A 50,151-nucleotide genomic window follows, 5' to 3' on the forward strand; every position below is an offset into this window, starting at 1 on the left:
CGAAACGGAGATGTGGGTAAAGTCCTGCTTTAAGGATTGACACCAAGGTTTGTGCTGGCTAGAGTATCCCCATGAAGGCTCGCTGGTGGGTGGGGATCCTTCTCCTATTCCTGGTTTTGGGAGGCTACCTGGTTCTCTCGCCTTACTTTGCCCTGCGAGGGCTCCAGGCAGCCATCGAGCGCCAGGATGCGGCAGCACTGGAGCGGTACGTGGACTTTCCCCGGGTTAGGGAAAACCTCGAGGCGGACCTCAATGCCGCCATGGCCAAGGAGCTGGAAAAGGCCCAGGACAATCCTTTTGCGGCTTTGGGGTTGCTCTTCGCCGGGAGCCTGATCCAGGCCTTGGTGGATGCCCTGCTTACGCCTGAGGGTCTTGCCAGCTTGGGCACGGGGAAAGACCCCGGGGAGGCCAGTCTGGAAGAGGTGCGCCAGTGGCGGCTCAAACGGCAGGGGCTTTCACGGGTCTTTGTCCACCACCGGGATGACCCGCAAACCGGTTTGGTGATGGAGCGCCAGGGGTTAAGGTGGCGGGTGGTGCGGATGGTGGTTAACCCCTAGCCTGGCTCCGCAGGTACCGTCCCAGCTTCTGCCCTCCGTGGAAGGCCAGGGCGAGGCTTTCCCAGGGAGGTTCCTTTTTGCGGTGAAGAAGGGGGTCCAGGGCCTCCCTGGCCCACTGGCTCACCAGCACGGGAAAGTCCAGCCCCGTTTCCAGGAAGTACTCCTCCGCCTCCCGCCAGGCTCCCTCGCTCCGGCGGAAGAAGGCGGAAAGATCCTTGGGCGCAGGGGCTTCCGGCCAGAGGAAGCCGCTCACCACCCCTAGGAGCCAGGCTCCCCGGAGGTCCTTGGGCAAGGCCTGGGCCCCCCGGGCCACGTAGCCCAGGGGATCCTTGTGCAGAAGCTCCCGCGGCAGGTGGGCCAGGGGGTCCTCCATGCTTAGAGTGTAAACCTGAAGTGGGAAAAAAACCCGGGCCCCGGGATACCTTCCGTACCCCAGGGCCCGAAAGAAGGCCCCGGGCTTAGCCCGCGGCCAGGGCGGGGAGAACCGCCCCGGGGATAAGGCCCAGCAGGATGAGGAGAAGGGCCACCCCCAGGGCCACGCTCCGGGCCAAGGGACGGGGATGGGCCTCGGCTGCCCCTTTCTGGAACACGGCCAAGCCCAGGGCCAGGTAGTAGTAGGCGCTTACGGCGCTCGTCACCAGGGCCAGGACCAGAAGCCCCCAGGCCCCCGCCTTGGCGGCCTCGCTGAAGACCAGGTACTTGCCCCAAAAGCCCGCCAGCGGGGGCAGGCCCAGGAGGGAGAGGGAGGAGACGAAGAGGCCAAGGCCCAGGAGGGGGTCCTGGTGGAAGAGGCCCTTTACCCTCTCCAGGGGCACGCGGTCGGGGGAGATCTCCGAGAGCACGGCAAAGGCTAGACCTGTGGCCAGCACGTAGGTGAGGAGGTAGAAGCCCAGGGCCTGCAGGTTCCCCGTGTAAAGGGCCAAGGCCATGTACCCCGCATGGGCGATGGAGCTATAGGCGAGAAGCCGCTTGGCCTCCTTCTGGCCCAGGGCGGCCAGGTTCCCTAGGAGGACGGAGAGGGCGATGAGGAGGGCCAGGGCATCCAGGGCACCCGGTCCCACCACCCGGAGGAGGGCGGCGAAGGCCGCTGCCTTCACTCCCGTGGCCATGAAGAGCACCACCGGGGTGGGGCTACCCTGGTAGACATCCGGGGTCCAGAAGTGGAAGGGAGCCAGGGCCACCTTGAAGCCAAGCCCCACCAGGAGGAGGCCCAGGGCCAGGGCGTAAAGGGGGCCTTCCCCAGGGGTTCCCGCCAGGAGGCTTCCCGTGGCTCCGTAGTGAAGGGCGGTGCCGTAGAGGAAGAAGGCGGCCGCCAGGGCTCCCAGAAGGAAGTACTTCAAGGCGGCTTCCAGGCCTTCTCCCCGCCGCCAGGTGGCCAGGGCGTAAAGGGGCAGGGAGAGGGCCTCGAGGGCCACCAGCATCAGGATGAGGTTTTTGGTAGAGGCGAGAAGGTGCATGCCCAGGGCGGCGTAGAGGACCAGGAGGTAGAACTCAAACCGCCGGGTGCGCACCAGCCCCACGGTCCAGAGGGCTCCCAGAAGGGCGAGCAGGGTGAAGACCTGGGAGATGCCGTCCACCTGGTACGGCCCAAAGGCGAAGGGCTTCCCCCAGGTGAAGAGGAGGGAGAGCAGGGCCAAGGAGAGCCCCAGGATGGTGAGGCGCTTGAAAAGGGGCACGGAAACGAAGAAGCCCAAAAGGGTGAGGGCTACGGCAAAGGAGCTCAGCACCAGAAGGGTCATGCGCCACCTCCAAGGATCTTGGCGAAGGCCTCCGCCAGGGGCTCAAGGCCCTTTACGAAGAACCCGGGGAAGACCCCCATGAGGACCAAAGCGGCCACTGCCAGGAAGGCGAAAGGCCATTCCGCCCCCTTGAGGTCCTCCGCTCCCCTTTGGCCTTCCTCCCAGAAGACCTTCTGGAAGGCGGTGAGGGCGTAGGCGGCTCCGGCGATCACCGAGAGGAAGGCGATGGCGGTGAGCCAGGGGCTGGCCTTGTAGGCGCCCAGGAGGGTCATAAGCTCCCCGGGGAAGCCGGAAAGCCCGGGAAGCCCCACCATGGCCAGGAAGAGGAAGAGGGCCAGGGCGCTTAAGCCGGGGGCGCTTTCGGCCAGGCCCCGGAAGCGGCCGATCTCCAGGGTGTGAAGGCGCTCGTAAAGCCGCCCCGCCAGGAGGAAGAGCCCTCCCGTGTACACCCCGCTGGCCGCTAGGAGATATAGTCCCCCCAAGGCGCCTTCCGGGGTACCGGAGAAGACGCCCAAGGCGGCCACCCCCATGTGGGAAACCCCGGCGTAGGCCAGGAGGGTTTTGAAGTCCTTGGCGGAGAAGGCCACCCAGGCCCCGTAGAGGGCGGAGAGGGCCGCCAGGAAGAGGAGAAGCCCCTGAAGCTCCGCAAACCCCTCGGGGGCGAGGGGAATGGCGAAGCGGAAGAAGGCGAAGACCCCCACCTTGTAAAGGGTGCCCAGGGCGTCGGCGAGCCCCGAGGGATGGTTTTCCTGGTGGAAGAGGGGGAGCCAGGCGTGCACGGGGAACAAGGGGGTCTTGACGGCGAAGGCCAGGGCGAAGCCCAAAAAGATCCAAAGGGCGGCGCCTCCCTTAACCGGATGGGCCAGGAGGTCCTCGAGGAGGAAGGTGGGGCTCCCCCCTAACGCCTTCACCGCCAGGATGGCGGCCAGCATGGGCAAGGAGCCCGCCAGGGTGAAGAGGAGGAAGGTGTAGATGGCCCGGATCCTTCCCTCGCCCCCGCAGAAGAAGAGCATGAGGAGGGCTGGGATTAAGGCCGCTTCGAAGAAGAGGTAGAAGACCAGAAGGTCCCGGGCGGCGAAAAGCCCCAGGAGGAGGCCGGACATGAGAAGGGCAAGCCCCAAAAACCGCCCCTCCACCTTGGCCACCAGGGCCCCCAGGAAGACGGTGAGGCCGATGGTGAGGAAGAAGAAGGCGGAAAGGCCATCCAAACCGAAGGCCCAGTAGACCCCGGTCCCGGGAAGGAGGGGGGCCTGGACCCCATGGGCCACCCCGCCCGGGTGGGTGAGGAAGAGGTAGAGGTTCAAGAGAAAACTCAGGCCCGCTCCCAGGACTCCCAGGGCGCGGGGAAGGCCCAGGAGGAGGAGAAGGCCGAAGAGGATGGGTAGGAGGATCGCCAGGACTACCACCGCATCACCCCCAGCAACACCAGAACGCCCAGCACGAAAAGCAGGGCGTAGACCCTTAGATAGCCGGTCTGCAGGCGGGCGATACCCTGTCCCAGGTTCCGCACCGTCCCGCCCACGCCGAAGTAGCCGCGAAGGAGGCTGCCATCCCCGTAGAAGAGGGCTTCCGCTAAGGCCTTCAAGGGGTTGACGATGAGGGCGTTGTACACCCGATCGGCGTAGAAGCTTTCCCGGCTCCAGGCCTCAAAGGTGAGGTACCAGGCGGGGAAGGCCTTCCTCTGGAAGAAGGTGTAGCCCAGCCAGAGCCCAAGGAGGGCCACCGCACCCGAGAGGGCGATGAGGCCCCACTCCGCTCCCAGGGAGAGGTGGTGGGCTTCCACCTCCGCTAAGGTGGGCTTCAAAAAGGGCTCGAGGAGGTTGGGCAAGGGATAGGGCAGGGCCAGGTACCCCGCCAGCACCGAGCCCAGGGCCAGGAGGTGGTTGGGCCACAGCATAACGGGAGGGGCCTCGTGGGGGTGATGGTGGTGGCCCCGCTCCTCGCCCAGGAAGACCAGGACAAACCAGCGCATGGCGTACATGGCGGTGAGGACCGCCACGAAGAGCGCCCCCAGGTAGAAGCCCAGGCCGCCGAAGGGGTAGGTGAGGGTGGCGGTGAGGATGGCGTCCTTGGACCAGAAGCCGGAGAGCAGGGGCAGGCCCCCCAGGGCCAGGGCCCCGATGAGCCCGTGCCAGCGGGTTAGGGGCAGGTGCTTCCAAAGGCCGCCCATCTTCCGCACATCCTGCTCCCCGCCCAGGGCGTGGATCACGCTTCCCGAGGCCAAGAAGAGGAGGGCCTTGAAGAAGGCGTGGGTGAAGACATGGAAAAGCGCCACCCAGTAGGCCCCCACCCCTGCCGCCAGAAACATGTAGCCCAGCTGGCTGATGGTGGAGTAGGCCACAATCCTTTTGATGTCGTTCTGGCCGAAGGCGGAAAGGGCCCCGTAAAGGGCGGTGATGAGGCCGATGACGGCGATGGTGTAGGAAACATCGGGAAGGTTGGCGTAGAGGAAGGAGCTACGGGCGATGAGGTAAACCCCGGCGGTCACCATGGTGGCCGCGTGGATCAAGGCGGAAACCGGGGTGGGACCGGCCATGGCGTCGGGAAGCCAGACCATGAGGGGCACCTGGGCGCTTTTGCCCACGGCCCCCAGGAAGAGGAGGAGGCCCGCCAGGGCCAGGAGGCTGGGGTTCTTCAAGGGGCCTTCCAGGGCTTCTTTGAGCTCGCTGATGGAAAGGGTGCCGTAAAGGGCCCACAGGATGGCCATGCCCAGCATGAAGCCCAGGTCGCCGATCCGGTTCACGATGAAGGCCTTGCGGGCGGAGTCCGCGTACTGGGCGTTCTTGTACCAGAAGCCGATGAGGAGGAAGCTGGCCAGGCCCACTCCCTCCCAGCCGATGAACATCACCGGGTAGCTGTCGGCCAGGACCAGGGTGAGCATCATGGCGATAAAGAGGTTGAAATAGGCGAAGAAGCGGCTATAGCCCGGATCCCCGGCCATGTAGCCGATGGCGTACACGTGGATGAGGAAGCCCACCCCGGTGACGATGATGAGCATGAAGCCGGAGAGGTTGTCCAGAAGCAGGCTAAAGGGGATCCCGGGAAGCCATTCCACCTCGTAGCGGGCCCCGCCCGAAAGGAGAAGGCCCACCCCCACCAGGAAGGAGGCCAGGACCAGGGCCGAGGCCAGGACCCCGGGGAGGGGTTCTCTCATCCGTTTTCCGAAAAGCCCCAAAAGGGCAAAGCCCAAGAGGGGAAGGAGGATGGTCAGCAGCAGCATCTTCACCCCCTAAGCTCCGAGAGATCGTCCACCGCGGTGCTCTCCCGGTGGCGGAAGATGGCCACGATGAGGCCCAGACCCACCGCCACCTCGGCGGCGGCGATGGCGATGACCATGAGGGCGGCCACCTGGCCTTCCAGGCCAAAGGCCCGGGCGAAGCCCACCAGGGAGAGGTTGGCGGCATTCAGCATGAGCTCGATGGAGAGAAAGACCAGGATGGCGGTCCTGCGGGTCAAAACCCCGTAGACCCCCAGGGCGAAGAGGAGGACGGAGGCGTACAGGTAGCTCACCGCACCACCTCCTTTTCCTCCTTGCGCTCCTCAGGGCTCAGGGCGTCCAGGGGGCGGGTGGGCTGCACCAGGGCCACCGCCACCACCGTGGCCGCCATGAGGAGGAAGCCCACCGCCAGCAGGACGAAAAGCCAGTCCCCGTAGAGGAGGGGCCCCAGGGCCTGGGGCAGACCCCCCTGCAGATCCTTGGTAAAGGCGAGGTTCACTCCCCAAAGCCCCGAGAGGAGGACCAAAGCTACCCCCAGGGCCAGGAGGGCGGCCAGGGGACGGCTTCGCACCAGGGGGTCAAAGCCCACCTCGCCCTGGGCGGCGTAGAGGAGCATGATCACGAAGAGGAAGAGGACCACGATGGCCCCGGCGTACACGATGATCTGGATGAAGCCCAGGAAGCGGGCCTCGAGGGCCACGTAGATCCCGGCCAGGATCAGGAAGTTCCCGATGAGGGCCAAGGCGGCGTGGATGGCGTTTTTCAGGGTGACCACCAGGACCCCGGTGAAAAGGAGGAGCAGGAGGGCCAAGGCTTCCCAGGGGGTCATTTTTTGCCTCCTTTCGTGGGGGCCTTGAACCCCTCCAGCTCCGGGCGGACGTAGGGTACCACGTATCCGGGCTTCACGGGCTTGCCGGTCATCTTCGCTTCCCGGCGCTGGGGCTTCGTACCCACCACATCCACCAGCATGTCCTCCTTGCCGTAGATGAGGTCGGAGTACTCGTAGTCGGCCATCTCAAAGTCGTAGCCCAGCACGATGGCCCCGGTGGGGCAGGCCTCCTCGCAAAGCCCGCAGAAGATGCACCGGAGCATGTTGATCTCGTAGACCTTGGCGTAGCGCTCCCCCGCCGAAACCGGGTTTTCCGGGTCGTTTTCCGCGGGCTCCACGTAGATGGCGTAGGCAGGGCAGGCGGCCGCGCACAAGGAGCAGCCGATGCACTTCTCCAGGCCGTTGGGGTGGCGGGTGAGCACGTGGCGGCCGTGGAAGCGGGGCTTGAGGGCCACAGGGGCATCGGGGTAAGGAACGGTCACCGGCTTGGAGAAGAGGTACTTGAGGGTGATGCCGAGGCTTTGGGCCAGGGCCTTTAGGGTCATGCGCCACCTCCCTTGGATAGCCCTTTGGGGGCTGGCTTGCGGGTGGGTTTGGGGCCGTACATCACCGCTCCCAGAAGGACCAAGAAGGCGGCCAGGGAGAGGTAGAGGAGGTAGGAGCGGGGAAGGTCTAAGGCCACCACCAGGGCGGTCACCAGGAACCAGACCAGGGCCACCGGGAAGAGGAAGCCCCAGCCGAAGCGCAGGAGCTGGTCGTAGCGCAACCGGAACCAGGTGGCCCGGATCCAGATGAAGAGGAAGAGGAAGAAAGCGATCTTGAGGAACATCCAGAGGTAGGGAACCTCCAGGAAGGGCATGGTCCAGCCTCCCAGGAAGAGGGTGGGGATGAGGGCGCTGGCGGTGATGAAGTGGATGTACTCGGTCATCTGGAAGAGGGCCCACTTGATGGAGCTGTACTCCGTGTGGTATCCCCCCACGAGCTCCTGCTCCGCCTCGGGCAGGTCAAAGGGGGTGCGGGCGGCCTCCGCCAGGGCGGCGATGGCGTAAAGGAGGAAGGCGGGGAAGGCGTAGAGGATGAGCCAGCCGTGTTCCTTCTGCCAGTTCACGATGTCGTTCAGGTTCAGGCTCCCCACCAGAAGGACGGGGGAGAGGAGGGCCATGCCCAGCCCCAGCTCGTAGGAGATGAGGCTTGCCGAGGAGCGCAAGGAGCCCAGGAGGCTATACTTGCTCCCGGAGGCCCAGCCCGCCAGGAAGATGCCGTAGATGGCCATCTCGCTCACGGCAAAGAGGTAGAGGAGGCCAAGGTCCAGGTTCAGGACCCAGGGCTGGTAGCCGAAGAAGCTCCCCGGGGGGCCGAAGGGGATGGCCCCGAAGGCCAGGAGGGCGAAGACCACGCCGATCAAGGGAGCCAGGACAAAAAGCACCTTGTCCGCCCGCTCCACCACCAGGTCCTCCTTGAAGATGCTCTTGATGGCGTCAGCCACGGGCTGGAGAAGGCCCGAGGGCCCCACCCGGTTGGGGCCCAGGCGGATCTGGAAGCGGGCGAGAAGGCGGCGCTCGATCAGGGTCATGAAGGCGAAGGCGGTGAGGAGGCCCACCACCACCAGGAGGGCCTTCAAGGCCACCATCCAGTAGGGATCCAAGGGATAGGGGTTCATACCTCACCTCCCGTGGGAACCAACACCTTGGCCTCCATCCTCCTGCCCGCAAAGGGACCGAGGGCGGAGAGGTAGAGGAAGCCCTTGGGCAGGTCTTCCCGGTGAACCACCTGGGCCAGGACCGGGCCCAAGGGGCCTTCCACCTCCACCCGGGCGCCCTCCAAGAGGGCCTCGGCCTTGGCGGTTTCCGGGTGGACCCAAAGCTCGGGGCGGACGGTCTGGGCCACCTTGCCCGTAAGCTGCCAGGCCCTCCACATGGTGGGCCTAAGGTAGAGCCTTCCCTCCTGGGCCCTGGGCCGCAGGCGTTGGGTGCGGTGGATGAGGAGGCTATTCAGAGCGGGCACCTTTTTCTTGAGCTCCCGCTCCACCTCGAGGCCAAGCCGGAAGGGGGGCCGCACCCCAAGGGCCTCGGCCAGCAGGGCCAGGGCCTGGATGGCGCCCTCCGCCTCGCCGTTTTCGATGGGGGCGGGGTTGAGGGAAAGGACCCGTCCTTCCAGGTTCACCACCTGCCCCCGCTTCTCGTAGAAGGTGGGGGCGGGGAGGACCACATCCGCATACCGCTCCGCCAGGGGGTGGAGGTGGCTTAGGTGCATGACCAGGAAGCGTTTGTCCTTAAGGGCCCCTTCCGGGGGTACGAAGCCGTAGTAGGCGTAGGGGCTTCCGGGTTCGTCCCAGGCTGCCCCTTTCTCCCCGGGCCAGACCCCCATAGCCTCGAGGCCCCGGGCATTCGCCGCCGGGGTCATGGCCAGCACCTTGGCCCCCTTGCGCTCGGCCAAAAGCCTTGCCCTTTCCGCCGCCACCGCATCCTGCAAGACCCCAGCCCCCAGGATGAGGATGGGGTTTTGGGCCTTCTCCCAGGCTTCCTTGGCCTGCTTGACCGCCTCGCTCCCCTCCTTTTCCCCAAGAAGGGCCAGGAGGATCTCCCGCTCCTCCCCAGGGGCGTGGACCTCTGCGAGGCTGGCCCACTTCATCAAGGGGGCGCGGTAGGGGGCAAAGAGGGCCATCTTGTCGGTGCGGCGGGGCATCCTCTCCTTGATGGAGAGGTCGGCGAAGGGGGTGCCGTGGGCGAACCTGGGAGCGGGCTTGAGGTCCCGCACGAACTCGCTTAGGCGGAGGTGCAGGATGGGGGCTTCCTCCGTGGGATCCCCTAGGACCAGGGCGAAATCGGCCCTGAGGAGGTCCTCCAAGGTGGCGGGCACAAAGAGGCTCGCTGGGGCGGCGGTGCGGCCCTGGAAGTCCAGGTGAGGGGTGTTTAGCCCCCGGGCCAGTTCCGCTGCCATGAGGCCCTCCTCGAGGGTGGCGTCGTGGGGCAGGTAGATGCCCACCTCCTCCTTCCTGGCCTCCTTGAGGCCCTCCCGGATGGCGGCGAAGGCCTCCTCCCAGGTGGCCTCCACGAGCCTTTCCCCTTTCCGCACCAGGGGGTATTTGATCCGGTTCTCGTCCGCCCACTCGTGCCCGAACCGACCCGCATCGCAAAGCCAGATCTCGTTCACCTCGGGGACTTCTCGGCCCCGGATCCTTAAAAGCTCGCCGCTACGGGTGTCCGCGGTGATGCCGCACCCCACAGGGCATAGGGCGCAGTGGCTTGGGGTTTCCTCCATCTCCCAGTTGCGGGCCCGGAAGCGGGCGGTGAGGTCCAGAAGGGCCCCCACCGGGCAGATGTCGGTGATGTTCCCGGAAAACCCCGAGGGAAGCCCGAAGTCCATGGTGCCGATGAAGGTGTGCACCCCCCGCTCGATGAAGTCCAGGACCTCGTCTCCTGGGATCTCCTCAAAGTAGCGCACGCAGCGCTTGCAGTGGATGCACCGCTCCCGGTCCAGCACCACAAAGGGGGAGAGGGGGTGGTGTTTGTCCACGTGGCGGCGGGTGAACTCGAAGCGGGTGTAGGTGGGAAGCTCGAGGGGGGCCTTCTGGTAATACTTCTCGTAAAGTCCGTACTCCACCGTTCGGTCCTGGAGCTCGCAGGCTCCCCCCTTGTCGCAGGTGGGGCAGTCCAAGGGGTGGTTGAGGAGGGTGAACTCCACCATCCCCGCCTGGGCCTCCCGCACCACCTCCGAGAGGGTGTCCACCACCATGCCGTCCGCCACGGCGGTGACGCAACTGGCCGCCAGCTTGGGCTGCCAGGCGATCTCGGGCTCTCCCTTCTCGTTCAGGACCGGCTTGCCGTCCGGGCCCCTTTTGGGCAGGCCGATGCGCACCAGGCACATGCGGCAGGCCCCTATGGGGGAGAGGTGCTTTTCCGAGCAGAAGAGGGGCACGTCGTACCCCGCGTGGAAGACCGCGTCCATGACGCTGGTTCCCGGGGGCACTTCCACCATGCGGTCGTTGACCTTGACCTTAACCACCTTCACCTCCAGAGGTTCACCCTGGGCACGGGCTTCTTTTCCCGCACCAGGGCCAGGTACTGGTCCTTAAAATGCTTCAAGGAGCCTTTCACCGGCCACACCGCCGCATCCGCCAGGGGGCAGAAGCTCCGGCCCTCGATGAGGGGCAGAAGGGCCTCGAGGTTTTCCACGTCCTTCTCCTCCCCCTCCCCGGAGCCGATCTTGGCGAAGAGGTTCACCATGAAGCCCGCCACCCCCTCCCGGCAGGGGGTGCACTTGCCGCAGGACTCGTGGGCGTAGAAGCGGGTCACGTTCCACATGGCGTCCACCATGCTGACCCTCTCCGGGATGAGGATCACGCCTCCGGTGCCCAGCATGGAGCCCTGGGCCTGCAGGTGCTCGTAGCTCATGGGGGTGTCCAGGACCTCATCGGTAAAGGGCAGGGGCGGGGTGGAGGATCCCCCAGGGATGAGGGCCTGGATGGGCTCCAGGGGCCCTCCCGCCCAGTCGTAGATGAGTTCCCGGAAGGTGGTGCCCATGGGAAGCTCATAAACCCCTGGCCGCCTAACCGGGCCGGAGATCTGGTAGAGCTTCATCCCCTTGGACTGCTCGGTGCCCATGCTGGCGAACCAGTCGGCCCCCCGTTCCAGGATGGGCACCACCGAGGCCAGGGTTTCCACGTTGTTGATGGTGGTGGGCTTGCCCCAGAGGCCGGATTGGGCGGGGAAGGGAGGCTTCAGGCGGGGGTTGGCCCTTAAGCCCTCCAGGGAGTTCATGAGGGCGGTTTCCTCCCCGCAGATGTAGGCCCCGGCCCCCCGGTGCACGTGCACGTCGAAGGAGAAGCCGCTGCCGAAGAGGTTCTCCCCCAGGTAGCCCCGGGTGCGGGCTTCCCGGATGGCGGCCTCCAGGCGGTCCGCCGCCTTGCGGTACTCCCCCCGCACGTAGATGTACCCCACCGTGGCCCTTATGGCGTAGCCCGCCAGGATCATGCCCTCGAGGAGCAGGTGGGGAACATCCTCCATGATGTACCGGTCCTTGAAGCTACCCGGCTCGGACTCGTCGGCGTTGCAGATCAGGTAGTGCTGTTTCCCATCCTTGGGCATGAAGCTCCACTTCACCCCTGTGGGGAAGCCTGCCCCGCCCCGGCCCCTGAGCCCCGAGCGCTTCACCTCCTCGATGACCTCCTCCGGGGTTTTCTCCTTTAGAACCCGTTTGGCGGTCTCGTATCCCCCGTGCTTCAGGTAGTAGTCCAGGGTCCAGCTTCCCTCCTGGCCCACGTGGGCGTAGAGGGTTTTTTCAAACCGGGGGTCGCGTCCGGAAACGATGGGCCCGGTCATACCTCCACCTCGTGCACGTGGTGCCCGCATTTGCCGGGGAGCTCGATCTCCTCGAGGCGCTTGCCCGCCTTAAGGCCCTCCAGAAGCGCCTCAAGCCTCGCCCGGGTCACGCATTCCACATAGGGTTCGTCGTTCACCTGGACCACGGGGGCTGTGTGGCAGCTTCCCAGGCACTCCACCTTCTGCACGCTGAAAAGGCCATCCGGGGTTACCTCCCCCGGGCCGATGCCCAGGGTTTCCGTGAGGTAATCCCAAAGCTCGTCGGCCCCGGCCAGCTTGCAGCTCAAGGTGGCGCACACCTGAAGGTGATAGCGCCCCGTGGGCACGAACTGGTAGTAGGAGTAGAAGCTCGCCACCCCCATGACCTCCGTGGCCGTGGTGCCCACCAGCTGGGCGATCTCCTCTATCCGTTCCGGGCGGATCCAGCCCTCCTCCTGCTGCACCCGCCTTAAGAGGGGCATGATGGCGGAGCGTCGCCCCTCCGGTGGATACTTGGCGAAGGTTTCCTCCAGGAAGTCTTGCTTGTCGTCAAAAAACCCCATCTTCCCTTCCCTCCTATCGGTCCACGTCGCCCATAACGGGATCCAGGCTGGCGATGATGGCCACCATATCGGGCACCTGCTCCCCCTTGCAGGCGTAGGGAAGGCTTTGCAGGTTCACGAAGCTTGGGGCCCGCACCTTGACCCGGTAGGGCATGCTGCCCCCATCGGAAACGATGTAGTACCCCAGCTCGCCCCTGGCGGATTCCGTGGGCACGTACACCTCCCCCTTGGGGGGATGGAAGCCCTCGGTGTAGTGCTTGAAGTGGTAGATGACCGCCTCCATGGAGGTTTCCAAAAGGTGCCTGGGAGGCGGGGTGATCTGGGGGTTGGGGTCCCGCACCGGCCCTGGTTCCAGCCTCTCCAGGGCCTGCTGGATGATCTTCACCGACTCCCGCATCTCCCGGATGCGGATGATCATGCGGTCGAACACGTCCCCGTGCTCCCCCAAGGGCACATCAAACCGGTAGGTGTCGTAGCCCGCATAGGGGTAGGCCTTGCGCACGTCGTAGTTCACCCCGCTGGCCCTTAGGGAGCCACCCGTGAGGCCCAGGTTGATGGCCACCTCGGGGGGGATGACCCCCACGCCCCGGGCCCGCTGGTAGAAGATGGGGCTTTCCGCAAAGAGGGCCTCGTACTCGTCGATGCGGTGGGGCAGGACCTGCAAAAGCTTTTTAAGCTCGGGCACGAACTCCTCGGGGAGGTCCTCCTTGACCCCGCCGATGCGGATGTAGTTGTGGTGGAAGCGCTGGCCCGTTACCCACTCGAAGAGGTCCAGGATGGTTTCCCGCTCCCGGAAGGCGTAGAAGAAGGGGGTAAGGGCCCCGAGGTCCAAAAGCCCGGTCCCCAAGAAGACCAGGTGGCTGGCCAGGCGGGAAAGCTCATTCAAGATGATGCGGATGGTCTCGGCCCTAGGGGGTACCACCGCCCCCACCAGCTTCTCCACCGCCAGGGCGTAGGCCAGGTCGTGGGCGAAGGAGTGGAGGTAGTCCATCCGGGGCGTATACGTGATCACCTGCGTATACGTCCGGTACTCCATGTTCTTCTCAAACCCGGTGTGGAGGTAGCCGATGTGGGGGACGAGGTCCAGGACCTCTTCGCCCGATAGGGTCACCACCACCCGCAGCACCCCGTGGGTGGAGGGGTGCTGGGGTCCCACATTCAGGGTCATGACCTCCGTGCGGAGTTCCTTGGGCTCCTCCGCCACCCTTGGGTCCAGGTCCAGGTAGTCCTTCATTTGACCTCCTTGGCCTTCATGAGATCGGCCCAAAGGGCCCGGTACCCCTTGCGGCTACCGCCCCGGTATAGGGTGAGGCCGGGGTTCTTCCCGGTAAGGGAGGCCCGGAACTCGCTGGGCACGATGAAGCGCCCCTCGCGGAAGAGGGTGGGGGTTTCCCCCAGGGGGAAGTCCTTGCGCAGGGGATGGCCCTCGAGGTCCTCCGGGGTCAGGATCTTGCGCAAATCCGGGTGGCCTTCAAAGACGATCCCAAAGAGGTCGTAAACTTCCCGTTCCAAAAAGTTGGCGCTTCCCCAGAGGTCGGTGACGGTGGGAAGCCTGGGGTCCTTTTCCGGCACGTAGACCCGGAGGAAGAACCGGCTTCCATCCCCGTCCTGCCACCCGGGAAGGGAGACCAGCTCGTAGACCACGGCGAAGCGCTCCGGGCGGGGGTCGGGGTATTCCAGGTAGTCCAGGCCCACGATGTCCGCCAGGTAGTTAAAGCCCAGGGCCTTGTAGTGGACCATCTCCTCCTTGAAGGCCTCCCTGGGCATCACCACCCAGAGGTTGCCGAGGCCGTTATCCTCTATGGTGTAGCCCTTGGCCCGGGCTTCTTCCAGCACCCTATTGAGCCGCATACCTCACCCCCTGGCGCGCTTCCAGGCGGCCACGGGGGGAAGCCTCTCGCCCCGCTCGTTGACCGCCTGGCCCCGCACCTTTTTCTGTAGCTGCATCACCGCATAGATGAGGGCCTCGGGGCGCGGGGGGCAGCCGGGCACGTACACGTCCACCGGCACCACCGAGTCCACGTTCTGCACGATGGCGTAGTTGTTGAACATCCCCCCTGAGCTGGCGCAGGCCCCCATGGAGATCACCCACTTGGGGTCGGGCATCTGCTCCCAGACCCGCCGCATGACAGGGGCCATCTTCTTGGAAAGCCGGCCCGCCACGATCATCACGTCCGCCTGGCGGGGGCTTGCCCGGAAGACCTCGCTCCCGAAGCGGGCCAGGTCGTTTCTGGCGTCGGTGGAGGCCATCATCTCGATGGCGCAGCAGGCCAGGCCGAAGGTGGCGGGCCATAGGGAATTGGAGCGCCCCCAGGCCACCAGCTTCTCCAGGGTGGTAAAGAGGATGCCTTCCCGCTCCAGCTCCTGCACGTCCCGCTCGAAGAGGTCCTTCAGTGCCACCGCATCACCCCCTTCCACCACTCGTAGAGGAAGCCCACGAAGAGGAGCAGGGTGAAGGCCGCCACGCCCAGGAAGCCGTATAGGCCGAGCGTGCCTGCGCTCACCGCATAGGGCCAGAGGAAGGCCACCTCCACGTCAAAGAGGATGAACAGCATGGCCACCACGTAGAAGTGGACAGGGAAGCGCTTGACCTCCCCCGCCGGGTCGTTCCCCGACTCGTAGGGCATCAGCTTGGCCTTCCCCGGCTTCTTGGGACCCAGGAGGGCCCCCACCACCAGGGCCGCCACCCCGATGAAAAGGGCCACTCCCAGATAGATCAGGATGCTCACGTACTCCGCGATCGGCGCCAAGGTCCCCTCCTTTCGTGCATCTCTTCACGAGGTAAGGGCCCAAAACCATCGAGGCCCCCACCTCAGTTCCCGCCCATCTTATCACCCCAGGTGCGGGACAATAGGGGTGGACTACACCGAAGGGGAGGCTAATCGGTGTAAGCCATTTGATTATCGGCTGCTAAGACATTACACCCTGGTGTAGAGAAGGTCCTTGAGCCTCTGGAAATAGGATAGGTCCAGGGCCTCCGCCCGAATATCCGGGGAAAGACCCAGGCTCCTAAGGGCCTCCTCCACCTCCTCCTTGGGGTACCCGGCGGCGGTGAGGGCGTTTTTCAGGGTCTTGCGCCGCTTGGAAAAGGCGGCCTCGAGGAGCTGGAAAAGGGCAGGATCGTCCGGCACCTTCCTGGGGGTGAGGCGCACCAGGCTGCTCACCACCTTGGGAGGGGGAAAGAAGGCTCCGGGGGGCAGGTCGAAGAGCTTCTCCGCCTGGGCGTGGTAGGCCACCCGTAGGGAGAGGAGGCCGTAGGAAGGGGTATTGGGCCGGGCCGCCATGCGTTCGGCCACCTCCTTCTGCACCAGAAAGACCAGGCGGGCAAACCGCCCGGTCCTGAGGAGGCGGGTGACCAAGGGGGTGGCGATGTTGTAGGGGAGATTGGCCACCAGAAGGCTATTTTCCGGCACCTCCTCCCAGGGGTAGGCGAGGGCATCGGCGAAGAGCAAATGGACGGGAAGACCCCTCAGGGTTTCCTCCAGCACGGGCTTGAGCCGCAGGTCCTTTTCGATGGCCGTGACCTGGGCTCCCGCCTCCGCCAGGGCCCGGGTGAGGACCCCAAGGCCAGGCCCCACCTCGTAGACGGGGCCGGTGAAGGGTTTGGCCGCCTCCACGATGCGCCTTAGGTGGGCTTCCGAAACCATAAAGTTTTGCCCCAGGCGCTTGTCGGCGAAAAGCCCGTGGCGCTTCAGGAGTTCCCGTATGCCCTTCGGGGAGGTGAGGTTATTGAGCATGGCTCAGGCGCTTGACCACGGGGTGCAAGGGCTCTTCCTCCGGGAAAAGCTCCAGGTACTCTCCCAGGTCTAGGGCGTCGATGAGGGCGAAGCGTTCCTTTAGCAGGATCCCCTCCTTCATGGGCACATGGCCGTACACGCCGTAGCGGTAGCCCATCCGCTCCACGTAGTCGGGGGTGCGGAACCACCAGGTTTTGGGCTCGCTTTGGGCGTAGAAGAGCTCGTCGTACTCCTGGAGCCAGGGCACAGGTCCCACGTGGGCGAAGTGCACCCCATGGAAGACCACCTCCCGGGGGAAGCCCGCTATCCAGCTCCTTAGGGCCTCGGGAAGGGGGCGCCCCCCGTGCTCGGGATGGAACTCCAGGTGCTTGAGGTGCTGGTTTCCCAAGATGGGTTCCCCTTTTAGGACCGCCTCGTCGTGGTTGCCCAGGAGGATGGTCACCTGCCCCTGGGCTGCCTCCTGAAAGGCCTTTAGCCGGAATAGCTCCCGAATCTGAGCCCCTGCCGCCAGGCGCAGGTGGTTTGGGTCCAGGGGGTCGAAGGGGCTAAGCCCCGTCAGGCGTTCGTAGTCCCTGGGGGTCTTGGGGTGGACCAAGTCTCCCAGGAGGACCAGATAGGTCTTCCCCGAAAGGAGCTCCCCCGTGGGCTTAAGCCCGGCATCCGCCAGTCCCTCTGCCTTGAGGATCCGCCAAAGGGCGGGGAAGTTGGCGTGAAGGTCCCCGACGGCGACGATTCTCATCCCTTAAGCAGGGCCCTGAGCTCCCCGTAAAGCCGCTTGGTTTCCTCGGGGGTTTTGCCATAGCCGCCGTACCTGGTAACGATTTTGGCGGCCTCCTTGCCCAGGCCCTTTTCCTTGAGCCTTTCCAGAAGCTGGTCGATGAGCCGGTAGGCCTCGGGCTTTTCCTCCTCGAGGCCCTCCTCCTCGCCAGGGGAGGGTTCGGGCAGCTTGGGTGGGGTGAAGCGGCCCTTCTCCGGGTCGTAGTCCACCCACTGTTTCTCGAGGCGGTAGAGGTACCGGCCCACCCCGAACTTCACCGCAGCCCTCTTCAAGGCATCAGAGAAGGCCGCCTTCAGGGAATCCCCTTCCCCCACGTCCTCCTTGGTCACCCCCAGGACCGTGAGGCGGCACTTCACCTCCACCAGGCGTTCCCGCCGCTCCCCCCGCTCGTCCCTCACCGCACGCTCGGCGTCGGCCAGCACCTCGTAGGCGTCCTGCCACCCCTCGGGACCCACCACCCGGTCCAGCCGGTCCAAAACAGTGCGGGCATCCACATAGGGGACCACCAGGGCGCGTTTTTTATCCCGGGAGAGGGCCTCGATGCGCCACTGCACCTCGCCGGGGGGGAAGGGTTCGGAGAGTTTTTGCCAGACTTCGTCCATAGCTAAAGTGTACTTTAGGCCACCCTCAGGGGTTAGGGGAAAGGATGGGTTAGGCTAAGGCCATGCGCAGGATATTCGGGATGCTACCCTTGCTGGTTCTGGCCTGGGCCCTCGAGGTGAATCCCTCCGGCTCCATGGAACTCCGCATCACCGCCACCCTCTCCTTTAACCTTTTCCCCCAGGCGGTGGTGGTGGAGCGCCTTCCAGAGCCCCAAGGGCTCGTGGTGGTTTACCGCTACTCCCAGGCGGGGGCGATCTTCCGCTACCACGACGAGGACCTCCGCCGCCGGGGCTGGGTGCGGGTCAAGTACGAGGTGAAGAAGGACGAGTGGAAGGCGGAGTACAAGAAGGGTAAGGCCAGAGCCAAGCTTTCCGTGAAGGACAAGAAGGGCCGGGTGGAGGTGCGGCTTAAGGAAGGGGACTAGACAAGGCCAAAGCCCCCCGCTACCATATAGGGCGCGTGGGGCCGTGGCGCAGCTGGGAGCGCGCCTGAATCGCACTCAGGAGGTCACGGGTTCGAGTCCCGTCGGCTCCACCAGAAAAACCTCCCGCCTGGGCGGGAGGTTTTTGCTTGCGCTGCCTAGTAGCCGGTGGCCGAGCTCGGGTTCAAGAGGGGATGAAGGCTCTGGGGGGCCAGGGTAACCCGGGCGGGCTGGACGAAGCCCAGGGGTAAGGGGGTTGCGTCAATGGTGGCCACGGCGGAGAGCACCTTGGTGTTGCTGGAATCGTAGTAGAGAGGATAGTCGTTGGGGCCCGGCACCAGCACCGAGGAGCAGGCGATGGTCACGTCGGTCATGCCCTGGGTGATCTGGTGGGGGCGCAAGGAGGCCTGGGGCAGGGTGTTGTAACCGCAGTCCACTGCCTGGCCGGTGTTGGTCATCACCGCTCCCATCTTGCCCAGGAAGTCGTTCTCCAGGGTGATGGCGTCGTAGTAGCCCTGCCACTCCCCGATGAAGACCACCCGCCCGCCCTCGGAGGCGAACTGCTTGAACACGTTGATCTCCCCGTTGGTGAAGGTTTCCCTGGGGTTCCAGAGGAAGATGACCTTGACGTCTGCGGGGAGGGCGGTGATGGAGCCTGCGGTGGACCCCAGTTCCTCTATGGCAAACCCTTCCCCAGCGATGATGCTCCGCATGGTGGAGAGGTTGCTGTCGTTGCATTCCCCGGTGCCGCCGCAGGCCGAATCCCTCCCGCGGTCAAAGAGGACCTTGGTGCCGGTTCCCCGGGGGCCGGAGGTGGTGTAGTTGACGAGGTTCTTCACCATGAGCTTGTTGTTGTCGTTGGCCATACCGGTGTTGTCGAAGGGGTTGATGTCGTTGAAGACCACGATGTCCTTGCCCGGGGGTGGGGGGGTGGTGCCGCACCGGTTCACGACGAACTCCGTGTGCCCCTGGGCCTGGTTGAAGTTGTAGCTGGGGGTCATGAGGAAGGCGTGGCCGGCCACGTGCAGGGTGTCCCCGGGGTTGGCCCCTAGGTCGGCCAGGGCGAAGGCGTAGGTGAAGGTGCCCACGTAGGGATCGTGTACCGCCTGGGCGGGGAAGTCCCACCAGTTGCCGGGAGCGGAAGTGCCCGCGTAGGCATGGCTTTCCGTAAGTTGCCAGGGCGAAACCCCGGAAAGCCGCACGAAGAGGGTGTCCTGGGTGTTCCACACCAAGAGGGTACCCACCTGGCCCAGAGGGGCCTCCGTCACTTTTCCACAAGCCTGTGCGGGGTCGCCCCCGGCGTCGTCCCGTGGTCCTGGAACCGCCATGTTGGGCTTGACCCCCTGGGGGCTGGAACAAGCGCCCAACGCCGCCACCAACGCCACAATACCCAAACGCCAATGCCGAGAAATGCCCATACGAATACGCCTCCAATCCGGTCCAATGAGACCAGGATTAGGGTAAACCCGACCCAGCGTTACAGGGCCGTTACAACGTTACCGGCTTTCTAAGAGCCAGTTCACCAGGGCGTTCACCACGTCGTTATCCGCCAAGAGCTCTGGGGCTTCCGCCACCTTTTGGAAGAAGGAGCGGACCATTTCCAAGGTGGGGTTCTTCAGCAGTTCCTGGACGCTCTTTCCCGCATAGGGACCCTGGGGGAGGGGGGCGGTGAGCCGGGCGCTGGTGGCCAGAGGGGCAGCCTCCTTAAGAGCCTCCAGGGTCCTTTCCAGAAGGAGCCGGTCCCCATCCGGGCCCAGGGTTTCCCTGGGGGTGAGGAGGAGGTTCCCGGAAAGGTCCCGCACCTCGAGGCCCAGGGCATAAAGCTTCCGGGCCAGGCTTTCGGGTCCCACCTCCAGGGGGATTAGGGCCTGGGCCTCGCCGTAGCGCACCTCCAGCACGTACCTGCCCGGCTCGGGCAGGCTGACCGCAGGGGCCACCTCCTCGAGGGCGGCGGTGAGGGGAGGGAAGCCCAAGGGCTTCTTCTCCTGGGCCACCAGGGCACCTTCCTTGTAGAGGAGGGTTTGCAGCTCGTGCCGGGGAAGGTAGGGGCTTCCCGTGAGCTTGACCTCGGGGAAGACCGCTTCCCCAGCGTGGAAGGGCCTGGCCTCCAGGTCCCCGGGGATCAGGGAGAGCTTTTTCACCTCCAGAGCAAGCCTTCCCTCTTCCTGATGCAGGGCCCTCCTTGCCGCCTGGGCCAGGGGATGCCGGGGATGGGTTTCCAGAAAGGCTTGGTAAAGCCCCTTGGCCGGAAGCCCTGCCCGTTCCGCCACGTAGGCTCGGAAGAAAAGGGCCAGGGGCTCAGTTCGCCCCTCCAGGTCCTTTAGGGCCTCGGGGAAGTCCTCCCCCTCGTCCAGCCTCAGGGCCCGGTCGTAGGCGGCCTTGGCCCCCAGGAAGTCCCCGTAGATGGCCTTAAACAGGCCCAGGTTGTAGTAGGCGGTGGCGTTGGGCATGAGCTCCACCGCCCGCTTTGAGGCCAGGATGGCCCTGGGGAGATCCCCCGTGAGGTAGTAGGCCCAGCCCAGGTTGGTCCAGTAAAGCCAGTAATCCGGCCTGAGCCGGATGGCCTTCAGCAGGGCGTCCCTGGCTTCCTCTCCTTTTTCGTCGGCGAAGGCGGCGAAGCTCACCTCTTCCCACGCCAGGGGAAGTTCGGGGAAGGCTTGGGCCAGGGTGCGGGCTGCTTCCTTCCAGCGGGGGTCCTCGAGGGTTCTAAAGACCAGTTCTGCGGCGGTCTTTTCCAGGACATCCCCCTTCAGGAGGGTTTCCGCCAGCTTGAGGGCTTCCTCCCGCTTGCCCTGGGAGAGGAGGGCGAAGGCCTGGTAGGCGGGAGGGAGCTTCCCTTGCCAGAGAAGGAGGAGCCTTTCCGGAAGGACCCCTACTAAAAGCCCGCTTCCCCGCCCCTCCTTGAGGTCCAGGGCAGATTGGTGGAGGGGATCGGGGTTTTCCCCGTGGGCCAGGGTCCTGAGCTCCTCCTCGGAGAGGGAGGGGTAGAGTAGGGCGCTGAACTTTTGGGCTAGACCCTCCCCCTGGAGCCAGAGCCAGGCCAGGTCCGGGGTGGCGAACCGCCCCTCCTTGACCCCATCCTTCCGGGCCAGGAAGAGCCTCAGGCTCCCTTCCTCCTGTTTGCCCAGGAGGACCCATTCGGCCCCTGTGGCCGCCTGGACCAGCCGGGCTCCCGCCCGGCTGTAAAGTCCTCCGGCCAGGTCGTAGCTGCTCCGCCAGGGCAGGTCGGGAAGGAGAAGGGCCAGAAGGGTGGGGGGAGGGGTCTTGAGGCCTTGGGCGAAGGCCTGGGCCAGGCGGAAGCCCTGGGGGCCTTCAAAGGGCAGGACCAGCCCTTGGGCCAGACCGAGCCCCAGGAGAAGGAGAAGGGCGAGGAAGCGCCTTGGGGTCACCATGGACGCATTCTAGCGCCTTTCCTTGAGAACCATATAAGCGAAGCGGAAAAGCCTGGGAACCCTTTTCCAACGCTTGGGGTCCAGGCCCACCCGGAGAAGCCACTCCAGGCCGAGCCTCTGCGCCCAGGCCGGGGGGCGTCGGGCCTCGCCGGCCAGCACGTCCAGGGTGCCACCTACCCCCATGGCCACCTTGGCCCTCAGGTGGGCCTTGTGCCGGTGGATGAAGGTTTCCTGCCGTTCCCCCATGCCCACCAGGAGGAGGTCCGGGGCCTTTTGCCGGATCTCCTCCACCACCCCTTCCTCCTCCTGGAAGTAGCCGTGGTGGTACCCGACCACCTCCGCCCCGAGCCGCCTGGCCTCGAGGGCCGCCCGCTCCGCCACCCCGGGCCTGCCCCCCAGGAGGTAGACCCGGATACCGGGGAATCGGCTTAGAAGGGTCAGGGTGAGGTCCACCCCGGTGACCCGCTCCTTAAGTTCCAGGCCCAAAAGCCTTTTAGCAGCCCAGAGGATGCCCACCCCATCCGGGGTTACCAGCTCCGCCTCGAGGATGGCTTGCCTGAGGGCTTGGTCCTCCTGGGCCCGCACGGCGATCTCCGGGTTCAGGGTGACCACCTGGTGGGTGCCTTCCTCCTTTAGGAAGCCCTGGATTCGGGCCAGGCCCTCCTCCATCCCCACAGGGTCCAGGGGAAGGCCTAAGAGTTCTACCCGTTCCATGCCACAAACCTCTGGGCGTAGCGGTCCTGGGTCAGGCCGAACTCCGCCTTGGGGAAGAAGCGTACCCCGGCAAGCCTGGGCACCACGGGATCCACCCCGATGAGGCTTGCCCGCGCCAGCTCCTCCGTGCGCCCCTCCTTGTGAAGGGCCTGGCCCTCCGGGCTTTGGAAGAGGGCCTCCTGGGGATCGGGGAAGGCCTTGAGGAGGGCGGTGGCCAGGGTGGTGGGGCCATCGGGGGAGAGGCGCTTCTGCAAGAAGCCGGCGGCCACCACCGCCGAGAGCAGGGGCTCCGGGGCCCCGGAGGGTCGGAGCACCAGCCCCTTTAGACCGCGAAGGGCTTCCAGGACCGCTTTGGCGTTGCGAAACCCCGCCACGTACACCTCCTCCTCCCCATGTAGGAGGCTCGCGTTGAGGAGGGGAGCCACCAGGATGGCCTTTTTCCCCGCCACAGGGGTGCTTTCCAAGTCCACCAGGGAAAGCCGGCCGTGGAAGCCCTCGGGAGGGAAGCCTTCCACCTCGCCCAGGAGAAGGACCCCTTGTCCCAGTTCCTGGGCCAGAAGGCGGGCCACCTTGGGCCCTGGGGCCACCCAGACCTCCAGGGCTCCTTGGGCCAGGAGCTGGGTGAGGAGGCTCCCTGCAGGGAGGACCTCCACCAGGATCAGGGGGCCGCGGGCCGGCGTAAGGCAAAGGTCAACCCGGCACACCCCGCCATGATACCCTAGCCTGGGCGTATGCGGCTTAAGGACTTGGGCGAGCGGGCGCTTCTTGGGAAGCTTGCCCCCATCGGCTATCCCCCAGGGGCTCCCTTGCCTCCCGGGGATGATGCCGGGGGGGTTTGGGTGGGGGAGGTAGCCTGGCTTTTGAAGACGGATGGCTTTCTCTACCGGGAAGTGGCCCTCCTGGGGATGGGGCCCTTTGAGGTGGGCTTCCGGGGGGTGGCGGCCACGGCTTCCGACCTTCTTTGCAAGATGGGAAGGCCCTTGGGCTTTACCCTAGGGCTTTTTCTGCCCCCGGATTTGGAGGAGGACTTCGCCCTTGAGCTGGTCAAGGGTGCGGCGGAGGCGGCAGGGCGGCTTGGGGCTGTGCTCCTTGGGGGGGACACCAACGCCGGCGAGGAGGTGGCCCTCACCGTTTCCGGCTTCGCCCAGGCGGAGGTTCCCTTACCCCGGAGGGCCCTTCCGGGGGACCTCCTCTACCTGGCCGGGGATCGCTGGGGCAGGACGGGGGCGGCCATACAGGCCCACTACCAGGCCCGGGACCTCGGGGCCTATCCGGAGATCCGGGAGGCGGCCTTCTACCCTTTGCCCCGGCTGGAACTCTTAAGCCTCAAGGGCCTCCTCCGGGGTGGCTTAGACTCCTCGGATGGCCTGGCGGAAACCCTTTGGCAACTTTCCGAACAGGGGGTGCGGGTGGACCTCGAGGCCCTTCCCCTTTACCCCGATGTGCTGGCCTTCGCCGGGGATGAGGCCCTGGCGCATGAGCTGGTCCTTTACGGGGGAGAGGAGTTCGAGGCGGTGCTGGCGGTGCCCCCGGAGCAGGAGGCCCAGGTCCTGGCCCGGGCGAAGGAGGTGGGGCTTCCCCTTTTCCGCGCCGGACAGGTGTCCGAGGGGGAGGGGGTGTACTTCCTGGGCGCACCCGTAAAGCGGCGGGGTTACGCTCACTTCTAGCTATACTTGACCCATGCGGGCCTTTAAGGCGCACCTCCGGGGTATCTCCCCCTATCCCTACAAGAAGGTGGATGCCCCGGTGAAGCTGGACCAGAACGAAAGCCCTTTTGACCTTCCCCAGGCCCTGAAGGCGGAGGCCCTGAGGCGCCTGGCCCACCTTTCCTGGAACCGCTACCCGGAGATCCACGCCGAGACCCTGCGGCAAAGGCTTGCCGCCCGGGTGGGATGGCCGGAGGAGGGCATCGTCCTGGCACCGGGTTCCAACCTCCTCATCCTGGCCCTGGCGGTGGCGGCGGAGGAGGTTTTGGATGTAAGCCCCTCCTTTCCCCACTACGCCCATGCCGCCCGGGTGACGGGAACCCCTTACCGGGCCATACTCCTGGAGGCAAGGGAGGAAGGATTCGCTTTGCCTTTGGAGGAGCTTCTTTCCGCCTTCCAGGGCGGGGTCTTCTTCCTGCCCAACCCCCACGCCCCCACGGGGACCCTTTTCCTCGAGGAAGCCCTTTGGGCCTTGGCCGAGAGGGCCAAGGAGGTGGAGGGGCTTTTGGTGGTGGACGAGGCCTACCGGGAGTTTGCGGGCTCGGACTTTAGCCCCTTGGGGCGGGAAAACCCCCATGTGGCCTTCTTGCGCACCTTTTCCAAGGCCTTCTCCCTGGGAGGGGTGAGGGCGGGTTATTTGTTGGCCTCGCCGGAGGTGGCCGCCCTTGTCCGCGAGGTGCTTCCTCCCTTTGTCCTTCCCGCCCACACCGGGACCATTCTGGAGGTGGTCCTGGAAAACCCCGGCTACGTGGAGGCGGTGGCGGCCCACGTGCGAGCCGAGCGGGAGCGGGTTTATGCGAAGCTTAGGGGCCATCCCACCTGGCAGCCCTATAGGAGCCACACCAACTTCCTGTTGGTGCGGACCCCGGATGCTGAGAGGGCCTTCCGCCACCTTCTCGCCCAGGGGATACTGGTGCGAAGGCAGGACCACTACCCAGGCCTTTTTGGGTGCATCCGGGTGACGGTGGGCTCCAAGGAGGAGATGGACACCTTTTTGAAGGCGGCCTTTGAGGTGGCCTATGCGTGAGGCTTCCGTGGAACGGGCGACCGCAGAAACCTGGGTGCGGGTGCGCCTGGGCTTGGATGGACCCCCTGGGGGTAAGGTGGCCACGGGGCTTCCCTTCCTGGACCATATGCTCCTCCAGCTCCAGCGCCACGGGCGTTTTCTCCTGGAGGTGGAGGCCAGGGGGGACCTCGAGGTGGACGTGCACCACTTGGTGGAGGATGTGGGCATCACCCTGGGCCAGGCCTTAAGGGAGGCTTTGGGGGAGGGAAGGGGCGTGGAACGCTACGCCGAGGCTTTTGCCCCCATGGACGAAACCCTGGTGCTTTGCGTCTTGGACCTCTCGGGAAGGCCCCACCTGGAGTACCGTCCGGAGGAGTGGCCCGTGGTGGGGGAGGCGGGCGGGGTGAACCACTACCACCTCAGGGAGTTTCTAAGGGGGCTCGTCAACCACGGCCGCCTCACCCTGCACCTTCGGCTTCTTTCCGGCAGGGAGGCGCACCATGTGGTGGAGGCCAGCTTCAAGGCCCTGGCCCGGGCCCTACACCGGGCGACCCGGATCACGGGGGAGGAGCTTCCCAGCACCAAGGGGGTGCTTTAGGGCATGAAGGCCCTGCTCATCGACTACGGTTCGGGGAACCTCCGAAGTGCTGCCAAGGCGTTGGAGGTTGCGGGCTTTGAGGTCAGCGTCTCCTCGGATCCCCGGGCGCACCTCGAGGCCAGCCTCCTGGTCCTTCCCGGCCAGGGCCACTTCGGCCAGGTGATGCAGGCCTTCCGGAATAGCGGGTTCGTGGACCGGGTCCTGGCCCACCTGGAAAGAGGCCTTCCCTTCCTGGGCATCTGCGTGGGCATGCAGGTCCTGTACCAGGAGAGCGAGGAAGCCCCGGGGGTCAGGGGGCTGGGCCTGGTGGAGGGGGTGGTGAGGCGTTTTACCCAGGGCCGCGTGCCCCAGATGGGGTGGAACCGGGTGCGCTTCGCAGGCGCCTTCCAGGAGCTTTCGGGGCGCCACTTCTACTTCGCCAACTCCTACTACGGCCCCCTTACCCCCTATTCCCTGGGCCGGGGGGAGTACGAGGGCACCCCCTTCACCGCCTTGCTGGCCAAGAAAAACCTCCTGGCCCCCCAGTTCCACCCGGAAAAGAGCGGGAAGGCGGGCCTGGCCTTTTTAGCCCTGGCCCACCGCTACTTCCAGGTCCTCTAGCCGAATGAGCCTGCCCTGGGCGCCGATGGCGGTGGCGGCCAAGGCCCCGGCCAGGTTGGCCAGCCTGCCCGCCTCCAGGGGGCTTTTCCCGCTCAGGATGGCGTGGGCGAAGGCGGCGGTATAGGCGTCTCCGGATCCCGTGGAATCCACGATGTCCTCCACGGGGAAGGGTTCGATGAGCTCCTCCCCTTCCGGGGTGACCACGATGGAACCCATGGCCCCCACCTTGATGACCAGGTGGTGGAAGCCCTCTTCCCGGAGGCGGGCCACCCCCTCGGAAAGGGAGGAGGCCTCCGTCAGGGCCATAAGCTCCGTCTGGTTCATGAGAAGCCAGCTTACACCTCGCAGGTACCTTAAAAGCTCCCTGCCCGCCGCCCGTACCGCCCCGGTTCCCAGGTCGGCGAAGATGGGCATCTCCCGCTTCCTGGCAGCCTCGAGGACCTCCACCGCGTAGCTCCGGCTAGGGCCTCCCACCAGGGCGTAGGCGGAGAGGACCACGGCGTCCGCCTGGTCCAAGAAGCGGGGCTTGAAGAGGGAGGGATCCAGGTAACGGCTTGCCCCCTCGGCGCTCACCATGGCCCTTTCCCCCCCTGGCACCAGAAGGATCAGCACCGAGCTGGTGGTGTGGTCGGGGTCCTCCTGAAGGTGCCTCAGGTCCACCCCCACCTCCCGCACCCGGGAAAGGGCCAGCTCGGCGAAGGGATCCTGCCCCACCCGGCCAGCCAGGTAGACCCGGTGGCCCAGGCTGGAAAGCTGCGCCGCCAGGGTGGCCCCGGCGCCCCCCGGTTTCATCAGGGCACGGCGGGAGGGAACCTCCTCCCCCGGCTCCGGTATGCGCTCCACGAAGAAAAGCAGGTCCACGGACACGTCGCCCACCACGAAAAACCGCATCTTGCCTCCTTCCCACAAGGCACAGGGTTTGCCCTTACTATAACGCAAGGGCCCCGTTGCTTTGGGGGGAGTATACCCCGGGGTTATGAGAAGAATATAACAAGTGGCCTTACAAGGATGGTCTTGAACTCTTTCTCGCCGTACCGCCCTCCATGGGTGCCCGAGAACATCCCTTGGAGAAGGGATATACCGGGGTCCCCACCTGGGCTCCTGCCCAGGTGGGGTGGCATTACGGGGCCCCCACCTTAGCGGAAGCTAAGGGGAGATAGTTTAAAAGCGACGGTCCACCACCAGACCGCCTTCCAGCTCCCCCACCAGCTCCACCTCGTCCACCTTCAGGCCCGTGGCCTTGGTGATGGCCTCCAAAAGCCCTGGCGGCACCTTCTCCGCCTTAAGCCGGAGAACCAGCTTGTCCGTGCCCTCCAGCTTCCTTTCCACCACCACCTGGAAGCCCCTAGGGTCCAGGCCGAATCCGCCCAGGATGGGGGCGAGTTCCGTGGGGTAGAGCTTTACCCCCTTCACCTTCACCATCTGGTCGGTGCGGCCGAAGACTCCCTGGGGCAGGACGGTGAGCCCTTCCCGCCTTTCGGCCACGGCCAGGTCCCCGGTGCGGAAGCGCACCATGGGCATGAGGGTACGGCTCAGGGCGGTGACCACCAGTTCCCCCTTTTCCCCGTCGGGCACAGGCTTCAGGGTCTCGGGATCCAAGACCTCCAACACCGCCATCTCCGGGATCTCCCAAAGCCCGTCCTTGCTAAGCCTTTCCCCGGCCACGATCCCGAGCTCGCTGGTGCCGTAGGCGTCCAGGGCGGTGCATCCCAAAAGGGCTTCCACCTTTTCCCGGAAACCGGGGACGGAGGTGAAGGGTTCTCCCCCTGCCAGGAGGAGGGCAAACCGCCCCCCCGCCTGGCCCACCTTGAGGGCGAAGGAGGGATTGGTGACCAGCACGTCAAAGCCATAGGTATGGCCGATCTCGGCGATGCGGGAGGCCTCTCCTGGTCCGTGGGGGAAGACCAGGTTCCCCGCCCGCCAGAGGGCTTGGTGGAAGAGCCATCCCCCAGCGAAGACGTGGTAGCTGAAGGCCACCAGCACCTTTTTGCCGGTGAGGCCGAGCCTGCGGTAGTGTTCCGCCAGGGCCTCGGTCTGGTAACGGAGGTCCTCCTGGGAAAGGTACTCGGGCATCCAGCCCATGAGGGGGCTTGGGGTCAGGTGCATGAGGCTTGCCCCTTCTGGGGGCCTGGGGTTTTCCTTTAGGTAGGCCACCCATTCCTCGCGGGTGGTGAGGGGAAGCTCCCCGAGGTTTTCCAGGGTGACCTCCTCCGGGTGGACTCCTTTGAATTTCTCCCGGTAGACGGGGTGTTCCTTGGCCGCGCGCACCACTTCTTTAAGCCGAGCGTTTCGGTCCATAGCCTGCCTCCTTCCCGCTCCCGCAGGGAACACCGGGATTATACCGGTTTGGGAGCCTGGGCCAAGGCGAGGAGATGGGGAAGGTCCCGGGCCAGATCCTCCCAGGTGTCCCGCCGCAGGGTGATGTGCCCCACCTTGCGTCCCGGGCGCACCTCCTTGCCGTACCAGTGCAGGTGGGCTCCGAAAAGGGCGAGGACCTGGGGGAAGTCGGGCTTCACCCCAATGAGGTTGGCCATGGCGCTATGGCCCCGCGGGAGGGTACTTCCCAAGGGGAGGCCCAAAAGGGCCCGGAGGTGGTTTTCAAACTGGCTGGTCTCGGCGCCCTCGAGGGTCCAGTGGCCGGAGTTGTGAACCCGGGGGGCCATCTCGTTGAAGAGGAGTTCCTCTTCCACCTGGAAGAGTTCCAGGGCCAGCACGCCCGCGTATCCCAAAGCCTCCATGGCCTTCCTGGCAAAGGCTTCCGCCTTCTGCTGCAGGGTGGGGGAAACCCCTGGGGCCGGGGCCAGGGAAAGGCGCAGGATACCCCCCTGGTGGCGGTTTTCCACCAAGGGATAGAAGGCCACCTCCCCGGTTCGGCTCCGCACCCCCAGGATGGAAAGCTCCCGCTGGAAGGGAACGTACCCCTCGAGGATCAATCCCCCTCCCCCCAGGGCGTGGAAGGCCCTTTCCGCCTCCTCCCATGAGGTGAGAAGGGCCTGGCCCTTGCCGTCGTACCCGCCCCTGCGGGTCTTGAGGAGGGCGGGGAAGCCCAGGGCCTCGAGGCCTTCCCTAAGCTCCCTGAGGCCATCCACCCGGCGAAAGGGAGGGGTGGGTATCCCCAGGCTGTGCATGAAGGTCTTTTCCGCCAGGCGGTCCTGAGCCACCTCCAGGGCCTTGGGCGGGGGAAGGACGGGAAGCCTTGCCTCAAGGAACCGGGCGGCTTCCACCGGCACGTTTTCGAACTCATAGGTGACCAGCTCAAGCCCCTCAGCAAAGCGCCGGAGGGCTTCTTCGTCCAGAAAATCCCCCACCACCAGCTCCCCCACTTGCCCGGCGCAGGCCTCGGGGGAGGGGTCCAGGAAGCGGAAGGAAAGCCCCAGGGGATAGCCCGCCAGGGCCAGCATCCTCCCCAGCTGGCCCCCGCCCAGGATGCCCAGCTTCATCCTTCCTCCCGGGGGTCGGGGTGGGCCAAGACGGCCTCCGTCTGGGCCTTGCGATAGGCCTCGAGGCGCTCCATCACCTCAGGGTAGGAGAGCCCTACGATGCTGGCAGCCAGGAGAGCGGCGTTCACCGCTCCCGCTTTCCCGATGGCCAAGGTTCCCACGGGGATGCCGGCGGGCATCTGCACGATGGAAAGAAGGGAATCCAGGCCCTTCAAGGCCTTGCTTTCCACCGGCACCCCCAGCACGGGCAAAGGGGTGTGGGCGGCGGTCATGCCGGGAAGGTGGGCAGCTCCGCCAGCTCCGGCGATGATCACCATAAGCCCCCGCTCCTTGGCGGTCTTGGCGTAGTCCGCCATCAGGTCCGGGGTGCGGTGGGCAGAGACCACCCGCACCTCGTAGGGGATGCCTAGGGTTTCCAGGGTTTCCGCCGCATGGCGGAGGGTTTCCCAGTCGGACTTGGAGCCCATGATGACGCCCACCAAAGGCCGCATCGTACCGGATTGTACCAAGCCCTCCCGCCTGTGGTAAAAGGCAGGCCATGGATGCCTTGGAGCTCCTTCGGCTCAACCTTTTTTCGCCCATGGTCCTGGCCTTCGCCCTGGGGATGGCGGCCCGGCTTCTTAGAAGCGACCTCGCCTTCCCTGAGGCCATGTACACGGCGCTTTCCATCTACCTGCTCTTCGCCATTGGCTTCAAAGGGGGGGTGGAGCTTTCCAAAACGCCCCTGACTATCGTGCTTCTTCCTGCCTTGGCCACCCTGGGTTTGGGGCTTTTCCGGCCCCTTTCCAGTTATTTTCTGGCCCGCCGCTTTCTGGTCCTGGGCCGGGTGGATGCTGGGGCCCTGGCCGCTCATTACGGCTCGGTTTCCGCGGTAACCTTCCTGGCAGCCCTCACCTTCGCCCAGGCAGTGGGCCACCGGCCCGAGGGGTTTTTGCCCACCCTGATGGCCCTTTTGGAGGTGCCCGGCATCGTGGTGGCCCTGCTTTTGGCCAAGCGGGGGGGTGGAAACCTGGGGGAGGCCTTCCAGGAGGTCCTCACCGGGAAGAGCGTGGTCCTCCTGGTGGGTGGGCTTCTCATCGGGGCCCTTTCCGGCGAGGCGGGGATGGAACGGGTAAAGCCCTTTTTTGCGGATCCCTTCTACGGGGCCCTCACCCTTTTCCTCATGGACCTGGGGATGGTGGCGGCCACGAGGTTCGCCACCTTAAGGCAGGTGGGCTTCCGTCTGATCCTCTACGGAACCCTCCTTCCCCTCTTTCACGGAGCCGTGGGGGTCTATGTGGGGCACCTGGTGGGGTTTTCCGTGGGCGGGGCCACCGTCTTGGGGGCCATGGCAGCTAGCAGCAGCTACATCGCTGCTCCCGCTGCCGTGCGCATCGCCCTGCCCGAGGCCAACCCCAGCCTGTATCTGGCGGCAAGCCTGGCGGTAACCTTTCCCTTTAACCTGGTTCTGGGTATTCCCATCTACCACACCTTGGCTCAATGGATGGGGGGGTGAAGCATGGACCTGGTGCCTTTGAAGCTGGTCACCATCGTGGCGGAAAGCATCCTGGAGAAGAAGCTGGTGGAGGAGATCAAGCGCCTGGGGGCCAAGGGGTACACCACCGTGCCCGCCAGGGGAGAGGGTTCCCGGGGCATGCGCAGCCTGGACTGGGAGGGCCAGAACATCCGCCTGGAAACCATCGTTCCCGAAGAAGTGGCCCTCAGGATCCTGGCCCGCTTGCAGGAGGCCTACTTTCCCCATTACGCCGTGATCGCCTATGTGGAGAACGTCTGGGTGGTGCGGGGGGAGAAGTACATCTAGGCTTTGGGCTTTCGGCGCAGAAGAGGAAGAAGGGCGAGGAGGAGCAGGATAGGCCAGAGGAGCCAGGCGGGAAGCCTTTCCCCCAGGAAGTAGGCGAAGAGGACGAGCCCCTGGGTCCAGAGGAGGCTTCCCAAGGCGGCTAGGAGCAGGTAGGGCAGCCAGGGAAAGCCCAAGGTCCCAAGCAAGAAGGGCACCGCCGTGCGCATGCCCGGCACAAAAGGGGCAAGGAGGAGGGCCGAGGGGCCGAAACGGCTTAGGAGCTTGATGGCCCGCTCCCTTAGGTGCTCGGGAAAGCGCTCGAGGAGCCTTTGGCCCAGGATCCGCCCCAGGCCGTACCCCACCGCGTGTCCCAGGTAGCTTCCCAGGAAGAGGAGGGGAAGGAGGGGGAAGAGGCTTAGCCTTCCCTCCCCGGCCAGGGCTCCCAAGGCCAGGAGGAGGGTGTCCCCTCCGGGCACGAGAAGGCCGAAGGGGAACCCCACCTCCAAAAAGAGGAGAAGGGCCGGGAGAAAGTAGGTCCAGAGGCTCATCCTATGAGGGTTGGGCCGCGGGCTTGCGCAAGGCCCAGAGGCTTCCCAGAAGGAGCACCGCCAGGATGAGGAGGCTGAAGGCTTCCTTGTCCAATCCCACGGCCAGCTCGGGGCGGTGGAGAACCTCCTTGGTGAGCTTGTCCCAGCCGCCCACCAGGAGCTTCACCCCCGCAAGCCCCACCACCACGTAGGCCAGGTGCTTGAAGCGAGGGTAGCGGTCCAGGAGGGTGACCACCAGACTGGCCAGCATCCTGAGGGCCAGGATGCCCAGGAAGACCCCGGTGTAGATGACCCAGAGTTTATCGGAAAGGGCCACGGCCACCAGAACCGAGTCCACGGCGAAGGCCAGGTCCATGAGTTCCACCTGGGCCACCGTTTTCCAAAACTGGGCGGCGCTCACCTCCAATGGCGGGGCTGCATGGGCTCCCTCCGCCCTGAGGAAGTGCTTCAAGGCCACGTAAAGCAGGTAAGCAGCGCCCAGCACCTGGACCCACCAGAGCTTGATGACCAAGGCGGCGAAAAGAAGGGCGAGGCCCCTGAGCACGTACGCTCCCAGGATGCCGTAGAAGAGGGCCCTACGCCTGAGGTGAACGGGTAGCCTTTGGACGATGACCCCCAGGATCAGGGCGTTGTCGGCGGACAGGATGACCTCGAGGGCCACCAGGATTAGGATCACCGAGAGGACACTGGTTTCCATGCTCACCTCCCAAAAGATAAAGACCACCGCTTAAGCGGTGGTCTTGCCCGGGCTTTCCGCCCCCAGCCTCCCGGGGCCCGTGCCCGTCTTGACGGAAGGCTGGCCTTGGGGCTACTCCCCAACCGGAAGACATTGTGCCACACCCGTGGCGGTTTGGCCAGGACCAGGAAGCTTTTGGGGAATGGTGAGGCCGGGTGGGCGGGATGCTGGGGGAAGGGGTATCCTGTAAAGCATGGACGAGAGGCACCGCGAGGGTTTGCCGGAGGGGCAGGCTGGCTTGCAGGAAGGGAATGCGAACCAGGCGGGGGGCAAAGAGGGTCTGCCCACCAAGGAGCAGGTCCTCGAGGCCTTGAAGGTGGTCTACGACCCGGAAATCCCCGTGAACATCGTGGACCTGGGGCTGGTCTACGATGTGGAGATCCACGAAAACGGGGTGGTGGACCTCACCATGACCCTCACCGCCATCGGCTGTCCCGCCCAGGACATGGTGAAGGCGGATGCGGAAATGGCGGTGATGCGCCTTCCCGGGGTGCAGGGGGTGAATGTGGAGTTCGTTTGGACTCCTCCCTGGACCCCTGCCAGAATGACCGAGGAAGGCAAGCGCATGATGCGCATGTTCGGGTTCAATGTGTAGGGGGCTCAGCTGGGTGGTATAGTGGGCCTCGCATGGTTTCAAGCCTCGTTTTCTTCCTGCATGGGGTCCACTCCCCAGGTTTCCAGGTAGAAGGCTCTCAGTTCCTCGGGCGATATCGGGGAGATTTCCCGTGGAAGTGGGCTTCCGGTTCGGAACCTCATGGCATACTCTTCTATTTCCTCCAGATTCTTCCCGTTCACGCCATGGGCCTGGGCAAATAGGGCAAGGAGGCTTGCCTCAAGGTGAGAGGGAGGGTCGGAGAGAGCGATGGCCAGGGCTTCCTCCCTGTCCTTCCCTGCCATGAGGGCATAGAGGAAAAGGCCCGCCGCAACATCCGTAAGCCTATCCATACATCCTCAGGGTAGCCCCTTGCCTGTTTTCCGTCGGACGGAAAGCCCTACCCCACCTTTCCCCTTGTTTCGGGGATGGATCCAGAGGGGTGCGGGGGGTTTCTGCGGCCCTGCCCGGTTTACGGGGCCTCATCTTCGGACCTGGCACTGGCTGGGCCTGAGCGCACCACCAGGGTGTCGGCGATGAGGTCATGCCAGGCCTGGCGCTTAGGGTGGAAGAAGGCCCAGAGGTAGCCCAGGAGGAGGGGCAGGGTGGAAAGGGTCTTGCCTACCACCTCCCGCATAAAGGCGGTGAGCCAGTCCACAGGCTGGCCGTCCGTGCGGACCACCTTGAGGCCCAGGGCCATTTTTCCTGGGGTTGCCCCATACAATGCGGTGAGGATCACGTAGTAGGCCCAGCTGGGTATCCAGTTGAAGAGGAGGTCCTGGACGAAGGTGGTGGTTTGCGCCAGGGGGTTTATCCCGGCCAGGGCCATCAGGAGGAAGCTCAGGGGAACCAGGATGAGGCCGTCAATAAGGGAGGCCACGAGCCTGCGCCAGGGGCTAGCGATCACCATAGTCCTCCTCCCAGGTAGCGGTACTCGAGGCGAAACCGGTTCTGGCCGAGCAGGGAAACTAGCTGCTCGGTTTCCGAGGAAAGGCCCAGGGGAAACTCCTCGCCCAGAAGTCCGTCCAGCAGTCCTTTAGGTTTCACATAGCGCACCAGGCGGAACCCCTCCAGGCCGGCCAGCTCCGCGGCCCGCTTGGCGGCGTCTTCCAGGTAGCCTTCCCGGTCCGCAAGCCCAAGGGCGATGGCCTGGGTTCCCGAGTAGATGCGGCCATCGGCCAGTTGCCGCACTTTGTCCTTAGGAAGGTGCCTTCCCTCCGCAACCCTGGCCACGAAAAGCTCGTACGCCTCGCGCATGTAGCCCTGGATGAGGGTTCGCTCCTCCGGGGTGAGGGGCCGGAGGCCGGAGCCCATACCCTTGAGCCGGCCTTCCTTGAGGACCTCCACTTGAACGCCCAGTTTGGCCAGTAAACCCTGGACCTGGGGAAGGGTGGCGATAACCCCGATGGAGCCGGTGACGGCGGTGGCCGGGGTGAAGATCTCGCGGGCGGCGGTGGCCACGTAGTAGCCCCCGCTGGCGGCCACGGTGCCGAAGGCAGCCACCAGGGGCTTTTCCCGGGCCAGGTCCTTCAGGGCGCGGTGGATGGCCTCGGTTTCCGTGACGCTACCCCCAGGGCTATCCACGAAGAGGACCGCGGCCCGGATGCCGGGATCCTCCCGGGCCTGGCGGATCTTGGAGAGGAGGTCCTCGAGGTCCTTCCCCATGGGGATGCTGCCCACCACCTCCAGGAGGACGACTTTTTCGCCCCGGCCGTACAGGGTGGCTTCCCGCCAGGGGTGGCCGGTTTCCCGGGATTGGATGAGGCGCCCCAGGCCCACCACGAGAAGGGCCACCGCCACGAAGAGGAGAAGGGCCAGCCAGCGTTTTCGGTTCATGGTTCCAAAATAGCACAAGGGTATGCTGAGCCCGTGCTGAGGGTGGTGGTCAAGCCGGGAAAGGAGAAGAAGGTTCGAAACTTCTACCCCAACCTCTACCGGGACGAGCTGGAGGGGATTCCCAAGCAGGCAGGGGTGGCGGAGGCAGTGGCCGCAGATGGCAGTTTTTTGGCGGTGGGCTACCTGGACCCGGGTTCCCGCATCCCGTTCCGGGCTTATCGCTTTGACCCTGGCCCTTTGGATCGGGCCTTTTTTCTGGCCCGCTTTGAGCGGGCCTTGCGCAAGAGGGAGGGAATGGGCCAAAGCTACCGCCTGGTGCATGGAGAAGCGGATGGCCTCCCCGGCCTGGTGGTGGACCGGTTTGGAGAGGTTCTGGTTCTCCAGGTGCGCACCCGGGGGATGGAGGCTTTAAGGGAGGTCTGGTTTCCCGCCCTCCTAGAGGCAGTGGGCCCCAAGGGGGTTTACGAGCGGAGCGACGTGGAGGCCAGGAGGCAGGAAGGGCTTCCCGAGAGGGTGGGGGCGGTTTACGGGGAGGTGCCCGAGGTTTTGGCGGTGGAGGAGGATGGCCTGGTTTTCCCCATCCCCTTGGCCCTGGCCCAGAAGACGGGGTTTTACCTGGACCAGCGGGAGAACCGCCGCCTCTTTGAGGGCATGGTGCGCCCTGGGGAAAGGGTCTTGGATGTCTTTAGCTACGTGGGGGGCTTTGCCTTGAGGGCTGCGCGGAAAGGAGCCCATGCCCTGGCGGTGGACAAGGACCTCGAGGCCCTGGCCATCCTGGACCAGGTGGCCTTGAGGATGGGCTTAAAGGTGGACATCCGCCAGGGGGAGGCCTTGGAGGTGCTTAGAGGCCTTCAAGGGCTTTTCGATCACATCCTCCTGGACCCTCCTACCCTGGTGAAGCGCCCAGAGGAGATTCCCCCCATGAAGCGGCACCTGGTGGACCTTTTGCGGGAAGCCTTGCGCCTTCTTGCGCCCGAGGGGTACCTCTGGCTTTCCACCTGCAGCTATTACCTCAAGGCGGAGGACCTTCTGGAAGTGGCCCGGCGGGCGGCCGCCGACCGGGGGATGCGCCTGAGGGTGCACGGCCTCACCTACCAGCCCAAAGACCATCCCTGGAGCCTGCACGTGCCGGAAAGCCTTTACCTCAAGACCCTGATCCTGCAGGAGGATGCCCTCTAGCAGCTACAACCCAGCAGCGTCAGGCCACCCTGGTATGATGGGCGTGGAAGCACCCTTGGGGTGCGAAAAAAGGAGGAGCGTATGGAAGTGGCAAGGGGTTTGGAAGGCGTGCTCTTTACGGAAAGCCGGATGTGCTTCATCGACGGGGAGGCGGGCCGCCTCTACTACTACGGGATCCCCATCCAGGAGCTGGCGGAAAAGAGCACCTTTGAGGAAACCACCTTTCTCCTGCTACATGGGAGACTTCCCAAACGGGAGGAGCTCGAGGGGTTCAAAAAGGAGCTGGCCAGGCGACGGGCCTTGCCCGAGCATATCCTGGAATCCTTCCGCCGCTATCCCCTCTCGGCCCATCCCATGAGCTTCCTGCGCACGGCGGTTTCCGAGCTGGGGATGCTGGACCCCACCGAGGGGGACATCTCCCAAGAGGCCCTCTACCAAAAAGGGCTTTCCCTCATCGCCAAGTTCGCCACCATTGTGGCCGCCAACAAGCGCCTGAGGGAAGGGAAGGAGCCCCTGGCTCCCCGGGAGGATCTCTCCCACGCCGCCAACTTCTTGTACATGGCTAACGGGGTGGAACCCTCCAAGGAGCAGGAGCGCCTCATGGACGCTGCCCTTATTCTGCACGCCGAGCACGGCTTCAACGCCAGCACCTTTACCGCCATCGCCGCCTTTTCCACGGAAACCGACCTCTACTCCGCCATCACCGCCGCCGTGGCTTCCCTCAAGGGTCCCAGGCACGGGGGAGCCAATGAGGCGGTGATGAAGATGATCCGGGAGATCGGCACCCCCGAAAGGGCGCGGGAGTGGGTGCGGGAGAAGCTGGCCAAGAAGGAGCGCATCATGGGCATGGGCCACCGGGTCTACAAGGCCTTTGACCCAAGGGCTGGGGTACTGGAAAAACTGGCCCGCATCGTGGCGGAAACCCATGGGCATTCCACCGAATACCAGATCCTGAAGATCGTGGAGGAGGAGGCGGGCAAGGTCCTGAACCCCAGGGGCATCTACCCCAACGTGGACTTCTACTCCGGGGTGGTTTACTCCGACCTGGGGTTTGGCCTGGAGTTCTTCACCCCCATCTTCGCCGTGGCCCGTATCTCCGGTTGGGTGGGGCACATCCTGGAGTACAAGGCCCTGGATAACCGCCTTCTCAGGCCGGATGCCAAGTATACCGGGGAGTTGGACGTGCCCTACGTGCCCCTCGAGGCCCGGGCTTAGGAGAGAGGCTATGGGGAAGCCGGGGTAAGACCCCCGGCTTTTTCCCTCTAGCTTTTGGCTCTTTCCCACCTTAGCGCGCCCCCTAAGGGTCCAAGGGAGTAGCCCGGGGGACCCCCACCCGGTAGGATCAAAGGCCGCAAAAGGCCTCGTAGTCTATAAGCTCCCGCTGGGTGGGGTGGTCCCCGCAGACCGGGCAGGCGGGGTTGCGGCGCAGGGAGAGCTTGCGGAACTGGGCTTCTAAGGCGTCGTAGAGGAGCAGGGACCCGGCCAGGGGTTTCCCGATCCCCAAAAGCACCTTAAGGGCCTCCGCGGCCATGAGGCTTCCCACCACCGCCGGCAACACCCCGAAGACCCCGGCCTCGGCGCAGGAGGGAACGCTTCCCGGAGGAGGGGGCTTGGGGAAGAGGCACCGGTAGCAGGGGCCCATCTCCCCCTCGGGGGTCAGGTGGTGAAAGACCGCCACCTGGCCGTCAAACTGGTAAATGGCCCCGTAGACGAGGGGTTTTCCCAGGAGCACGCAGGCGTCGTTCACCAAATAGCGGGTGGGGAAGTTGTCGGAGGCATCGATCACCAGGTCGTAAGGCTTCAGGATCTCTAGTGCGTTTTCCGAGGTGAGGCGCACGGGGTAGGTGTCGATCTGCACCAGAGGGTTCAGGGCTAAGAGGCGCTCCTTGGCGGCCAGGGCCTTGGGTTTGCCCACATCCTCCGTGGCGTAGAGCACCTGGCGGTGGAGGTTGGAAAGCTCCACCCGGTCCATCTCCACAATGCCCACCCGCCCCACCCCGGCGGCCACCAGGTACTGCAGGACCGGCACCCCCAGGCCTCCGGCCCCCACCACCACCACGGAGGAGCGCTTGAGCTTTTCCTGCCCTTCAGGCCCCACCTGGGGCAGGATCATCTGGCGGTGGTACCGGTCCAGCTCCTCCTTGGTCCACATGGCCTAGGCCTCCCGGGTTCCGAAGCCAGGGGGGAGGAAGTCGGGGAAGTCGGGGTTGCCCTTGCGGTCGGGGGCCTTGGGGATGAGGTCCGAGGGATGGGGTTCCCCCTTGCGGCAGTAGGGGCAGTCGTGGCGGACCTTATAGCGGGTGGGCCTTGCGGGAATGCCCAAGGCAATGGCATGGGGAGGCACATCCTTGGTGACGATGGCCCCCCGTGCCCACCATGGCGTCGTCCCCGATGCGCACCCCGGCCAGGATGGTGGCGTGGTAGGTGATGCGCACCCCGCTACCGATGATGGTTTCCTTTAGGGTGACGTCAGGGGAGGCCAGGACGTGGTGGGTGTGGCTGTAGACGTTCACGTAGTCGGAAAGGGAGGTGCGGTCTCCGATCTTTATGCCCCCGATGTCGTCCAGGAGCACGTAACGGTGGACCACCACGTCGTCCCCCAGCTCCAGGTTGTACCCCACGGAAAACTCCACGTTCTGGAAGAACTTGGGGTTTTTCCCCACCCGCTTGAAGATGAAGGGGGCTAAGGCCCGGCGGATGGCCACCCCGGAGTGCACGGACTGGCCGATGGGGGTGAGGTCCAAAACCTTCCAGAACCAAAGGAGGGGTTTAACCTTTTGGAACTTCTCCTGGTCGGTGGCGGCGTAGTACTCCGCTTCAAAGGTGATGCCCTCGGGGTCTAGCCCCATGGCGGCCAGGGGGTTTAGCTCCAGGAGTTCCGCATAGGGTCGGCCGTAGAGGAGGCGGGCAAGCTCCTCTCTCACCAGGGCGTTCCGGTCCACGCTGGGATCGGAAAGCTTCTCCACCAAAGCCCCGATGAAGCGGTCCAGGGCCTTTTCGTGAAGGGGGGCGATGCCTCGAGGAAGGAGCCAGGGCATATGGGTATGCTAACCGGAAAAGGCCCCCAGGGGAATGCTCTTCCTCACCCTATGGAGGATCGGTAGCCCAGCTCCCGCAAGGCCTCGGGGTCCTTCCGCCAGTCGGGGTAGACCTTGACCTCGAGGTCCAGGTACACCTGCCGGTTCAGGAAAACCTCCAGCTGTTTCCTGGCGGCCTGGCCGATCTCCTTGATCTTCCTGCCCCCCTCCCCGATGACGATGGCCTTTTGCGAGGGGCGTTCCACATAGAGGACGGCCTTGATGTACAGGATGCCGTTTTCCCTCTCCGCCACCTCCTCGGTCTTCACCGCCACAGCGTAGGGCACCTCGTGCCAGAGGCGCTTCATGGCCTCCTCCCGGATGATCTCCGCTACCCACTCCCCGAAGTCCTGGTCGCTTTTGGCGAAGTCCTCGGGGTAGAAGAAGGGGCCTTCGGGGAGAAGGGCCAGGAGTTCCGCTTTGAGCTCGGCCACCTGGCGTTCGTCCAGGGCGGAAAGCATCCTGGCCTCAGCCTCGGGCAGGAGGGCGTGGTAGGCCTTGAGGGCCTCCTCGGGGTATTTGGCAGCGTCCAGCTTGTTGCCCACCAGGAGGATGGGCACCTTTCCCACCAGGGGCTTGAGGGCCTTGGCCACCAGCTCGTCCTCAGGGGTAGGGGGGTGGCGGAGGTCCACCACCCACACCACGGCGTTCACGTCGGAAAGGGCCTCGTAGACCTCCTGGTCCATGAACTCCCCCAGGGCGTCCATGGGCTTGTGAAGGCCCGGGGTGTCCACGAAGACGATCTGGCGGTTTCCCTCGGTGAGGATGCCCCTAAGGCGCTTCCGGGTGGTCTGGGGCCTGGGGCTGATGGGGGCCACCTTCACCCCCAGGAGGTTGTTGAGGAGGGTGGACTTGCCCACGTTGGGCTTGCCCACGATGGCCACAAAGCCGGAGTAGGTTTTCTCTTCCATATCTGCTAGGTCATCCCGACCCCCTTGGATTGGCCTTGGGGCCTGGGGCCGGACCTTCGGGCACGGACTCCGGGATACAGGCTCCGCCCGTGACCCAGATGTTTCAGTATACTCTAAACCCGTGGATCCCTTGGCCCTGGCCCTGCTTCCCGGCATCGGGCCCAAGCGGCTTCTTGAGCTTTTGGCGGAGGAAAACCCCCTTCTTTCCTTAAAAGAACGCTTTCCCCAGGTGGCAACCCAGCTTCCCCAGGCGGAAGGGGAGGCCAGGCGGGAAAGGGAGCGGGCGGAGGCCTTGGGGGTACGCATCCTGGGGCTTTGGGAAGAGGCCTTTCCCGAGGGGCTTAGGAGGCTTCCCCAACCTCCCACCCACCTCTATGTGCAAGGGGATCTTCCGGAGGAAGGGAAGGCGGTGGCCATCGTGGGCACCAGGAAAGCCTCCGCCTGGGCGCTTTCCTTCACCCGCAAACTTGCCCGGGAGCTTTCCGAGGCCGGGCTTTGCGTGGTTTCCGGCCTGGCCAGGGGGGTGGACCGGGAGGCCCACCTGGGGGCCCTGGAGGGAGGTGGGTCCACCCTGGGGGTTTTGGGAAGCGCCTTGGACCGCATCTATCCTCCCGAGCACCGGGAGCTGGCCCGGAAGGTGGCCCTGGTTTCCGAGTTCCCCTTCGGCACCGGACCCAAGCCGGAGTTTTTCCCGAGAAGAAACCGCATCATCGCCGGGCTTTCCCGGGCGGTGATCGTGGTGGAGGCCCCCATGGAATCCGGAGCCCTCATCACCGCCCGGTATGCCCTGGAACTGGGCAAGGAGGTTTTGGCGGTGCCGGGCCGTCCTATGGATGCGAACTCCTTGGGGACCAACCGCCTCATCCAGGATGGAGCCTATCCGGTGCTTTCCGCAGAGGACGTTCTTTCCTACCTGGGATTTTCCGGGAAGCCCAGAAGGGCGGTGGAGCTTTCCCAGGAGGAGGAGGGGCTTTATGCCCTTCTTAGGCAAGGGGAAGCCCTCCCCGAGGACCTGGCCCAGGCCTTGGGGGTTCCTGCGGAAAAAGTGCTTTCCCTCCTCACCCTGCTGGAGCTTAAGGGGCTGGCCCAGGCTTTGCCCGGGGGGAGGTATGGGGCGCTTTAGGGCCGGCTGGGCCTCTTGGCCCAGCCGGGAAGAACCCCCTTACTTGGCCTTCTCGTAAAGTTTCTTGGCGATCTCGTAGAGCTCGCCTGGGTGGAACTCGGGGGCAAACTCGGCAGCGTCGTGGCCCGCGTCAAAGACGGGTCCGCCTTCGGGGGGGCCGTCCACCACCCTTACCTCGCTACCGTCCTCCGGGGAGGGGCCGGACCAGATGAGCCCCAGGTCCTGGTAGTCGGAAGGGCTAAAGCGGTAGAGGTTCCTGTGGAAGCCCAGGTCCATGTACTTTTTGGCCTCGGGGATCTTGCTGTTGTCGATGCGGGGGATGGGGAGCATCCTGGTCATCTCCACCCCGGTGAGGCTTTCTAAGGCCTTGCCGTAGGCGGCGGCGTGCACCCCGCCCCGCACCAGGAGGTAACCGATCATCTCCCGGGCCACGGGGTTATCCGTCATCTCATAAACCCGGAGCTTGTGGGTGCGGGCGGCCACCTCGAGGAAGAAGTTATGGAGAAGGTCCAGAATAAGGTTCCCACTGGTGAACACGTACTCCCCGTGCCAGTGCTCCCCCATGGCTCCCATCACCAGGCTGTTGGCCCCGCCGGCGATGAAGTGGGCGGCGTTGCGGGCGTCCTTGGCGAAGCCCAGGGGGGCGGCCACCGGGTCCACGCTTTCCTCGAGGTCCTTCCCCGGGTTCTTGGCCAGGAGGCTGTTGATGGTGGCGGCCACCAGCTCGATGTGGCCCAGCTCCTCGGTGGCGATGTTGGCGATGAGGTCGTAGTAGGGCTTAAGGGCCTTCTTCCCCCGGAAGTTGAAGGACTGGTACATGTAGTTCATCAGGGTGGACATTTCCCCGAAGCGCCCTCCCAGTAGGGCCTGTACCGCGGCGGCGGCGTTGGGGTCCTGCTCCTTGGGCATGGGGAGTTCGATCTGCAGGCGGTCTATTCTCAGGAACATCCTCGTCACCTCCTGCCTGGCAGGGCCAGGCAGTTTTCACCTTAGGGGGGATCCACGCATAAGTCCAATACATCTTGTTGGTTATAGGAATAAACTAAATTTATGACCCTGGAGCAGATGCGCTACCTGGTGGCCCTGGTGGAGGAGAGGAGCTTTACCCGGGCGGCGGAGCGGGTCTACCTCACCCAGCCTGCCCTCAGCGTGCAGATCCGCAAGCTGGAGGAGGAGCTTGGGGTCAAGCTCTTTGACCGCAGGCAGGGAAAGCCCACGGAGGTGGGGGAAAGGGTGGCGGCCCAGGCCCGCCGGGTGCTGGAGGAGGTGGCTAGGGTCATGGCCATCGCCCGGGGAGAGGAGGGGGTCTTCCAAGGTCCTTTCCGCGTGGGGGTCATCCCTACCCTGGCCCCTTATCTTCTGCCAAGGCTTTTGCCCCGGTTGCTGGAAAGGTACCCGGGCCTCGAGGTCTCGGTGGAGGAGGAGCTCACCCCGGCCATCCTTCAGGGGCTGGTGGAGGGCCGGTTGGATGCGGGGTTGGTGGGTACGGAGGAGCGGGCACCGGGGGTGCAGAGCCTTCCCCTTTTTTCCGAGGAGTTTCTGGCCTACATCTCCCCGGGGCACCCCCTTTATGCCAAGGCGAGCCTTCATCCCTTGGAGATCCCCCTTGAGGACACCTGGATCCTTTCGGAAGGCCACTGTTTCCGGGATCAGGTCCTTTCCGTCTGCCGTCCCAGCCTGGAAAGGCGAAGAGTGGAGTTTCAAAGCGGGGATCTGGAAACCCTGATCCTTCTGGTGGAGGAGGTGGGGGGGCTTACCCTTCTGCCTGAGGTGGCCCTGTGGACCCTTCCCCGGGCCAAGCGCCTCCACCTAAGGCCCTTGAGCCCCCCAGGGGCGGGGCGGACCGTCTACCTTCTTGTGCGGGAGGGAAGCCTTAAGGCACCTGTGGCCCGGGCCCTGGGGGAAGAGGCCAAGGGGGTTTTCCGAGAGCTACGGTTAAAGGGCTAGGAGCGGAAAAGCGTTATGATGGGGGCGGAGGTTCGCCATGGTGAAGCCCGAGGCTAAAGGTGGGGATGTTCATATCAAAGCCGGTCTCATCTGGATGAACGGGGCCCTTCTGCCCCAGGAGGAGGCCAAGACCAGCGTTCTAAGCCATGCCCTTCACTACGGGACCAGCGTCTTTGAGGGTATACGGGCCTACGAAACCCCCAAGGGTGCGGCCATCTTCCGCCTAAAGGAGCACGTGCGGCGCTTTTTCAACTCCGCCAAGGTCCTGCGCATGGAGATCCCCTTCACCCCGGAGGAGATCGAGGAGGCCATCAAGGAGGTGGTGCGGCGAAACGGCTACAAAAGCTGCTACATCCGCCCCCTGGCCTGGATGGGGGCCAAAGCCTTGGGGGTGAACCCCCTGCCCAACAACCCCGCCGAGGTGATGGTGGCTGCCTGGGAGTGGGGGGCCTACCTGGGGGAGGAGGCGGTGCGCAAGGGGGCCAAGCTCATCACCAGCTCCTGGGCCCGCTTCCCCGCCAACGTGATGCCGGGCAAGGCCAAGGTGGGAGGGAACTACGTGAACTCGGCCCTGGCCAAGATGGAAGCGGTGGCGGCTGGCGCCGACGAGGCGCTCCTTTTGGACGAGGAGGGGTATGTGGCCGAGGGCAGCGGGGAAAACCTCTTCTTCGTGCGGGACGGGGTGATCTATGCCCTCGAGCACTCGGTGAACCTGGAGGGGATCACCCGGGATTCCGTGATCCGCATCGCCAGGGACCTCGGGTACGAGGTCCAGGTGGTGCGGGCCACCCGGGACCAGCTCTACATGGCCGACGAGGTCTTCATGACCGGCACCGCCGCCGAGGTGACCCCGGTTTCCATGATCGACTGGCGGCCCATTGGCTCGGGGACCGCCGGGCCCATTGCCCTGAGGCTACGGGAGGTCTACCTAGAGGCCGCCAGGGGCTTGCGGCCCGAGTACGAGGGCTGGCTTACCTACGTCACTTCCTGAGCCAGTCCTCGAGGACCCTTTGGTAAAGCTCTGGGTCCAGGCGGGGATGCTCGTAAAGCCCCGCCTTTAACCTTTGCCTTTGGGCCTCAAAGAGGATCACCGCCGCCGCCACGCTCACGTTCAGGCTCTGCACCATGCCCAGCATGGGGATCTTTATGGCTCCATGGGCGAGGGCCAGGGCCTCCTGGGAAACCCCCCATTTCTCCGCTCCCAGGAGGATGGCGGTGGGCTGGGTGTAGTCCACCTCCCGGAAGTCTAGGGCATCCTCCCGCAAGGCGGTGGCGTAGATCCGAAAGCCCCGCTCCCTCAGGTGGCCGATGGCCGTCTGGATGTCGGGGTGCACCCGCAGGTAGACCCATTTGTGGCTTCCCCCGCTGGTCTCGTTGAAGGTGGGCACGCCCCCGGTGGGGTTCACCGCATGGGCCTCGAGGACCCCCACTGCATCGCAGCTCCTCAGGATGGCCGAGAGGTTGTGGGGTTTGTGCACGTTTTCCAGCAAAACGGTGAGGTCGGGCTGGCGCCTCCTTAGGACCTCCTCTATGCGGCGTCTACGGGCCTCCGTCACGGTTTCTCAGCTTAGCGATCAGGGGCTTTAAAAGCGAGCGTTTAAGCTTGAGGGCCTGCCGGTTCACTACGAGGCGGGCGGTGGAGTGGGCCAGGACCTCCACCTCCACAAGGCCCGCCGCCCTAAGGGTGGCCCCGGTCTGGACCACGTCCACCACCGCATCCGCCAGGCCCGTGACCGCGGCCAGCTCGATGTTTCCGGATAGCTCCACCACATCCGCCACCCAGCCCCGTTCCTTCAGGAGCCGGGTGGTGAAGAGGGGATACTTGGTGGCGATGCGCCGGATGGGGGAGGTATCGCCGGGGCGCCGGATGAGGGAAAGGCGGCAGGCTCCGAAGCCGAGGTCCACCGGCTCGAAAAGGTCCCGGCCCGAGTCCAAAAGCACATCCTTGCCCACCACCCCCACCTCGGCGATCCCCAGGTCCACATAGACGGGCACATCCTTGTTGCGAAGCTCCAGGAGGGCGATCCCTCCTTCCTTGCCGTGGAGGAGAGCCCGCTGGTTCTCTATGGAAGGGAGTTCCAGCCCCGCTTTTCTTAAGGCCTCGTAGGCCTCCTGAAACATTCGCCCCTTGGGCAGGGCAATGGTGAGGGCAAAGCGCTTCATGCCTCCTCCACCTTAAAGATGCGCTCGCCTTGGGCCAGGTAGGGGATGCCCCGGGCCTTGGCGTAGGCCACGGGGTCTTCCCCGTGGAAGAGCTCCACCCGCTTTTCCCGGGCGAAGCGGCGAAGGGCCTTCAGGTCCAGGGCCAAAACCTCGGGGCTTACGTCCACCCTGGGGGGTTTTAGGGCCTCCAGGGCCCGCTCTACCCCTATGGCGAACCCCGCCGCCCTGGGGAGGAGGGCCCCGTCGTACCGGCCGCCTCCTAAAAGGGGCAGGCCGAACCCCGGGGTGTAGGCGCGGAAGAAGACCCCCGAGTAGTACTCGTAGCGCCGGGCCATGCCCAGGTCCAAAAGCACGGGCCTTTCCAGAAGTTCCAGGGTCTTTTCCAGATCCTCCAGGGCCTTTCTGGCTCTTTCGGGGAGGGGGAGGCTCTTGGCCTCGGCCAGCACCTCCATGCCCCCGTAGAGGTCGGGGAGGGCCAGGAGGGTACGCCGGGCCTCCGGGGAAACCGGGTGGCGGGAGAGGAGCTCGGTGAGCTCGGGCAGGTTCTTGCGATGGATGGCCCTCTGGGCTTCTTTGCGGGCCTCTTCCGGCAGGCCCGAGGCCTTGAGCACCTCCCCCACCAGGCTGGGAAGGCCCACCTCCACCTCCCCTTCCAGGCCCAGGGCCTCGAGGGCAGCGAAGACCAGGGAGAGGATCTCGGCATCCGCCAGGGGGCCCGTGGCCCCGATGAGTTCCAGCCCCACCTGGGTGTACTCCCGGTAGCGGCCGAGTTCCGCATCCCCTTCCCTAAGCCAAAGGGCCCCGGCGTACTGGAAGCGGGCCACTCCTTCCCCCAGGTGGGGCCTTAGGAGTTTGGCCAGAAGGGTGGTGAACTCGCTCCTAAGGGCCAAGACCTCCCCGGTTTTGTCCACCAGCTTGAAGGCCCGTTCCGCCAGGGGATGGGAGGGGTCGTAGACCTCGAGGGCCGGGAGTTCCACGGGCTCATACCCATGGCGGAGGAAGAGATCCCGTAGCCGGGCCATAAGCTCGGCCTTGAGCCGGGCTTCGGGGGGAAGCAGAAAACGGGTGCCTTCGGGGATCATTCCTTGACCAGGATCTCCACGCTGAGGATCTTGTCCCGTTCCCCCGTGGCGCCTGGGCCCTCCGTGGGGGCAAGGCGCCTTACCACCTCCATGCCCTCCACCACCTTGGCGAAGAGGGTGTACTGCCCGGTGAGGTGGGGGGTGGGGGCCAGGGTGATGAAGAACTGGCTGCCGTTGGAGTTGGGGTCCTGGGTGCGGGCCATGCCCACCATACCCTCCCGGTCGAAGGCCAAACCGGGGGCGATCTCCAACCCGAAGCTATACCCGGGCCCACCCCGGCCGGTGCCCGTGGGATCCCCTGTCTGGGCCACGAAGCCCGGGATGACCCGGTGCCACACCACCCCCTCAAAGAAGCGGTGGAGGGCCAGGAAGACGAAGGAGTTCACCGTGTTGGGGGCCTCCTTCTCCAGGAGATCAAGAAGAATATCCCCCTTGGTGGTCTTCAGGCGGGCGTAGTAATCCTTGTCGTCTTCCAGCACCTTTTGGGGTGCCTTGAAGGATCGGACCGGTGTTTCCGAAAGGTAGGGAAGGGGTTGCATGCTCTCACCCTTGCAGGCGCCCAGGAGGAGAAGGAAGGCGAGGAAGAGGAGGCGCACCTTCATAGCCTACACCCGGGGCAGGGTGATGCCCTTCTGCCCTTGGTACTTGCCCCGGCGGTCCTTATAGGTGGTTTCGGGCCGCGGGCCCTCGAGGAAGATGATCTGCACGATGCCCTCGTTGGCGTAGACCTTGGCGGGCAGGGGGGTGGTGTTGGAGATCTCCAGGGTAACATGCCCCTCCCAGCCGGGCTCTAAAGGGGTCACGTTGGCCACGATGCCGCAACGGGCATAGGTGCTTTTGCCCAGGGCGATGGCGATCACGTTCTCCGGCATCCGAATGTACTCGATGCTCCGGGTGAGGGCGAAGGAGTTGGGGGGGATGATGACCTCCTCGCCCTCGTACTCCACGAAGCTTTTGGGGTCAAAGCCCTTGGGATCCACCACCGTGGAAAAGACGTTGGTGAAGATCTTCCACTCTGGGGCGGCGCGGAGGTCGTAGCCGAAGCTGGAAAGCCCGTAGCTGATCACCCCTTCCCGCACCAGCCTTTCCTCAAAGGGCTCGATCATTCCCTTTTTGGCCATCTCCCGGATCCACCAATCCGGCTTAATCATGCCTTCAACTATACCCGCTAGACTGGACCCATGCGGAAGTTCTGGCCCCTCTTCCTCCTCCTGGCCGCCTGTGGCACCCAAGACCCCACGGGGGCGGGAATGGAACCCCTGCGCCTCACCAGCACCAGCCTTCCTCCCGCCTACCTGGGGGAGGCCTACACCGCCACCTTCAGCGCCGAAGGTGGGGTGCGGCCCTACACCTTTAGCCTCGAGGGCAAACTCCCCCAAGGCCTTGCCTTCCAGGGCGGGCGGATCACCGGGGTACCCAGGGAGAAGGGCCAGTTCCCCCTTACCCTCACCGTGGAGGACGGGGCCAAGAACAGCCGGGTCCAGCGGCTTACCCTCACGGTGTCCGACCCACCCCCGCCTAGGCTTACCCTGGTGGCCCCGCCGGCCCAGGTGGAAGGGCCCTTCCTGCTCTTGGGCCGGGTGGAGGTGCGGGAGGCCCTGGGCTTCCAGCTGGAGCTTTCCCTAAAGGATCTGAGCCCGGATCTTGCCAGCCTGAAGGTAGCGAGCCCCGTCTACCTCCTGGATTACGATGCGGAGGCAGGGCTTTTGCGCCTGGATGTGGCCTTCGCCAAACCCCTAAAGGACCAGGAGGCCTTCCGCCTCCTCCTCACCCCGCAGAAGGCCCTTACCCCCAGGTTTTCCCCCCGGGTGGTCTTCTACGACAAGGAGGGGAAGCTCCTGGGGGAGGCTTTGAAGCGGGGCAGGCCCTTTGCCGACCTCCTGCAACTGGCCCAGAACTGGGGCAAGGAGGGGAAGGAGCTAAAAGGGGATGGCAACGGGGATGGCAAGGTGGATGCCCAGGACCTCGAGGCCCTGGCCAAGGATTACTTCCCCAAGGTAGCCGCCCCAGCCGCTCCCGGAAGCACCCCTCCCTCTGGGCGGGAGGAGGCTCCCCCGCCACCCCAGGAGGAAGGTTCCCCCTAGTGCCCTCGCATGTTTAAGGTGTAGCCTCAAAGGGCTTTCCGGATGGCCTCGGCGTCCTCCTTGCGGTAGCCGTAGAGGGTGACCTCGAGGGTATCCGGGGCCTTCTTGATCTCCTCCAGCATCACCTGGGCCACCTGGTCCACGGGAAGCCCTCCCACCCCGGTGCCCAGAAGGGGAAAGGCCACGGTCCTTAGGCCTAGCTCCACGGCCTTTTCCAGGGCGCTTCGGGTGGCCTGGCGCACGCTTTCCAAGCTGGCGGGCTCATCCCCCAGGACGGCGGCGTGGATCACGTAGCGCACCCCCAGGTTCCCCGCCCCCGTGACCGCGGCTTCCCCCACCCGGATCTTCCCGATCCGGTCGCATTCCTCCTGGATGGAGGGGCCTCCTTTCCTCAGGATGGCCCCCGCTACCCCGGCGCCCAGCTTCAGATAGTTGTTGGCGGCGTTGACGATGGCATCCCCCCGGAACTCGGTGATGTCCCCTTCTTCCACGCGGATGCGGGCCATGTCCTCATTTTCCCGTACAATGGGCCTGATGTCACGGGATATCTTGGGGCTCGAGGGGCGGATCGTTATGGTAACCGGGGCCGGCAGGGGCTTCGGCCGGGCCATCGCCCACGGCTACGGGCGCAACGGGGCCACGGTTATCGCCGTGGACCCCGACGTGGAGCTGGCCACCAGCGTGGCCTCGGAGGTGGAGGCCTTGGGGGCCACGGCCATCCCCATCCGGGGCGATATGAGCGTGGTTTTGGATGTGACCAGCACCTTTGAAAAGGTGGAAGAGCTTTTTGGGCTATTGGACGGCATCGTCCACGTGACCACCGCCGAGAGCAAGACCCCCTTCGTGGAGCTTCTGGAAGGGGAGTGGTACGACCTCATGAGCCAGGATGTGAAGTCCAGCCTGTATGTGCTCCAGCAGGGTCTGCGCCACCTGGCAGGGGGTGGATTCGTCACCTTGGTGCTGCCGCCGGCGGTGCGCATAGAGCCCCATACCCTTTCCGTGCGCCGGGCGGTGGAAGGGCTCATCGAGGGGGTCACCCGGACCTTCCCCGGGGTGCGGGTGAACGGGGTGGTGCCCTCCCGGGATCCGGTTTCCGAAGCCTACGACCAAGCCTTGGTCCGGGCGGCCCTGGGCCTGGGTTCCATGGTTTCCGAAGGGGTGCGCGGGGTGGTGCTGGAGGTGGAGCTTCCCGAGCCTCCCCCGTCCCCCGAGATCTACGAGCTCCTTAGGGAAGTGCCATGAAGTGCCCTTACTGCGGTCATCCCGACACCCGGGTGGTGGACTCCCGCCCCTCCGACGAGGGGGCGGCCATCCGCCGCCGCCGGGAGTGCCCAGCCTGCGGCCGCCGCTTCACCACCTACGAGCGCACCCAGCTGGAGCCTTTGATGGTGGTGAAGCGGGACGGCCGAAGGGAACCCTTCAACCCCGATAAGCTCCTGAGGGGGCTTCTTTTGGCGTGCGAAAAGCGCCCCGTGGACCCGGAGGTTCTCCGCCGCTTCGCCTACACCTTTGAGGACCAGGTGACGGGTCCGGAGATCACCTCCGAGGAGATCGGCCTGAAGGCCATGGCCTTTTTACGGGATCTGGACCATGTGGCCTACATCCGCTTCGCCTCCGTGTACCGGGAGTTTGATTCCGTGGAGCGCTTCATCGAGGAGATCCGGCGCCTGGGGGGTGTTGACAAGAAGGAGGGGGCTTGATAGCATAGCTTTTGCTGCGCGGGCGAAAGCCCAAGCAGGGGGATCTTGAAAAGGGGAGAGCAGAGGCTAACACCAAGAAGCCAACAACGCCTTCGGGCGTTAATTTTATTGGAGAGTTTGATCCTGGCTCAGGGTGAACGCTGGCGGCGTGCCTAAGACATGCAAGTCGAGCGGGGCAGGTTTATACCTGTTC

Annotated in this window: 57 protein-coding genes, 1 tRNA gene, 1 rRNA gene and 1 pseudogene; 19 read left to right on the top strand and 41 right to left on the bottom strand. The window is 65.1% G+C overall.

All coding sequences use genetic code 11. The features are described from left to right. The first annotated feature begins 71 nt into the window (after nt 1-71). Nucleotides 72-557, top strand: a complete 486-nt coding sequence (locus TNMX_RS08640; protein ID WP_038031305.1) for a DUF2939 domain-containing protein — start codon at nt 72-74, stop codon at nt 555-557. Here TNMX_RS08640 and TNMX_RS08645 read toward each other — a convergent pair. The 18 genes from TNMX_RS08645 to TNMX_RS08730 form a co-directional block, all read right to left on the bottom strand. Next, nucleotides 547-930: a hypothetical protein gene (locus TNMX_RS08645; protein ID WP_038031307.1), complete on the bottom strand. Its 384-nt coding sequence runs from the start codon at nt 928-930 to the stop codon at nt 547-549. The genes TNMX_RS08640 and TNMX_RS08645 overlap by 11 nt on opposite strands. A gap of 85 nt (nt 931-1,015) precedes the next feature. Then, nucleotides 1,016-2,296, bottom strand: coding sequence for an NADH-quinone oxidoreductase subunit N (locus TNMX_RS08650; protein WP_038031309.1), 1,281 nt, complete (start codon nt 2,294-2,296; stop codon nt 1,016-1,018). Beyond that, nucleotides 2,293-3,702 carry a NuoM family protein gene (locus TNMX_RS08655; protein WP_038031311.1) on the bottom strand — a complete coding sequence of 470 codons (1,410 nt, stop codon included), beginning with the start codon at nt 3,700-3,702 and terminating at the stop codon, nt 2,293-2,295. The genes TNMX_RS08650 and TNMX_RS08655 overlap by 4 nt, the downstream gene beginning before the upstream one ends. Continuing rightward, nucleotides 3,696-5,516 (bottom strand): NADH-quinone oxidoreductase subunit L, encoded by a 1,821-nt coding sequence (gene nuoL / locus TNMX_RS08660; RefSeq protein ID WP_038031314.1) that lies wholly within the window; start codon nt 5,514-5,516, stop codon nt 3,696-3,698. Before nuoL ends, TNMX_RS08655 begins: the two co-directional genes overlap by 7 nt. Nucleotides 5,517-5,518: 2 nt before the next feature. Further along, complete coding sequence (gene nuoK / locus TNMX_RS08665) at nt 5,519-5,806, bottom strand: NADH-quinone oxidoreductase subunit NuoK (RefSeq protein WP_038031317.1); 288 nt, start codon at nt 5,804-5,806, stop codon at nt 5,519-5,521. Further along, on the bottom strand, nt 5,803-6,342 hold the full coding sequence (locus TNMX_RS08670; RefSeq protein ID WP_038031320.1) for an NADH-quinone oxidoreductase subunit J: 540 nt from the start codon (nt 6,340-6,342) through the stop codon (nt 5,803-5,805). Before TNMX_RS08670 ends, nuoK begins: the two co-directional genes overlap by 4 nt. Continuing rightward, nucleotides 6,339-6,887, bottom strand: coding sequence for an NADH-quinone oxidoreductase subunit NuoI (gene nuoI / locus TNMX_RS08675; RefSeq protein WP_038031322.1), 549 nt, complete (start codon nt 6,885-6,887; stop codon nt 6,339-6,341). Before nuoI ends, TNMX_RS08670 begins: the two co-directional genes overlap by 4 nt. Beyond that, complete coding sequence (gene nuoH, locus TNMX_RS08680; protein ID WP_038031324.1) at nt 6,884-8,002, bottom strand: NADH-quinone oxidoreductase subunit NuoH; 1,119 nt, start codon at nt 8,000-8,002, stop codon at nt 6,884-6,886. The genes nuoI and nuoH overlap by 4 nt, the downstream gene beginning before the upstream one ends. Further along, complete coding sequence (gene nuoG / locus TNMX_RS08685; RefSeq protein ID WP_038031398.1) at nt 7,999-10,347, bottom strand: NADH-quinone oxidoreductase subunit NuoG; 2,349 nt, start codon at nt 10,345-10,347, stop codon at nt 7,999-8,001. The genes nuoH and nuoG overlap by 4 nt, the downstream gene beginning before the upstream one ends. A 2-nt stretch (nt 10,348-10,349) precedes the next feature. Beyond that, a complete protein-coding gene (nuoF, locus tag TNMX_RS08690) occupies nt 10,350-11,663 on the bottom strand; it encodes an NADH-quinone oxidoreductase subunit NuoF (protein ID WP_015716514.1) in 1,314 nt (437 codons plus the stop codon). Continuing rightward, the gene (nuoE, locus tag TNMX_RS08695; RefSeq protein ID WP_015716515.1) at nt 11,660-12,205 is read right to left on the bottom strand and encodes an NADH-quinone oxidoreductase subunit NuoE; all 546 of its coding nucleotides are present in this window, start codon (nt 12,203-12,205) and stop codon (nt 11,660-11,662) included. The genes nuoF and nuoE overlap by 4 nt, the downstream gene beginning before the upstream one ends. Before the next feature lie 13 nt (nt 12,206-12,218). Then, nucleotides 12,219-13,439: an NADH dehydrogenase (quinone) subunit D gene (gene nuoD, locus TNMX_RS08700; RefSeq protein ID WP_038031326.1), complete on the bottom strand. Its 1,221-nt coding sequence runs from the start codon at nt 13,437-13,439 to the stop codon at nt 12,219-12,221. Then, entirely contained in the window at nt 13,436-14,056 is a 621-nt protein-coding gene (locus TNMX_RS08705; RefSeq protein WP_019551171.1) for an NADH-quinone oxidoreductase subunit C, read from the bottom strand. The genes nuoD and TNMX_RS08705 overlap by 4 nt, the downstream gene beginning before the upstream one ends. A gap of 3 nt (nt 14,057-14,059) precedes the next feature. Continuing rightward, nucleotides 14,060-14,605 carry an NADH-quinone oxidoreductase subunit B family protein gene (locus TNMX_RS08710; RefSeq protein ID WP_015716518.1) on the bottom strand — a complete coding sequence of 182 codons (546 nt, stop codon included), beginning with the start codon at nt 14,603-14,605 and terminating at the stop codon, nt 14,060-14,062. After that, nucleotides 14,596-14,955 carry an NADH-quinone oxidoreductase subunit A gene (locus TNMX_RS08715; RefSeq protein WP_019551172.1) on the bottom strand — a complete coding sequence of 120 codons (360 nt, stop codon included), beginning with the start codon at nt 14,953-14,955 and terminating at the stop codon, nt 14,596-14,598. Before TNMX_RS08715 ends, TNMX_RS08710 begins: the two co-directional genes overlap by 10 nt. A 168-nt stretch (nt 14,956-15,123) precedes the next feature. Then, a complete protein-coding gene (gene rsmA / locus TNMX_RS08720) occupies nt 15,124-15,942 on the bottom strand; it encodes a 16S rRNA (adenine(1518)-N(6)/adenine(1519)-N(6))-dimethyltransferase RsmA (RefSeq protein ID WP_038031329.1) in 819 nt (272 codons plus the stop codon). Continuing rightward, entirely contained in the window at nt 15,932-16,681 is a 750-nt protein-coding gene (locus TNMX_RS08725; RefSeq protein WP_038031332.1) for a metallophosphoesterase, read from the bottom strand. Before TNMX_RS08725 ends, rsmA begins: the two co-directional genes overlap by 11 nt. Continuing rightward, nucleotides 16,678-17,322: a Rad52/Rad22 family DNA repair protein gene (locus TNMX_RS08730; protein ID WP_015716522.1), complete on the bottom strand. Its 645-nt coding sequence runs from the start codon at nt 17,320-17,322 to the stop codon at nt 16,678-16,680. Before TNMX_RS08730 ends, TNMX_RS08725 begins: the two co-directional genes overlap by 4 nt. A gap of 80 nt (nt 17,323-17,402) precedes the next feature. Between TNMX_RS08730 and TNMX_RS08735 the strand changes: the two genes are divergently transcribed. Further along, nucleotides 17,403-17,747 carry a hypothetical protein gene (locus TNMX_RS08735; RefSeq protein ID WP_081892773.1) on the top strand — a complete coding sequence of 115 codons (345 nt, stop codon included), beginning with the start codon at nt 17,403-17,405 and terminating at the stop codon, nt 17,745-17,747. 37 nt (nt 17,748-17,784) lie between these two features. Beyond that, nucleotides 17,785-17,860 (top strand) — tRNA-Ala (locus tag TNMX_RS08740). A gap of 42 nt (nt 17,861-17,902) precedes the next feature. Here the strand turns inward: TNMX_RS08740 and TNMX_RS13345 are convergent. The 4 genes from TNMX_RS13345 to TNMX_RS08760 all read right to left on the bottom strand — a co-directional run bounded on the left by TNMX_RS13345 (nt 17,903) and on the right by TNMX_RS08760 (nt 22,554). Continuing rightward, nucleotides 17,903-19,012 carry an ABC transporter gene (locus TNMX_RS13345; RefSeq protein WP_253269385.1) on the bottom strand — a complete coding sequence of 370 codons (1,110 nt, stop codon included), beginning with the start codon at nt 19,010-19,012 and terminating at the stop codon, nt 17,903-17,905. A 228-nt stretch (nt 19,013-19,240) separates the two neighbouring features. After that, the gene (locus TNMX_RS08750; RefSeq protein ID WP_038031338.1) at nt 19,241-21,136 is read right to left on the bottom strand and encodes a hypothetical protein; all 1,896 of its coding nucleotides are present in this window, start codon (nt 21,134-21,136) and stop codon (nt 19,241-19,243) included. Nucleotides 21,137-21,145: 9 nt separating this feature from the next. Next, nucleotides 21,146-21,850 (bottom strand): WecB/TagA/CpsF family glycosyltransferase, encoded by a 705-nt coding sequence (locus TNMX_RS08755; protein WP_038031341.1) that lies wholly within the window; start codon nt 21,848-21,850, stop codon nt 21,146-21,148. Continuing rightward, nucleotides 21,838-22,554, bottom strand: a complete 717-nt coding sequence (locus TNMX_RS08760) for a 2-phosphosulfolactate phosphatase (RefSeq protein ID WP_038031343.1) — start codon at nt 22,552-22,554, stop codon at nt 21,838-21,840. The genes TNMX_RS08755 and TNMX_RS08760 overlap by 13 nt, the downstream gene beginning before the upstream one ends. A gap of 27 nt (nt 22,555-22,581) precedes the next feature. On the opposite strand from TNMX_RS08760, the gene TNMX_RS08765 reads away from it, so the two are divergent. Genes TNMX_RS08765 through hisH form a run of 4 tightly spaced genes read left to right on the top strand, consistent with a single transcriptional unit; the run spans nt 22,582 to nt 25,760 of the window. Further along, the gene (locus TNMX_RS08765; RefSeq protein ID WP_038031345.1) at nt 22,582-23,517 is read left to right on the top strand and encodes a thiamine-monophosphate kinase; all 936 of its coding nucleotides are present in this window, start codon (nt 22,582-22,584) and stop codon (nt 23,515-23,517) included. A gap of 13 nt (nt 23,518-23,530) precedes the next feature. Beyond that, on the top strand, nt 23,531-24,583 hold the full coding sequence (locus TNMX_RS08770; protein WP_038031347.1) for a histidinol-phosphate transaminase: 1,053 nt from the start codon (nt 23,531-23,533) through the stop codon (nt 24,581-24,583). Then, nucleotides 24,576-25,160: an imidazoleglycerol-phosphate dehydratase HisB gene (gene hisB, locus TNMX_RS08775; protein ID WP_015716529.1), complete on the top strand. Its 585-nt coding sequence runs from the start codon at nt 24,576-24,578 to the stop codon at nt 25,158-25,160. Before TNMX_RS08770 ends, hisB begins: the two co-directional genes overlap by 8 nt. Before the next feature lie 3 nt (nt 25,161-25,163). Then, the gene (gene hisH, locus TNMX_RS08780; RefSeq protein WP_038031349.1) at nt 25,164-25,760 is read left to right on the top strand and encodes an imidazole glycerol phosphate synthase subunit HisH; all 597 of its coding nucleotides are present in this window, start codon (nt 25,164-25,166) and stop codon (nt 25,758-25,760) included. Here hisH and TNMX_RS08785 read toward each other — a convergent pair. The 4 genes from TNMX_RS08785 to purE all read right to left on the bottom strand — a co-directional run bounded on the left by TNMX_RS08785 (nt 25,725) and on the right by purE (nt 29,691). Then, nucleotides 25,725-26,651, bottom strand: coding sequence for a carbohydrate kinase family protein (locus TNMX_RS08785; RefSeq protein WP_038031351.1), 927 nt, complete (start codon nt 26,649-26,651; stop codon nt 25,725-25,727). The genes hisH and TNMX_RS08785 overlap by 36 nt on opposite strands. A gap of 270 nt (nt 26,652-26,921) precedes the next feature. Next, complete coding sequence (locus TNMX_RS08790) at nt 26,922-28,058, bottom strand: phenylacetate--CoA ligase family protein (protein ID WP_038031353.1); 1,137 nt, start codon at nt 28,056-28,058, stop codon at nt 26,922-26,924. Between the two features lie 38 nt (nt 28,059-28,096). After that, a complete protein-coding gene (locus TNMX_RS08795; RefSeq protein ID WP_038031355.1) occupies nt 28,097-29,200 on the bottom strand; it encodes a 5-(carboxyamino)imidazole ribonucleotide synthase in 1,104 nt (367 codons plus the stop codon). Next, nucleotides 29,197-29,691, bottom strand: a complete 495-nt coding sequence (gene purE, locus TNMX_RS08800; RefSeq protein ID WP_038031357.1) for a 5-(carboxyamino)imidazole ribonucleotide mutase — start codon at nt 29,689-29,691, stop codon at nt 29,197-29,199. Before purE ends, TNMX_RS08795 begins: the two co-directional genes overlap by 4 nt. A 47-nt stretch (nt 29,692-29,738) precedes the next feature. Here purE and TNMX_RS08805 point away from each other — a divergent pair, with 47 nt between their 5' ends. Continuing rightward, entirely contained in the window at nt 29,739-30,695 is a 957-nt protein-coding gene (locus tag TNMX_RS08805) for a sodium-dependent bicarbonate transport family permease (RefSeq protein WP_038031359.1), read from the top strand. Nucleotides 30,696-30,698: 3 nt separating this feature from the next. Further along, on the top strand, nt 30,699-31,001 hold the full coding sequence (locus tag TNMX_RS08810; protein WP_038031360.1) for a P-II family nitrogen regulator: 303 nt from the start codon (nt 30,699-30,701) through the stop codon (nt 30,999-31,001). Here the strand turns inward: TNMX_RS08810 and TNMX_RS08815 are convergent. Next, a complete protein-coding gene (locus TNMX_RS08815) occupies nt 30,998-31,528 on the bottom strand; it encodes a DedA family protein (RefSeq protein ID WP_038031362.1) in 531 nt (176 codons plus the stop codon). The two genes, TNMX_RS08810 and TNMX_RS08815, sit on opposite strands and share 4 nt — an antisense overlap. A gap of 1 nt (nt 31,529) precedes the next feature. Further along, nucleotides 31,530-32,225: a membrane protein gene (locus TNMX_RS08820; protein ID WP_038031402.1), complete on the bottom strand. Its 696-nt coding sequence runs from the start codon at nt 32,223-32,225 to the stop codon at nt 31,530-31,532. A 232-nt stretch (nt 32,226-32,457) separates the two neighbouring features. Between TNMX_RS08820 and TNMX_RS08825 the strand changes: the two genes are divergently transcribed. Continuing rightward, the gene (locus TNMX_RS08825; RefSeq protein WP_015716540.1) at nt 32,458-32,859 is read left to right on the top strand and encodes a metal-sulfur cluster assembly factor; all 402 of its coding nucleotides are present in this window, start codon (nt 32,458-32,460) and stop codon (nt 32,857-32,859) included. 38 nt (nt 32,860-32,897) lie between these two features. Here TNMX_RS08825 and TNMX_RS08830 read toward each other — a convergent pair whose 3' ends face one another. The 3 genes from TNMX_RS08830 to sppA all read right to left on the bottom strand — a co-directional run bounded on the left by TNMX_RS08830 (nt 32,898) and on the right by sppA (nt 34,692). Next, nucleotides 32,898-33,209 (bottom strand): hypothetical protein, encoded by a 312-nt coding sequence (locus TNMX_RS08830; RefSeq protein ID WP_038031364.1) that lies wholly within the window; start codon nt 33,207-33,209, stop codon nt 32,898-32,900. A gap of 119 nt (nt 33,210-33,328) precedes the next feature. After that, nucleotides 33,329-33,766 (bottom strand): RDD family protein, encoded by a 438-nt coding sequence (locus TNMX_RS08835; protein ID WP_038031367.1) that lies wholly within the window; start codon nt 33,764-33,766, stop codon nt 33,329-33,331. Further along, nucleotides 33,760-34,692: a signal peptide peptidase SppA gene (gene sppA, locus TNMX_RS08840; protein WP_038031369.1), complete on the bottom strand. Its 933-nt coding sequence runs from the start codon at nt 34,690-34,692 to the stop codon at nt 33,760-33,762. The genes TNMX_RS08835 and sppA overlap by 7 nt, the downstream gene beginning before the upstream one ends. Before the next feature lie 33 nt (nt 34,693-34,725). Between sppA and TNMX_RS08845 the strand changes: the two genes are divergently transcribed. Further along, entirely contained in the window at nt 34,726-35,871 is a 1,146-nt protein-coding gene (locus TNMX_RS08845) for a class I SAM-dependent rRNA methyltransferase (RefSeq protein WP_038031372.1), read from the top strand. Nucleotides 35,872-35,952: 81 nt separating this feature from the next. Then, nucleotides 35,953-37,086, top strand: coding sequence for a citrate synthase/methylcitrate synthase (locus tag TNMX_RS08850; protein ID WP_038031374.1), 1,134 nt, complete (start codon nt 35,953-35,955; stop codon nt 37,084-37,086). A 127-nt stretch (nt 37,087-37,213) separates the two neighbouring features. On the opposite strand, the gene TNMX_RS08855 is transcribed toward TNMX_RS08850, so the two are convergent. The 3 genes and pseudogenes from TNMX_RS08855 to era all read right to left on the bottom strand — a co-directional run bounded on the left by TNMX_RS08855 (nt 37,214) and on the right by era (nt 39,859). Further along, a complete protein-coding gene (locus TNMX_RS08855; RefSeq protein ID WP_038031376.1) occupies nt 37,214-38,023 on the bottom strand; it encodes a molybdopterin-synthase adenylyltransferase MoeB in 810 nt (269 codons plus the stop codon). 3 nt (nt 38,024-38,026) lie between these two features. Continuing rightward, nucleotides 38,027-38,909, bottom strand: a pseudogene (locus TNMX_RS08860) (acyltransferase). A gap of 44 nt (nt 38,910-38,953) precedes the next feature. Next, entirely contained in the window at nt 38,954-39,859 is a 906-nt protein-coding gene (gene era, locus TNMX_RS08865) for a GTPase Era (RefSeq protein WP_015716547.1), read from the bottom strand. Nucleotides 39,860-39,980: 121 nt separating this feature from the next. On the opposite strand from era, the gene dprA reads away from it, so the two are divergent. After that, on the top strand, nt 39,981-40,982 hold the full coding sequence (gene dprA, locus TNMX_RS08870) for a DNA-processing protein DprA (RefSeq protein WP_038031378.1): 1,002 nt from the start codon (nt 39,981-39,983) through the stop codon (nt 40,980-40,982). Between the two features lie 39 nt (nt 40,983-41,021). On the opposite strand, the gene TNMX_RS08875 is transcribed toward dprA, so the two are convergent. After that, the gene (locus TNMX_RS08875; protein ID WP_015716549.1) at nt 41,022-41,930 is read right to left on the bottom strand and encodes a manganese catalase family protein; all 909 of its coding nucleotides are present in this window, start codon (nt 41,928-41,930) and stop codon (nt 41,022-41,024) included. A 102-nt stretch (nt 41,931-42,032) separates the two neighbouring features. Between TNMX_RS08875 and TNMX_RS08880 the strand changes: the two genes are divergently transcribed. Next, nucleotides 42,033-42,929 (top strand): LysR family transcriptional regulator, encoded by an 897-nt coding sequence (locus tag TNMX_RS08880; protein ID WP_038031380.1) that lies wholly within the window; start codon nt 42,033-42,035, stop codon nt 42,927-42,929. A gap of 37 nt (nt 42,930-42,966) precedes the next feature. Further along, on the top strand, nt 42,967-43,920 hold the full coding sequence (locus tag TNMX_RS08885; RefSeq protein ID WP_038031382.1) for a branched-chain amino acid transaminase: 954 nt from the start codon (nt 42,967-42,969) through the stop codon (nt 43,918-43,920). On the opposite strand, the gene trmH is transcribed toward TNMX_RS08885, so the two are convergent. The 5 genes from trmH to dcd are packed head-to-tail and all read right to left on the bottom strand — an operon-like array spanning nt 43,910 to nt 47,325. Next, nucleotides 43,910-44,485, bottom strand: coding sequence for a tRNA (guanosine(18)-2'-O)-methyltransferase TrmH (trmH, locus tag TNMX_RS08890; RefSeq protein WP_038031384.1), 576 nt, complete (start codon nt 44,483-44,485; stop codon nt 43,910-43,912). The genes TNMX_RS08885 and trmH overlap by 11 nt on opposite strands. Beyond that, a complete protein-coding gene (hisG, locus tag TNMX_RS08895; RefSeq protein WP_038031388.1) occupies nt 44,469-45,092 on the bottom strand; it encodes an ATP phosphoribosyltransferase in 624 nt (207 codons plus the stop codon). The genes trmH and hisG overlap by 17 nt, the downstream gene beginning before the upstream one ends. Beyond that, on the bottom strand, nt 45,089-46,174 hold the full coding sequence (locus TNMX_RS08900) for an ATP phosphoribosyltransferase regulatory subunit (protein ID WP_038031391.1): 1,086 nt from the start codon (nt 46,172-46,174) through the stop codon (nt 45,089-45,091). Before TNMX_RS08900 ends, hisG begins: the two co-directional genes overlap by 4 nt. Beyond that, nucleotides 46,171-46,776: a peptidylprolyl isomerase gene (locus TNMX_RS08905; protein ID WP_015716555.1), complete on the bottom strand. Its 606-nt coding sequence runs from the start codon at nt 46,774-46,776 to the stop codon at nt 46,171-46,173. The genes TNMX_RS08900 and TNMX_RS08905 overlap by 4 nt, the downstream gene beginning before the upstream one ends. Nucleotides 46,777-46,779: 3 nt before the next feature. Further along, the gene (gene dcd, locus TNMX_RS08910) at nt 46,780-47,325 is read right to left on the bottom strand and encodes a dCTP deaminase (RefSeq protein WP_015716556.1); all 546 of its coding nucleotides are present in this window, start codon (nt 47,323-47,325) and stop codon (nt 46,780-46,782) included. A 30-nt stretch (nt 47,326-47,355) separates the two neighbouring features. Between dcd and TNMX_RS08915 the strand changes: the two genes are divergently transcribed. After that, nucleotides 47,356-48,258 carry a putative Ig domain-containing protein gene (locus tag TNMX_RS08915; RefSeq protein WP_038031394.1) on the top strand — a complete coding sequence of 301 codons (903 nt, stop codon included), beginning with the start codon at nt 47,356-47,358 and terminating at the stop codon, nt 48,256-48,258. A 26-nt stretch (nt 48,259-48,284) separates the two neighbouring features. Here TNMX_RS08915 and TNMX_RS08920 read toward each other — a convergent pair whose 3' ends face one another. Continuing rightward, on the bottom strand, nt 48,285-48,764 hold the full coding sequence (locus TNMX_RS08920) for a macro domain-containing protein (RefSeq protein WP_015716558.1): 480 nt from the start codon (nt 48,762-48,764) through the stop codon (nt 48,285-48,287). Nucleotides 48,765-48,792: 28 nt separating this feature from the next. Here TNMX_RS08920 and TNMX_RS08925 point away from each other — a divergent pair, with 28 nt between their 5' ends. The 3 genes from TNMX_RS08925 to TNMX_RS08935 all read left to right on the top strand — a co-directional run. Continuing rightward, nucleotides 48,793-49,500, top strand: a complete 708-nt coding sequence (locus tag TNMX_RS08925) for an SDR family NAD(P)-dependent oxidoreductase (RefSeq protein WP_026329073.1) — start codon at nt 48,793-48,795, stop codon at nt 49,498-49,500. Then, nucleotides 49,497-49,958, top strand: a complete 462-nt coding sequence (gene nrdR / locus TNMX_RS08930; RefSeq protein WP_028494308.1) for a transcriptional regulator NrdR — start codon at nt 49,497-49,499, stop codon at nt 49,956-49,958. Before TNMX_RS08925 ends, nrdR begins: the two co-directional genes overlap by 4 nt. A gap of 105 nt (nt 49,959-50,063) precedes the next feature. Then, nucleotides 50,064-50,151, top strand: a 16S ribosomal RNA gene (locus TNMX_RS08935); the annotation flags it as partial.

The organism is Thermus sp. NMX2.A1, assembly GCF_000511705.1.
GTDB classification, from domain to species: Bacteria; Deinococcota; Deinococci; order Deinococcales; family Thermaceae; genus Thermus; species Thermus scotoductus.

Bases quoted from the DNA above. Each gene is read 5' to 3' on its own strand.
- TNMX_RS08640 (WP_038031305.1), top strand. From the start codon at position 72: ATGAAGGCTCGCTGGTGGGTGGGGATCCTTCTCCTATTCCTGGTTTTG.
- TNMX_RS08645 (WP_038031307.1), bottom strand. From the start codon at position 930: ATGGAGGACCCCCTGGCCCACCTGCCGCGGGAGCTTCTGCACAAGGAT.
- TNMX_RS08650 (WP_038031309.1), bottom strand. From the start codon at position 2,296: ATGACCCTTCTGGTGCTGAGCTCCTTTGCCGTAGCCCTCACCCTTTTG.
- nuoL (WP_038031314.1), bottom strand. From the start codon at position 5,516: ATGCTGCTGCTGACCATCCTCCTTCCCCTCTTGGGCTTTGCCCTTTTG.
- TNMX_RS08670 (WP_038031320.1), bottom strand. From the start codon at position 6,342: ATGACCCCCTGGGAAGCCTTGGCCCTCCTGCTCCTCCTTTTCACCGGG.
- nuoI (WP_038031322.1), bottom strand. From the start codon at position 6,887: ATGACCCTAAAGGCCCTGGCCCAAAGCCTCGGCATCACCCTCAAGTAC.
- nuoH (WP_038031324.1), bottom strand. From the start codon at position 8,002: ATGAACCCCTATCCCTTGGATCCCTACTGGATGGTGGCCTTGAAGGCC.
- nuoF (WP_015716514.1), bottom strand. From the start codon at position 11,663: ATGACCGGGCCCATCGTTTCCGGACGCGACCCCCGGTTTGAAAAAACC.
- nuoE (WP_015716515.1), bottom strand. From the start codon at position 12,205: ATGGGGTTTTTTGACGACAAGCAAGACTTCCTGGAGGAAACCTTCGCC.
- nuoD (WP_038031326.1), bottom strand. From the start codon at position 13,439: ATGAAGGACTACCTGGACCTGGACCCAAGGGTGGCGGAGGAGCCCAAG.
- TNMX_RS08705 (WP_019551171.1), bottom strand. From the start codon at position 14,056: ATGCGGCTCAATAGGGTGCTGGAAGAAGCCCGGGCCAAGGGCTACACC.
- rsmA (WP_038031329.1), bottom strand. From the start codon at position 15,942: ATGCTCAATAACCTCACCTCCCCGAAGGGCATACGGGAACTCCTGAAG.
- TNMX_RS08725 (WP_038031332.1), bottom strand. From the start codon at position 16,681: ATGAGAATCGTCGCCGTCGGGGACCTTCACGCCAACTTCCCCGCCCTT.
- TNMX_RS08730 (WP_015716522.1), bottom strand. From the start codon at position 17,322: ATGGACGAAGTCTGGCAAAAACTCTCCGAACCCTTCCCCCCCGGCGAG.
- TNMX_RS08735 (WP_081892773.1), top strand. From the start codon at position 17,403: ATGCTACCCTTGCTGGTTCTGGCCTGGGCCCTCGAGGTGAATCCCTCC.
- TNMX_RS08750 (WP_038031338.1), bottom strand. From the start codon at position 21,136: ATGGTGACCCCAAGGCGCTTCCTCGCCCTTCTCCTTCTCCTGGGGCTC.
- TNMX_RS08755 (WP_038031341.1), bottom strand. From the start codon at position 21,850: ATGGAACGGGTAGAACTCTTAGGCCTTCCCCTGGACCCTGTGGGGATG.
- TNMX_RS08765 (WP_038031345.1), top strand. From the start codon at position 22,582: ATGCGGCTTAAGGACTTGGGCGAGCGGGCGCTTCTTGGGAAGCTTGCC.
- TNMX_RS08770 (WP_038031347.1), top strand. From the start codon at position 23,531: ATGCGGGCCTTTAAGGCGCACCTCCGGGGTATCTCCCCCTATCCCTAC.
- hisB (WP_015716529.1), top strand. From the start codon at position 24,576: ATGCGTGAGGCTTCCGTGGAACGGGCGACCGCAGAAACCTGGGTGCGG.
- hisH (WP_038031349.1), top strand. From the start codon at position 25,164: ATGAAGGCCCTGCTCATCGACTACGGTTCGGGGAACCTCCGAAGTGCT.
- TNMX_RS08785 (WP_038031351.1), bottom strand. From the start codon at position 26,651: ATGCGGTTTTTCGTGGTGGGCGACGTGTCCGTGGACCTGCTTTTCTTC.
- TNMX_RS08790 (WP_038031353.1), bottom strand. From the start codon at position 28,058: ATGGACCGAAACGCTCGGCTTAAAGAAGTGGTGCGCGCGGCCAAGGAA.
- TNMX_RS08795 (WP_038031355.1), bottom strand. From the start codon at position 29,200: ATGAAGCTGGGCATCCTGGGCGGGGGCCAGCTGGGGAGGATGCTGGCC.
- purE (WP_038031357.1), bottom strand. From the start codon at position 29,691: ATGCGGCCTTTGGTGGGCGTCATCATGGGCTCCAAGTCCGACTGGGAA.
- TNMX_RS08805 (WP_038031359.1), top strand. From the start codon at position 29,739: ATGGATGCCTTGGAGCTCCTTCGGCTCAACCTTTTTTCGCCCATGGTC.
- TNMX_RS08810 (WP_038031360.1), top strand. From the start codon at position 30,699: ATGGACCTGGTGCCTTTGAAGCTGGTCACCATCGTGGCGGAAAGCATC.
- TNMX_RS08815 (WP_038031362.1), bottom strand. From the start codon at position 31,528: ATGAGCCTCTGGACCTACTTTCTCCCGGCCCTTCTCCTCTTTTTGGAG.
- TNMX_RS08820 (WP_038031402.1), bottom strand. From the start codon at position 32,225: ATGGAAACCAGTGTCCTCTCGGTGATCCTAATCCTGGTGGCCCTCGAG.
- TNMX_RS08825 (WP_015716540.1), top strand. From the start codon at position 32,458: ATGGACGAGAGGCACCGCGAGGGTTTGCCGGAGGGGCAGGCTGGCTTG.
- TNMX_RS08830 (WP_038031364.1), bottom strand. From the start codon at position 33,209: ATGGATAGGCTTACGGATGTTGCGGCGGGCCTTTTCCTCTATGCCCTC.
- TNMX_RS08835 (WP_038031367.1), bottom strand. From the start codon at position 33,766: ATGGTGATCGCTAGCCCCTGGCGCAGGCTCGTGGCCTCCCTTATTGAC.
- sppA (WP_038031369.1), bottom strand. From the start codon at position 34,692: ATGAACCGAAAACGCTGGCTGGCCCTTCTCCTCTTCGTGGCGGTGGCC.
- TNMX_RS08850 (WP_038031374.1), top strand. From the start codon at position 35,953: ATGGAAGTGGCAAGGGGTTTGGAAGGCGTGCTCTTTACGGAAAGCCGG.
- TNMX_RS08855 (WP_038031376.1), bottom strand. From the start codon at position 38,023: ATGTGGACCAAGGAGGAGCTGGACCGGTACCACCGCCAGATGATCCTG.
- era (WP_015716547.1), bottom strand. From the start codon at position 39,859: ATGGAAGAGAAAACCTACTCCGGCTTTGTGGCCATCGTGGGCAAGCCC.
- TNMX_RS08875 (WP_015716549.1), bottom strand. From the start codon at position 41,930: ATGTTCCTGAGAATAGACCGCCTGCAGATCGAACTCCCCATGCCCAAG.
- TNMX_RS08880 (WP_038031380.1), top strand. From the start codon at position 42,033: ATGACCCTGGAGCAGATGCGCTACCTGGTGGCCCTGGTGGAGGAGAGG.
- TNMX_RS08885 (WP_038031382.1), top strand. From the start codon at position 42,967: ATGGTGAAGCCCGAGGCTAAAGGTGGGGATGTTCATATCAAAGCCGGT.
- hisG (WP_038031388.1), bottom strand. From the start codon at position 45,092: ATGAAGCGCTTTGCCCTCACCATTGCCCTGCCCAAGGGGCGAATGTTT.
- TNMX_RS08900 (WP_038031391.1), bottom strand. From the start codon at position 46,174: ATGATCCCCGAAGGCACCCGTTTTCTGCTTCCCCCCGAAGCCCGGCTC.
- TNMX_RS08905 (WP_015716555.1), bottom strand. From the start codon at position 46,776: ATGAAGGTGCGCCTCCTCTTCCTCGCCTTCCTTCTCCTCCTGGGCGCC.
- dcd (WP_015716556.1), bottom strand. From the start codon at position 47,325: ATGATTAAGCCGGATTGGTGGATCCGGGAGATGGCCAAAAAGGGAATG.
- TNMX_RS08915 (WP_038031394.1), top strand. From the start codon at position 47,356: ATGCGGAAGTTCTGGCCCCTCTTCCTCCTCCTGGCCGCCTGTGGCACC.
- TNMX_RS08920 (WP_015716558.1), bottom strand. From the start codon at position 48,764: ATGGCCCGCATCCGCGTGGAAGAAGGGGACATCACCGAGTTCCGGGGG.
- TNMX_RS08925 (WP_026329073.1), top strand. From the start codon at position 48,793: ATGTCACGGGATATCTTGGGGCTCGAGGGGCGGATCGTTATGGTAACC.
- nrdR (WP_028494308.1), top strand. From the start codon at position 49,497: ATGAAGTGCCCTTACTGCGGTCATCCCGACACCCGGGTGGTGGACTCC.